Consider the following 53741-nt stretch of genomic DNA (forward strand, 5'->3'; position numbering starts at 1 on the left):
GAGCCGTGTGAAGAGAAATTTTCACGCACGGTTTTGGAGAGCGGCGGCGCTCGTGAGAGTGTCGCCGACTTTAATTTTCTTGATGGAGACTCCCTACCCAGATACGGCGAAAAACTGCCTGGGTGGAAAGCATCGGGAAAACGAATTAAACGTGGTTTGTATCGCTCTGCTGATGGAACTGTAATCAATGCAGATATAAATGGGGCTGCCAACATTCTAAGAAAAGTAGCCAGTAAGTTAGGTGTAAAACTTGACCGACTGTGTAGACGGTGTTTGACCACCGTAGCGAGAGTAAAACTTTGGGTGTTACCTAAAGCTGCTCTGTCCGCAGAATCTCAGCGGCTTCAGCCCGCTTGAGTGTCAATAAAACACAATCAAAATTTAAGATTAGCCTCGCCGACCCCGATCGAGTAAAATCACAGCACTTGCCCGCCGATGACTTAATCTGCTAAAACTAACAAAGTTTGATGATTTCTGAGAAATAACATACATGGTTGCTACATCCGTCAAGATTAAACACGAAGTCAAAGACTTGTCCCTCGCCCCCTTGGGAAAGCAACGCATCGAGTGGGCCGGCCGGGAAATGCCGGTTTTGCGGCAAATTCAAGAACGCTTCGCTAAAGAAAAGCCTTTTGCTGGCATTCGCTTGGCTGCTTGCTGCCACGTAACCACAGAAACCGCTCATTTGGCAATCGCCATCAAACTCGGCGGTGGCGACGCCGTACTGATCGCCAGCAACCCCCTGAGCACTCAAGATGACGTAGCGGCTTGCTTAGTTGAAGACTACGGCATTTCCGTCTTCGCCCTCAAAGGAGAAGACGCGGCTACCTACGAACGTCACGTCTACACAGCCCTAGACCACCGCCCCAATATTATCATCGACGACGGCAGCGACGTGGTAGCGGCACTAATCCAGCACCGCCCGAACCAAATTGCCGACTTAATCGGAACTACCGAAGAAACTACCACAGGCATCGTGCGCCTGCGGGCCATGTTGAAAGACGGCGTGCTGACTTTCCCCGCAATGAACGTCAACGACGCCGACACCAAGCACTTCTTTGACAACCGCTACGGCACCGGTCAATCTACCCTAGATGGGATTATCCGCGCTACCAATATTTTGTTAGCCGGTAAAAATATTGTGGTTGCAGGTTACGGTTGGTGCGGCAAAGGCACGGCACTGCGCGCCCGCGGCATGGGTGCTAACGTAATTGTCACAGAAATCGATCCGATTCGGGCGATCGAAGCAGTGATGGACGGTTTCCGCGTCATGCCGATGGACGAAGCAGCAACAGTCGGAGATATATTCATTACCGTTACCGGCAACAAACACGTCATTCGTGCCGAACATTTCGACACAATGAAAGACGGCGCAATTGTTTGCAATTCCGGTCACTTCGACATTGAAATTGACCTCAAATCCCTCGGCGCAAAAAGCACCGACGTGAAAACAGTCCGGTCTTTCACTCAAGAATATCACCTCAATAATGGCAAGTCGATTATTGTGTTGGGCGAAGGCCGTTTGATCAACTTGGCAGCAGCCGAAGGACACCCCAGCGCCGTGATGGATATGAGCTTTGCTAACCAAGCTTTAGCCTGCGAATATCTAGTTACGAACAAAGGCAAACTAGAGCCGGGTATTCACTCAATACCCGTAGAAGTTGACAAAGAAATTGCCCGTCTCAAATTGGAAGCAATGGGTATTCACATTGATACCTTGACTGCCGAACAAATTGAGTACACAAACTCTTGGACTTCGGGCACTTAATCATCGTTTATCGTTCCCACGCTGTGCCGGGGAATGAATACAAGGAGGCTCTGCCTCCCTCATGGGGAGTTGAGGCAGAGCCTCGCTTATATGCGTTCCCCGGCTGTGCCTGGGAACAATCAAAAACGAGCAAAATACAAAGTACCTATTACCAATATTTAAATCAAAATGGTTGAATGGATCACTAACACAATGCAGTCGATGAGCTATCTCGGGATTGGCCTGTTGATGTTTTTAGAAAATCTTTTCCCCCCCATACCCTCAGAATTGATTATGCCGCTGGCAGGATTCACGGCCTCAAAGGGTGATGATATGGAGTTAGCGCCGGCGATCGCAGCAGGAGTAATCGGTACAATTCTGGGGGCGTTTCCCTGGTACTATGCGGGTAAATTATTGAGCGAAGAACGCTTGAGGAATTTAGCCGACAAATACGGCAAGTGGATCACAGTATCGGGTGCCGATATTGACAAAGCAAATAGATGGTTTAACAGACACGGCAACAAAGCCGTGTTTTTGTGTCGCCTCGTACCGGGAGTTCGCACCCTAATTTCCCTGCCCGCTGGCATCAATAATATGCCTTTAATTCCTTTTTTACTATACTCAACCGGCGGCACTCTTTTATGGGTAAGTTTCCTGACTTTTGCCGGATATAAACTAGGGGAAAATTATACACTTGTAGAGGAATATCTGGGCCCGGTTTCCAAAATAGTTGTGGTGATTATTGTCATTTGGTGTATTTTGTGGGTAGTCAAAAAGAATATGCAGAAGGAAAAATATCGCAAATAAAGGCAAAATTTGTGAAAATAATCGGCGTTTATTTGCGTTCATCGGCGGCTACAATCACCCTTTTGACCCCACCCAAAAACGCATACAACTTTCCGACAAAAGTCGCGAGGCGTTCAAAATTTTAGACTAAGGTTCAACATCCCAGATTCATCTGGGGAGTAAATCTAAAATCTAAAATCTAAAATCTAAAATCTAAAATCCACTGACTTGTTTCCAGCATCTTCTCAACCGTAGCGCTGAAAGATAGAGAGGGAGATTTGAGAGAAACTTCTGCTATCTTTGCTACTTTTTTAAATTGAGGTTGAAATTGGCGATCGCCCAAAAGTCACAGTGACCGGCAGCCTATCGCCCAAACATTAAACTTAAATTTATACAAATATTTAGGATTGGTGGAGGTTTAGGCAGATAATCGTGGCAAAATAGGGAACATTCCTATCCGCGCTGTTAAGATATGTACGAAAAGATTGTAGCCCCGACCACAGGTTCTAAAATTACTTTCAAAGACGGTTTGCCGATCGTCCCCAATGACCCCATTATTCCCTTCATTCGCGGCGACGGTACCGGCGTTGACTTGTGGCCTGCATCCCAGAAAGTCATGGATGCTGCGGTAGAAAAGGCTTACGGTGGCGATCGAAAAATCAACTGGTTTAAAATCTATGTAGGCGACGAAGCCTGCGATGTCTACGGTACTTACCAATATCTGCCCCAGGATTCCTTAGACGCCATCAAAGAATACGGAGTCGCCATCAAAGGGCCGCTGACAACCCCAATCGGGGGCGGCATTCGATCGCTAAACGTAGCTTTGCGGCAAATCTTTGACCTTTACGCCTGCGTGCGGCCCTGCAAATATTATGCTGGAACACCATCGCTACACAAAACCCCTGAACTCCTAGATGTAATTATTTACCGGGAAAATACAGAAGATATTTACCTCGGAATTGAATGGGCAAAAGGCAGCGAAATCGGCAAAAAATTGATTGAATTCCTCAATAATGAGTTAATTCCAGCAACACCAGAACATGGCAAAAAACAAATTCGCCTCGATTCGGGAATCGGAATTAAACCCATTAGCAAAACAGGTTCTCAGCGTTTAGTACGGCGCGCCATTACCCACGCTTTACGGTTGCCAAAAGATAAGCAGCAAGTGACTTTGGTGCACAAAGGCAACATCATGAAATATACCGAAGGAGCTTTCCGAGATTGGGGTTATGAATTAGCAACCACCGAATTTCGCGAACAGTGCGTAACTGAAAGAGAGTCTTGGATTCTGGGCAACAAAGAAAAAAATCCCGACATTAGCTTAGAAGATAATGCTCGCCAAATAGACCCAGGATACGATGCTTTGACCCCAGAAAAACAAGCCAAAATTCGTCAAGAAGTAGCCGACGTTCTGTTTGCAATTTGGGACAGTCACGGCAGCGGCCAGTGGAAAGAAAAAATCATGGTCAACGACCGAATTGCTGACAGTATTTTTCAACAAATTCAAACCCGACCGGCCGAGTATTCGATTTTGGCGACAATGAATCTGAACGGGGATTATTTGTCCGATGCGGCCGCCGCCATTGTCGGTGGATTGGGCATGGGCCCCGGTGCGAATATTGGTGATGAATGTGCAGTTTTTGAGGCGACTCACGGCACTGCACCGAAACACGCTGGTTTGGATAAAGTCAATCCCGGTTCCCTGATTTTGTCCGGGGTGATGATGTTAGAATACATGGGATGGCAGGAAGCAGCAGACTTGATTAAGAAGGGTTTGGGAGCGGCAATTTCTAACGGTGAAGTTACTTATGATTTGGCGAGGTTGATGGAGCCGCCGGTGCCTGAGTTGAAGTGTTCGGAGTTTGCTGAGGCGATTATTAAGCATTTCGCCGATTGAGTTCCTCGGTGCGCCAACAATTGAGTGCTGGAAGCAGGTCAGAGAATCATTCCAATCCTGAATCACCAGTATCTTTAAAACAACACCGCGATCTTCTATGTATTGGTACACTTGCCAAGATAGGGATAGCGGTGTTATAAAGTTCTTGAGTCCCAGAGCAATTCTCACTCATGAGCGAATAATTAGTTAGGGTAGGCAAGCAAGGGGGCAAGCGCAGGGAAGTTCTCCTAAACCAATCTCGCGAATAATTATTATGACAAATTGTACAGATACTGGAGTTTTTATGAAAAACAAAGAGCAAACTGATACGATGCGGGTTTTGATTCTGGCGGATGTTTGCAATCCTGAGTGGCCTTCTTTACCGGTGGTTGGATATAAATTTGCGCGTGCAATAAGCCATTATGTTGAGGCTACGGTTGTTACTCAAATTCGGAATAAACCCAATATCGATAAAGTCGGGATGGGTAAGGCTAAAGTCGTTTATCTAGATACAGAAAATGTTGCGGTTCCCATTCAAAATCTAGCTAATTTACTAACCGGTGGCTCAGAAAAATCCTGGACTATTAGGACAGCGCTAGGTTATTTCAGCTATCTCGCCTTTGAGTGGGAAGTATGGCAGCGCTACAAGCAAGAGTTGCAAAGCGGGCATTTCGATGTCGTTCACCGGATTACCCCGATGTCGCCCACGCAGCCAAGTCCTATGGCAGCTTGGAGTCCTATTCCTTTTTTGCTTGGGCCTCTCAACGGCGGGCTGCCTTGGCCGAAAGCTTTCACAACAGAGTTGAAGCGGGAACGTGAGTGGTTGAGCTATGTGCGAAATGCTTACAGGTTAATGCCTTTTTACCGCTCTACTTATGAACGTTCAGCAGGAATTCTGGCGGCATTCGATCACACGATCGTAGATTTGCCAGCCTCAGCGAGAGCGAAGACAATTAATTATGCCGAAGTTGGCATCGATCCCGAATTGTTTAAGCTGCCCCAACGCTCTAGCAGCGAACAAGTGACGGTACTGTTTGCCGGCAGGCTAGTTCCCTATAAATTGCCAGAAGTTGTCATTCGCGCTTTCGCTAACAGTTCGATTTTGCAGCAGCATAAATTAGCGATTGTTGGCGACGGACCCGAACGTCCTAGACTAGAACAATTAATCGCAGAACACAATTTAGGCAACTGCGTTAAACTTTTAGGTCAAAAAACCCAACCTGAAGTGGGAGAATTGATGCGCCAAGCTGAGATTTTTGCTTTTCCCTCGATTCGCGAACTGGGGGCTGGCGTTGTGGTTGAGGCAATGGCCTGCGGTATGGCTTGTGTTGTAGTTGACTACGGCGGACCCGGTGCGCTGGTAGAGCCCGATCGGGGGATTAAAGTTCCTATAAGTAATTTTGACACACTGGTAAAAAATTTTACCGCAGAACTCGAACAGCTTGTCGCCGATCGCCCTCGTGTTGCACGCATGGGCATTGCAGCCCACAATTACGCCATGAATCACTATTCCTGGGATGTTAAAGCTCAGCAGATGCTGCAAGTTTATCAATGGTTAGCAAGTCATGGCAGTGTCAAACCGGATTTTGAGCTACAGTCAAATAGCTTGTGACCGCTCATCAAGTTTAATTCTCAGTTAGGACTTACGCCAACTGCCATTCCGCGCTCAACGGCGGGACGCTTCTGCAAGGTTTCTACCCAACGTTTGAGGTGCGGGTGGTTGTCGAGGGTTAATCCTTGAAATTCGTAAATAGCAACCCAGGGATAGGTAGCAATGTCGGCAATAGAATAGTCGCCGCAAATGTATTCATATTTTGCTAGTTGAGTGTCTAATACTCCGTAGAGGCGCAAGGTTTCTTTTTCGTAGCGCCCAATCGCATAGGGAATTTGTTCGGGTGCAAAGCGTTTGAAGTGGTTTAGCTGACCAAACATCGGGCCGACGCTGGCCATTTGAAACATCAGCCATTCCATAACTTGAAAGTATTTTTGTTTGTCTGTGGGCAGAAATCTGCCGCTTTTTTCGGCAAGATAGATCAGAATAGCGCCGGACTCGAAGACGGTGATGGCGTTATCTCGATCGACTATCGCCGGAATTTTGCTGTTGGGGTTGATGGCGATGAATTCTGGGCTAAATTGGTCGTTTTTTGTGATGTCGATGACGTGCACGTTGTAGGGTAAACCTATTTCTTCGAGCATGATCGAGACTTTGCGACCGTTGGGGGTAGTAAAAGTGTAGAGGTCAATCATAGTTGTGATGTTAAGTTGAAAGTTGGCAAGGTAGTAAATAACCTGATATACTATCACAATTTGGACGAAAATTGCGGATTTTAAATCTATTGTGTTAAAGTTATATTCTAATAATACAAGAATAACGATCGCTCGAAATGGATATTATTGAAATTCTCAAAGACGATTATCAAAGATTTCCCGATAATCAGACTTACAGCATCTATGCAAAAGATGTTTATTTTGAAGATCCGGTGAATCGATTTACAGGAGTCGATCGCTACCGCAAAATGATCGGGTTTATGGGGACTTTTTTTCAGGATGTAAATCTCGATTTGCACGGGATTTCGCAGTCTGGAGATACTATAGACACTCGCTGGACTCTGAGCTGGATCGCACCGCTACCTTGGAAACCGAAAATGGCGATCGCCGGTAGGAGCGAACTGAAAGTCAACAGCGACGGTTTAATTGTTTCTCACATCGATTACTGGGACTGTTCGCGGTTGGATGTACTCAAACAGCTTGTATTTCCGGTGAAAACTAATGTTTGAGAATTTGGCTTAGGTTTTTTAGCAATAAAAAATAGTTTTTCAAGAGCGAGATCCCTTTTTTAACCGCAGATGTTAGCAGATAAACACAGATGAACGCTGATGGATTTTTATTTGTTGCAATTGATATCTGAGATAAAGAATTTTAACTGATCTTGACATGGCAGCAATTTCGTGTGTCGCCGGAAATGCGAGGTGTTCAGCGGTGGGCGATCGCCAAAATTAAGCGCCCACAAAATTAATCTCTGTTACAGAACGTTACAATAAAGAAGTAAAGAATTTTCAGGCGAGCTAAACAATCAATGCGCTTAATATTAATGACCGGAAAAGGCGGCGTCGGCAAAACCTCCGTAGCCGCTGCGACTGGGCTGCGGTGTGCCGAATTGGGATACAAAACCCTAGTGCTGAGTACAGATCCCGCTCACTCCTTAGCCGACAGCTTCGACATGGAACTCGGACACGATTCGCGGCTGGTGAAACCGAATTTGTGGGGAGCCGAATTAGACGCTCTCAGGGAATTAGAAGGCAATTGGGGAGCAGTTAAGCGCTACATTACTCAAGTCTTGCGAGCGCAGGGACTCGAAGGGGTGCAAGCTGAAGAATTAGCCATCTTGCCAGGAATGGATGAAATCTTCGGTTTAGTGCGAATGAAGCGGCATTACGACGAAGGCGAATTTGATGTTTTAATTATCGATTCTGCTCCGACTGGCACAGCATTGAGACTGCTAAGTTTGCCGGAAGTGGGCGGCTGGTACATGAGAAAATTTTACAAGCCGCTGCAAGGCATATCAGCCGCCCTTAGACCTTTAGTTGAACCTATTTTTAGACCAATTGCGGGTTTTTCTTTACCAGACAAAGAGGTGATGGATGCACCTTACGAATTTTACGAACAAATTGAAGCTTTGGAAAAGGTTTTAACTGACAATACTGTCACTTCGGTAAGGTTAGTTACCAATCCAGAAAAAATGGTAATTAAAGAGTCTCTGCGCGCTCATGCCTATTTGAGTTTGTACAATGTAGCCACTGATTTAGTAGTAGCTAACCGGATTATTCCCGCAGAAGTAACTGACCCATTTTTTAAACGGTGGAAAGAAAGCCAGGAACAGTACCGTCAGGAAATTCACTCAGATTTCATGCCGCTGCCCGTTAAGGAGGTGCCACTTTATTCCGAAGAAATGTGCGGTTTGCCAGCTTTGGAACGGTTGAAAGAAACGCTTTACAAAGACGAAGATCCAAGTCAAGTTTATTACAAAGAAAATACGATTAAGATCGTGCAAGAAAACAATCAATATAGTCTTGAGCTGTATTTGCCCGGAATTGCTAAGGATCAGATCCAGTTGACCAAAACGGGAGATGAGTTGAATGTTCGGATTGGGAATCACCGCCGTAATTTGGTGTTGCCGCAAGCTTTAGCGGCACTGCAACCTTCGGGGGCGAAGATGGAGGATGATTATTTGAAGATTAAGTTTGCTTAACAGGACTTACGCACTATCAACCTAAAAAACCCGGTTTCTAGGAAAAATCGTGGATAATCCCTTGAGATATTCACGCAGAAACCGGGTTTTTGGCTCGCGTGCAGGTATTGAGCTATTCAGCAGACTTACGCCATTCTTGTCCGAGGCGAACTGCTTTGTCAAAAGTAGGATGGTTGCGTCTGCGTTTATGAGACAGTGACTTTTGTAATGGTATCAATTCCGATTGTATGGGAATGATTTAACCGCAGAGGGCGCAGAGGGCGCAGAGTCTGCAGAAGAGAGAGATGAATAATTCCGATGTCAACGGGTTGGATATGAGATGCTGCTGGCTAGACACAATTAACAGGACTCAGCACGAACGACTTCCTTTAATGCCTCATCAATCACTGCATCGCTGACACCTCGACGCTTCAAACTTGCTACTAAGGCTGTTACTGTCTCGCTCTCAAATCGTTCTAAATCAACGCGCAAACCTTGACCGATATAAGCACGAATTAATGGCTGATAACCCGAAAAACCCAACAATGGTGCAACTTTTTTTAAATCTTCCACAACATCTTCGGGCATACGAATCGTCACGCTAGTCATTGGACGGTTGCGGTTTAATCGCTGCTTTAATGCTTCAACCTTCATACTCTGCCCTCTCCTGACGAGTTGCTTTACGTGCTGAAATAAGTTGCGGCTCTTGTACCCGGTAAACAATTCCCTATTATAAGCCCCACCGATTATCTTAGAAAATCAGTAATTTTATTCCATTTCATCACTTCCGCCAAGTCAATCGCCGTCAACCCATCAGGATTCTTAATCATTTTATCAGCGCCATACTTTAATAATAATTTAACAGGAGTTAAGTTGCCAGCCAATGCCTCACATTGCAGCATAGTCCAGCCATTTTCATCAATTTGATTTACAATGGTAGGATTTTCACTTAATGCAGAATCAATTTTTGCAGCCATATTCTCACTCATTGGATGCTCGCCGATTTCATATTCATCCTTATTTCTTGATTCTTGATTTAAATAGCTATCGGGAACAATTCGGATTTCTCTCGGATCGCCGAATTCCAAACCCCAAGCATCATCATGCACACGCCTTCGATCGCTATTCATTGTAAGCCGTATTGCATTAACAGTATATGCACCATAAACCATCCCATCAATAGAATATATCCAATCATTGATATCGTTGAAGCCCATCACAATCTGGTCGCCCGATCCAATTCCATCTATCCATCTCGGATCGTTTAATAAATCTCCACTAACTTTCAGACCATCAAAATTAACATTCTCCACCCACATATGTTCAACTGATGGTGCAGAATCCGTCACCTTTCCCGTCGGAAATCCAAGTTTTACTGCACTTATATCCAGCCCAGGAATTATCCGCCGCCTTTCCCATGACAACTCACGCCAAAAATATTTAAATGATTCGCGTGCCTTCTTGCTAGCAAGATTTATATCCGGGTCATCACCCTGAAATCGATAAATATTTTGACTCATTTACCACTCCGCAGTTGATTGTTCGAGGTACTTCTAATATTAATATACATCATAAGCAGGTTAAGTATATCAAGGGAAAGGGATGAAAAGAATTCGACCTTCATATTCATCAGGCTGACTGCAACAAATAAATAGTTCTAAATCATCAATGATCTTACCAATGGGTGCTGTTGCAATAACCTCAATAACTCCCAGCATAGGTAGTCCTTGATTGACTCGCTCGTAGGCATACATCGTAATAGTGGCCACATCATGGGTAAGTAAGATGCGTCCTTCATTAGCCGCCCATTCTAAAATATCTGGATCGTCAGTGTGAATCAGCCCTACATCTTGGACACGAACAATATCTAATTCAGGCAAACGTCTCACCAGCCCACGCAATATGGCTCCATTAAAATTTTCATCAGTTAGAAGGCGCACTTGGTATCGACTCCCCTTTTGACTGATAACGAGTAAGCAAACGTTGTCTCAGATCAACTAAGTTGTGTTGTCGAGAAAGTTCTTGTCTCAGTTGCTGAGATTGTTGGCTGCGCTGTTCCAAATAACTGTCAATTTCCTGACGATGGTTTAGATAGTAAGCAATGGTACTGTATATGTCTTCTAAGCGAACAACTGAATACTGAATAGCGATTTCTTCGGGAGTGGAGCCATTGTGGTATGAAGCAAGTATGCTATCTAGGGTGACTCGACTCGAACCTATACGGATACCTCCCGCTTCATCCCAACGGAAAGGAGGAGAGGTTGCTTGGAATTTTGCTGGGGCGCTCATTAGGGACATATTCTAGCTGACTTGAACTGTATCGAAACATTGTAGCAAGAAGCCTAATTCTTTGTCGGAAGGTAATGAAAGCCAACCATAATTATAGCTGTCGCTATGCTGGCTTTGCTACGAATGCAGGATAGGTTTTGTGTGCATCTGCATAAATCCTAAGTGCTACAGACATTTGCTGGCAGTTTCTCCTTGTGCCTGAAACCAAGCAAATGTTTCAGGATCGACTTGAACTTGCATAGTAATAGCCGACTGAGGCCTTCGTAATTGCGCTCTAGTAAAGAACTCCTCCGATAGTGGTGGACTATCGGAAGTATCGATATCTTCATCGCTCATTGCGTCGATTCTAGCCCAGTCGGTTTGTGAGGTATTGTTCATAGCGTCTGCGTTCATAAGACAGTGACTTTCGCCCTGGAGATAATGCGAACTGTTTCCTCATCAAGCTCCGTGTAGACAACAACTACAATTCGTCCATCAAGTAAACCAATACCGATACTCGACTCCAACGCATTGTTAGGCTTTCTGATTGCTACGGATATGGCAATAAATTTAAGTTTTGAATGAATCGATAATCTCGTTGGTTCTTAGTGATGAAAGGGTACTCCCATACTATTGCTGTAGCTGCGATCAAGCCATCGGCAATTAGTAAGCCGTGACTTAGCCGATACAACCGTAACAAGTCAACCGCCTTATCTGAAATAGACTGGTCAATTCTAATCACGTCAAACTGCTGGAGAAATTTTTCTAGAGTCTGTAACTCTACCTTGTTAGCGCAACCAACAATTAGCTCCATTTGTGTGATTATGCTAATTGCTAATCGAGAACTTGATTTTAGTCCTTGCAAACAATTAACTGCATCAGGAATACCACGACCAACATCAATGATTATGTCGGTATCTATGATAGTTGAACTAGCCATGTGCTTTTTACCACTCGTTTTCTCGGAGATTACGTACCCAGGTAGTGCTACCTAAGTCTTGACGATCTCGCCACATTCCAATAAATGGATCGTTCATTAAATCAACATTTACTGACGAAGAGACAGGTTCATCATATATGTACTTTTGTTTTAAAAAGGCGATCAAACTTACCACTTGACTCTGTGCTTCAGCCGGCAGAGATAAAAATTCACCTAAAAACTCTTGATTTGTCATGGCTATACCTTTTAAACAGAACAAGATATCTTTGATTAAGTCTATCAATATTTTGAGATTTTGGGAACTACTCCCTTCCCGTCATGGGGTCAAAAGCAGAAATTTTCTGTGTAAAATCCAAATTTTGGGTAGTTAGGCAGAAACTTTCTCTGTTTCCATGACTATTCCTCTTCTTTCCCTTCCTCTGTGCTCTCTGTGCCCTCTGCGGTTCCTTCAATCTTTCCCGCATTAACCTCAATCTTTTGCGAGTGGCGTTCCGACGCAGCTTTTTGCAGCATTTTCAACTTTTCTGGGTCAGCATTCGATCGCCAAAACAACTTATGATCCTTAATTTTAACGCAATTTTCCTCCAAACACTTCATCCATTCCCGATGTTTCTTAACTGCGCCACGATCGAGAATACCTAACTTTTCTTCTTGGCGGGTGAGTTTCGCAAACTTGTCATAATGGGGATAACTAGCAGTAACAAAAGCTTCTTTTCTTACTAAAATTGGTGGATTATACACATCAGAATAGTCTTGATAGCTCACAGAAAGGTCGCGCAAATCTATGTGCATAGAAGTGTGAAGGGCTGGATGCGGGTTAGTGTCAAAATCGGGATAAAATAAATAGGAAATCTGAGGTCTGCGAGCGTAAAATTTGATAATTGTCGCGCCGTCAAGTCTGCCAATTGTGCGGTTGGCGCAGCCTTCGTAGAGCCTGAGCAAAGGATCTAGTTCTTCTAATGCAGAGACGTGAACAGAAAGGGAACCATGCTGTTTGTAGCCGATCGCACTATCTTCGCAGCAATCCGCAACAATATCAGCTTTGCCCAAACTGTATAGCATTAAATCTGCCAAAGTGCAAGCTTTTTGATAATTGTCAAACAAACCTTTGATGTCGTTGCGGATTTGAGCCGGGAGTCGGCGGATTGAAGGTCGTGAAGCGTAGCTATCCCGTAGGGAATCGCCCAAACCGTTGAGAGCGAGATATACCAGCAAATCTTGGCGGCGCTTGTCAGCGATTTTCTCCCAATCATCCGCATCCGTTGCTTGCAAAATCACCCTCCAAGCGCGATTAAAACTGTGAAATTCCTCCTTAATCGCCGATTCTTCCGCTAGTTCGCCTTTAACAGGAAGGCGGCCCCGATCGCTCACAAAAGCCATCAAAGGAGCCAACATTTCCGCATAATCCTCAAACCGCTTAACTTGCGATCGCACCCTGGGAGTCGATAAGCGCGATCGAAACCGAGAAGCACGAAAACTTTCACCCTCCGCCGCATCCCGAAACACAAAATAAATCCCCAAAGCAACAGGAATTGCATCCACACTCAAAACTTGGTCGATATAAACCTTCAACTCTTCTTGTTCGTAATACTTCTGAAAAGTATTCCGAGAAGTAATCACCCCATCCCCGTAAGCAATTTGACCTTGTTGGCGATCGTCAATCAAAACTTGAGCCGCTACAACTAATAAATTCTTAGTTAATTCCCAAGCATTCAGCAAAGCTTCTCGTCGTTCCGCCAAAGATTCAATTACATTAATCACATAACCAATATTCACAATATCAGCACAAATTCGCGGAGTATCCGGCTGATAGTATGGGTCCCAACCAGCAATAGAATAACCCTCTTGTGCAATATATTTAACATCCCCGCCGAAACCGCAACCGTAATCAAAAAAAGTCGCCCCGTCCCTCGCTAAATCAGCTTCTAAAACCAGACGCAGAGGTTTAGAAAGCGAATTGCGTACCATTGCAGCTTTGTGTCGCTCGATCTTAGGAATTGATAGCTCACTATTCTCCTGTTTCAAACGCTCGACAACAGTATGATCTTGGATTTCTACACCGCAATATCCCAAATATTTGAGCCAACCTTCGCGAGTGCCGATAACGCTAGTATTGTCAAGCAGCCCCCACTTTTCCTCGCAGCGAGTGAGTCGAGCAAACTTTTCGTAATTGGGATAATCCGCAGCTACAAAAGTTTCCTTACGGTGCAAAACCGGGGGGTTTTCGCTGTTGCTGTAATCGAAATATTTAACTTCCCCTGTTGCTAGATTAATTTGGATGCTGGTTTGCAAAGCAGGATGAGCATCTGTATCGAAATCAGGGTAAAAAAGATAAGATATTTTAGGTTGATGAAGCTGAAACTTAACTAAGGTTGCTTCCTCAATATTTTCTATATTTATTCTGGCACAATTTTCATAAATTATGAGGAGAGGATTGAGTGCTGGTAAGGCCGAAACGTGAACGTAAAAAGCCGTTGGCAATTTTTTCCCAACCTTGCTCTCTCGACAGCAGCGAGCCACTTTTTCTACTAGGTTGTCAACACGAAAATTATTAATTTCGTCTGGGGGGTACGGCACTGCGGCTACATAATCTTTCTCCGAAATAGCCTCGTTTTCCTGCAACACTTTCCGAGCAAAAACCATCAAAGGCGTTAGCAGTTCTCCATTATTTTCTAATGGCTCGCTCTCTAAAATAGTGTTTGTACTGGTATCGTAAGTCATAGCTAAATTAATTTATTTTTTAATTAACCGCAGAGAACGCAGAGAACACAGAGTGAAGAAAGAAAGAATTTATTTCTTAGTCCGCGTAGGCGGACTTCGTTTGTGTAGGCGCGATTTCAATCGCCGACTACGATCAACTACGATCGACTACGATCGACTGACATATTAACCAAACATTCGAGTTTCCACAAATTCTTGAACCCGGGCTAAATGACTGGACAAACTCACTAATATGTTCTCAACCCTCTCCATATTTAACAATTCCCTCTCTGGTGGTTCAGATTGAAATCCTCGCGCTTGATGCTCCAATTGTGCGGCCAAATCCGACATCAGAGCAACTCCCACATTAGCAGATGTTCCTTTGAGACGGTGGGCTTGATATTCCACAGCTTGCCAATCTTTAGCTTCTAGAGCTAGTTTGGCAGCAGCCATGTCCGCTTGGGCGTCTGCCACAAAAGCTTGCAAAAGTCGCTCTGGCAATTTAATATTAACTCGTCCGAGTTGCTCTAATCTGCTCTTGTCGAACAGCCCGTCGCAGTCTCTATGTTCCCAAGTTTGATGTGCGATCGCCCTTGGTGTCGGCAGAGCCACAACCTGCGCTTTTTCCACAAGTTCTGTATAATTTGTTGCTAATTGAGATTTATTTTCAGAGTTAATACTTTTTACTCCATACTTATTTTCACCCTGAACATTTAGGGCTTCATACTTTTTCAGAGCCGCCGCCAAAGCATCTAAATCTACAGGTTTGCTGAGATAATCGTCCATCCCCGCCGCCAGACACTTTTCTCGTTCCCCCGGCATAGCATGAGCAGTTAAAGCCATCACAAAAGTATGCCGATCGCTTCCTTCTATTTCCCTCAATTTTTGCGTCGCTTTGTAACCGTCAAGTACCGGCATTTGACAGTCCATCAGCACTAAATCATAGCTTTTTTTTGCCAGCCAATCCAGCGCTTCTTGACCGTTGACCACGCAGTCAGCCTGATAGCCTAAAACTGCCAACTGTTCGACCAGAACTTGTTGATTGATCGGGTGGTCTTCCGCCACCAAAATTCTCAGCGATGACAGCGAATTGGGAGTAACATATTGAGAATTAACTGCTGGCAATTTGCAAGTATTAGCAGCCTCCAGCCTCCCAAACTCTCCAGTTCCCTTAACCGACGCAAGCATTGCCTCAAGCAGGCGGCTTGGCCGCACGGGCTCGATCAAATATCCGTTAAAACCCTGACTGCAAAGTGATTCAGCTTTGGGCTGTTCTCGCAAAGCAGTCATGGCGATTAAGGAGCCAACTTTCGAGGTCGATCGCACTTTCCTAGCAAATTCCTCCGCATCCAACTCAGGCATTTGCAAGTCCACAAGCACCAAATCCCAGCTTTTTTCCCTCTCCCCCGAATTCTGAGAAATCGCGCCCTGGGCCTTGTTCAACCAAGTCAAAGCCTCAGTAGCAGTTTCTGCCTCATCGCAGCGGGCACCCCAACTTTGAGCGAGCGATCGCACCGCTGCCCTCCTCAAAGCGCTTTCCGATACTACTAACAGCTTCTTGCCCGCAAGTTCGGGATCGGGAGGCTCAACTGGCAACTGTTTTTCCAAAGGTACAGTAAACCAAAAAGTAGCACCGCTACCTAGCAAACTGCGAACTCCAATGTCCCCTCCCATCATCTCCACTAACTGCTTACAAATAGCCAAACCCAAACCCGTGCCGCCGTAAGGTCTAGTCGGAGAATCGTCTACCTGAGAAAAAGATTGGAACAGCTTTGTTTGCCCTTCGGCCGAAATTCCAATGCCAGTATCCCGCACGGAAAATAGCAATCTTGCTTCTTGTCTACCGTCTGCCTGTCGGTTGCCCTGTTTCACAGTTACGTGAACTAGAACTTGACCGCGATCGGTAAATTTTATGGCATTACCGGTCAAATTCAGCAAAACTTGCTTCAATCTCCCCGAGTCGCCCACCAACTTCCTCGGCACTGAGCTATCAACTAAAATATTCAATTCAATACCTTTTTCTTCTGCCAAATGCGCTATAATTTCTATCACCGACTCAACGCAACTATCCAAATCAAAATTAGACTTTTCCAGTCGCATTTCTCCCGCTTCAATCTTAGAGAAATCGAGGATATCATTAATAACAGTCAGCAAATGTTCAGCACTGCGGTAAATCGTGTGAGCACAGTCCCGCTGTTTCTGTTCCAGAGGAGCGCGCAGCAGCAATTGAGCCATTGCCAAAACCCCATTCATCGGAGTGCGAATTTCGTGACTCATGTTCGCCAAGAATTGCGACTTCACCCGGCTCGCTTCTAAGGCAGTTTCCCGCGCTTCCACCAACTCATTAATCTTGTCGGCCACCATCACAATTCCCCCGACTTTCTCGTCTGGATCGTACCAAGGGTGAGCAGCCCACCGCAGGTACAGAACAGATCCGTCGGCTCGTTCCCAGGCATCTTCGCTCACAGAAACTACCTTGCCTTTGAGCACTTCTTGGTACATTACTTTCCAGCGATTGGGGGTATCTGGAAACAATTCGTAATGGCTGAGATTATTCAGGGACGGCAACTCCAAATCAAATTGACTAACCCATTTTTTAGAATTAGCCATATAGCGCATTTGTGTATCGAACATCGCCATTGCTACAGGCACGCAATTAATAATTTGTCTCAGTTGCAGCCGTTCCCTTTCCAGAGCATCTTCCGCCTGTTTGCGCTGAGTAATGTCGCTAATCATACCGGCCATCCGCAGCGGTTTTCCTTGGGAATTCCGCTGAGCTTTTCCCTGAGAAGTGCAGTAGCGGTAAACACCGTTCGAGTGTAGCAGCCGGAATTCTACATTATAGTCTATTTCTTGTTCCAAGTGAGCGGCGATCGCCGCGACGATTCCCTCCTTGTCATCGGGGTGCAAGCGGTTGTATAGAGCTTCCATAGTCCTGCCAAATTGCTTTCGCGACAAACCGATAATTTCCAAAAGGCGATCGTTCCAATAAACCTCATTTTTACTTAAATCCCAATCCCAAATTCCGTCGTTCACTCCCTCTAAAACTAACCTGTACCGTTCCTCACTTTCCTTAAGTTTTTGACTGGCATCAAACGCCTTTGATTCGGCGCGGTAAACGCGCATGGCATTGTACACGCTGCGAGACAAACTATCGGGAGAAAGCTTATTTTTAGCAATATAATCAGAAGCTCCAGCCTTCATCAATTCCACAGCAATTTGTTCGTCGCCTTGACCTGTGAGCACAATTAAGGGAACTTTCAGCCCTGCTTCTCGTAGATTTTTTACCAAACTCAGCCCGTCTCCGTCGGGCAATCCGTAGTCGAGCAATACGCAGTCAAATTTGCACTCAAATATTTGATTTAATAGCAGCCCATTTTCTGTCTCCTCAACCTCGCTTAAAGGTTGAGATTTATTTTGTTTGGAGAGTTTCGCGGTAGCCTGAGTAGAATTTTTGCTGACCGAGAGTTGGGCCAGGGCATCCGCGCAGTCTTCTGCTTCAGTAACTTCTGCCGAAACACCAGCGGACTTGAGCGATCTTTTGATCGCCATTCGATCAACTGCATCGTCATCAACTATCAGAATTGTGAGAATTTTGTCCATAAAAACCGAATTGTGGATTACTCCGAAAAAGCTGCTGTCGAGAAAACGGAATTAAAACAACTGCATCGCTGAAAAATCACAAACCCCCCTTGAAAATTTTTTTATTAAATTTTCCCTGGTTTAGGGAATTTCGCTCAGCATCCAGTATCTGTTGAGGGTAGCCATCACTTCCACGAAGTTAGAAAAAGTCACAGGTTTAAGAATATAGCCCGCTACATTCAAATTATAAGCTTTTACTTTATCTCTATCTTCATTAGAAGTTGTGAGGACGATTACCGGAATTGACCTCAAACATTCATCCAGTCGCAATTCTTGCAAAAACTCGATCCCGCTCATTCTCGGCATATTCAAGTCCAGCAAAATCAACCGGCGCGCTTGAGGCATTGGAGGGTCTATTTTTCCTTCTCCACGTAATATTGCCAGAGCTTCTAATCCATTGGCAGCAATGTAGAGGGGGTTGACGATGTTATTTTTTTTGAAAGCTCGCCGGACGTTCATCACATCAACCTCATCATCTTCTACCAAGAGAATATGAATTTTTTTGTCTTGCATAAATCAGCCATTTTATAGATGTTTTTTAAGCGCCAGTCTCGTTGGGGAGGTTTAGCCAGCACGGATCGCGAACCCAGCAGGTTTAATCTCTATTGTCCTTTTTGACAACTCCTCGGCCTGAAGGCACGAGGATTCTTGGTTCATTGGGACTACTCATGTAGCTTCCCCTCCCCAAAATTCACGCTCGTTTTGCCCAACCGCTGTATATCCACGCTGCAACACCACTTGCGCGGCTGCAACATCTCGATTCGTTTCATAGCCACAGGTTTGACATTTATGTACCCGTTCGGATAGTTCTTTTTTGCCTGTATGGGTTTGACATCTTGGACAAGTTTGACTTGTTCCGTTCGGGTTTACAGACGCGAAGTACGCACCTCGCTTAAAGCAAACATGGCTCAAGATATTCAAGAACTGACCAAACCCTGCATCAAGCGTGTGCTTGGCACACATTCCGGCTGACATTGCTTTGAGGTTCAAATCCTCAGCAAATACTGTTTGGGCTGCGTTGCATAAATGATGTGCAGTCTTGAAATGAAAGTATGAGCGACTGTTCGAGATGTATTCGTGGTGCTTCGCTATTTGGTGATGAATTTGACGAAACTTTCTAGAGCCTTTTTTCTTGCGCGATTGTTGACGTTGCAGCAATTTCAGCTTGCGTTGTCCATCCACAAAGAATCTAGGTCTATCAATCAATTCACCATCAGAAGTTGCCAAAAAATGTTTTAACCCTAAATCAATCCCTAATCCATGTCCTGAAGGTGAGGCTTGAGGTACTTTGATATCACATTGCAAACTGAGCATGGCCGAGGAGCCAGAAGCCCTCTTAACAACGCGAATTTGCTTAACCTCAAACCCTTGAGGGATTGGACGATCCAGGTGCATTTTAACTAACCCAATCTTGGGTAGGTTGACCCAATCGGCACCATCAAACTGTTTAACGGATTCTAGATTCAATTGAGGGAACACTACGGAGCGCATCCGCTTTTTGAATCTAGGAAAACCGTGTCCTCGTTCCCACATTGCCACAAACGCTGCTTCTAGTTGGCGCAACGCCTGCTGCAAGACATGGGTGTGAGGCAATTTCAACTCAGGAATTAACTTCTTTGCTTGGGCTAATGATTTGCATTGGCCCGCAAAGGTTGGACGCGGTGCATCAGCAGGGATCATGTATTCCTGCTTCATGCTGCACGAGTTGATATCACACTTACGAGAATTAACCCAATCTTTTCGTTCTCGCAATGCAAAGTTGTAGACCTTGCGGCAAATATTGAGCCACTGGTCGAAAGTCTGGCGTTGCGTATCGGTAGGAATGAGCTTGTACTCGTAGGTTAGATTTAACATACAGCCATTGTAGAGCCGACCTGAATAAATGCAGTGCTGTTTAATGCAAAAACCTCGCTGAGAGATTCCGAGCCGAAAGTCCCCCTAGAAGGGGGAGGCTTGTATCCCATTTTTTTGGTCAAGAATCATTTATTCCGGGGCCGATGACGGTATCTACCGGCAGGTGTACTCGCCCCTCATGCTCTCAGGGGCGCAGCCGAGATCCAAAAACTCGCCAATAACGCCCGATCGAGCTACGGTAAAATCTAAAACTCATCTACCTTATTATTAATCGCCATGTCAGCCGATCGCAAACTCTACGAAGGCAAAGCCAAAATCCTCTACTCCACCGAAGACAGCGAAATTTTGCTGACCCACTTCAAAGACGACGCCACAGCCTTTAACGCCCAGAAACGGGGCAGCATCGTCGGCAAAGGCGAAATCAACTGCGCCGTATCCGCCCACCTGTTTCGGATGCTAGAAGCCAAAGGCATTCCCACCCACTTCATCGACACGCCGGCCCCCAACCAAATGCGAGTCTGTCGCGTCCAAATCTTGCCATTGGAAGTCGTAGTCAGAAACATTGCCGCCGGCAGTCTTTGCAAGCAGACCGGGCTCGCCCTCGGCACAATAGTCAATCCCCCGCTGGTGGAGTTTTATTACAAAAACGACGATTTGGGAGACCCGCTGCTGACCCGCGACCGGCTCCAGTTAATGCAGCTAGCCACCCCCGAACAAGTAGACCAACTAGAAATAGCCGCCCGCGAAATTAACGAAATACTCAAAGAATTTTTCACCGAGTGCGGCATCACCCTAGTAGACTTCAAACTAGAATTCGGTATCGACCAACATCAAAATCTGCTCCTCGCCGACGAAATCAGTCCCGACACCTGCCGCCTCTGGGACAACGCAGAAACCGACCCCGACGCCCGTGTTATGGACAAAGACCGATTCCGCCGGGACTTGGGATCGGTGGAAACCGCTTACCAGCAAGTTCTCCAACGGGTTCTAGCTCAGAAAGTCTAGAGGCTTTAACAATGCGCTACAATTGCACAGTTTGTCACCCTTGTGCCTTTGATGTCAGCTCAGCGGTCAACAGTCATCAATTAGCGGTCAGCGCGAAATTCCACCGACTTATATAACTAATGACTAATGACTAATGAATAATGACTAATGTGGTGTGTGAATTGCCCAAAAAAGTGAACAAAAATGCGTTTATCTGCTGTATTGGTGGCAGTTTTTACTGCCTCAGCAACATTCGGGTTATCAAATTCTGCAAACGGCCAAACATCCTACTCTGAATCTGCAGAGGAAGCTTTGGCTGCCGCCCGGCCCGCCCCGTCGATCGAATTACCCGATCGCCCCATTCCAGAATTAACCCAAAACCCTCCTCAAAACCGCAAAGCCGCTAAAACCGGCAAAGGGGAAGCCCTAACAATAGCTACGGCCCCTGACAGAGGACAAGGCGAGGAGCCCCCAAACCTAGTCACAGACCCGCCCTCCCCGGTTTCACCTCCGCTCCTTCAACTCCAACCCCAGCTAGCATCCAACCCCTCCCCCGCCTCTAGCAGCCAAAACGCCCTGCCAGACGCGCAACTCGGCACCCCGCTCCCCCCCAAGGAAGCGGCTGTAACGCCCGCCTGGATCGCAGCAGAGCTAGGGAAACCAGAGGAATCAGGGGCGATCGCTCAAAACGCCCAAGTTACCCCCAGACCGGCCCCGACCAGACCGGCCCCGACCAGACCGCCCACCGACACCGTTCCCCCATTGCCCCCTGGCCCAGCACCGCAGCCCAGACAAACGCCCGCACCCGCTGGGGCGGCAGAACCGCAAGTGCTAGTTGCAGAAGTTACAGTCACCGGGGCGACGGAAGACCTGGAAAGCGAAATTTACCGAGTCATCAGCACCCAACCGGGACGCACGACCAACCGCAGCCAACTGCAACAAGACATCAACGCCATTTTTGCCACGGGCTTTTTTAGAAACGTGCGGGCAGTACCGGAAGACACCCCGTTGGGCGTCCGGGTGACTTTTATTGTGCAGCCAAATCCGGTATTGCGGGGAGTGACAATCACCGGTCAGCAAGTGCTGCCCCAAAGCGTAATTGACGAAAGCTTCCGCGATCAATACGGCAAAATTCTCAACCTCCGCCGCTTTGAAGAGGGAGTGAAAAAAATTAATGCGTGGTATCAAGAGAACGGCTATGTTTTGGGGCAAATCACTGATGCCCCGCAAGTAGCAGACGACGGCACTGTCACCCTGGTAGTGGCAGAAGGCCAGATCGAATCCGTTGATGTCCGCTTCCTGAACAAGGAGGGAGAGGCAACAGATGCCACGGGTCAGCCGATCGGAGGCAACACCCGTCAGTTTGTCATCACCCGCGAAGTAGAACTCAAGCCCGGAGACATCTTTAACCGCACCAAGGCGGAAAGGGATTTGAGACGGGTGTTTGGTTTGGGAATTTTTGAAGACGTGCGACTTGCCTTGGAACCGGGAACGACTGACCCCCGCAAGGCAAGGGTAATTGTCAACGTCATTGAGAAAAATACCGGTTCTCTAGCCGCGGGTGCGGGTTTGAGTTCCGCGACGGGTTTGTTCGGTACGGTGAGTTACCAGCAGCAAAACTTCAGAGGTAGGAACCAAAAGTTGGGCGCTGAGGTGCAAATCGGGGAACGCCAAAATCTGTTTGACCTGAGTTTTACAGATCCCTGGATTGCGGGCGATCCTTACCGGACTTCTTATACGATTAATGCGTTTAGAAGACGATCGATCAGCGTGATTTTTGACGGCGGCGAACGGGAAGTCAGATTGCCCAACGAGGATCGACCCCGCATCAATCGCACCGGGGCCGGCATCAATTTCACCCGTCCCCTGTCGGCCAATCCTTTTGCCGATTCGGAGTGGACTGCTTCAGTCGGCTTGCAGTACCAGCGAGTCTCAATTACCGATCGCAAAGGCAGGCGCGAATCCGAGGACGAACTCGGCAACCAGTTGAGTTTTAGCAATTCTGGCTCAGACGACTTGACAACATTCCAAGCAGGTGCAGTGCGCGATCGGCGCAACGACCCCCTCCGCCCCACTAGCGGTTCCCTGCTCAGATTTGGGATGGAACAATCGATTCCTGTAGGTTCCGGCAGCATCCTCTTAAACCGCCTGCGGGCCAGCTACAGCTTGTACCTACCAGTCAAGTACACTAACTTTACCGCCGGCCCTCAAACCCTGGCATTCAGTTTTAGGGGCGGCACCGTATTCGGAGATTTGCCTCCATACGAAGCCTTTGCCTTGGGCGGCGCCAACTCGGTGCGCGGATACGACGAAGGCGACATGGGAGCCGGGCGCAGCTTCCTAGAAGCCAGCGTTGAGTACCGTTTCCCGATTATTTCGTTTATCGGCGGAGCACTATTCTTGGATGCTGGCACTGACTTGGGCACGGGCAAAGATGTCCCGGGGGACCCGGCCGGTATCCGCGAAAAGCCCGGTAGCGGTTACGGTTACGGGTTCGGCGTGCGGGTTCAATCTCCTTTAGGGCCGATCCGGATCGATTACGGTATCAACGACACTGGCGACAATCAAATTCACTTTGGGATTGGTGAGCGATTCTAATTAACGAAGAGTCATTAGTCAGCAGTCATTAGTCATTAGTTAGGAGTAAGAGGTAATTACTAATGGGTAATTGCTAATTGGTAATTGCTAATTGGTAATTGCTAAGCTGCGTCTGGGTCCACCCTACGAATCATATCTAAGGTGCGCGGCCCGGCGCACCCTACGGGTTAACTACTGTGACGCTGTTGCGGCTGTTACAATCGTAGAGAACCTTACCACCAGCCCAATATGACTCCATTTTTTCCGATGCTGTTATTGCAATTTACTCAAATAGCAGAAACTAGCTCTTGTCGTACTGTCGGACAGCCGGAGTTAATCGCAATTATTGCTCTAATGGGGGACTTTTAGCCTTTGCTGCTACAGCTAACTTGCCAGCTATTTCAATCGTAGCAGCAAAGGTTCTAGCAGGTCTTGCAATTGGAGCTAGCTTCGAGTCGATAATATTGCCCTTCCAGGCAATTTTAGATATCGCAGCGGTGGTGGCTGTAGTCGAGGGCATTAAGCACATCTTAGGATGTGGTTAAGGAGTTAACTACGGTTAACTTCCTTCTTCCTTTTTCCTTATTCCAAATGACTATTCACACCCTAAAATCTGAATTTGAACTGTCGGGAATCGGTTTGCACAGCGGCGAACAAACTCGCGTCCGAGTTTTGCCTGCGGAGGTTGGGAAAGGCCGCTATTTTGTCAGAGTTGACTTGCCTGGTACTCCGATAATTCCTGCAAAAATTGAGGCGGTTTGTCAGACTGCACTTTCAACGGAACTGGCAGGTATCGATGCTCAAATTCGCACTGTAGAGCATCTATTAGCGGCTTTGGCGGGGATGGGAGCGGATAATGCTCGAATAGAGGTTGAGGGGCCGGAAGTGCCGCTGCTGGACGGTTCGGCTCTGGTTTGGGTAGAGGCGATCGCCCATACCGGCTTAGTTCCTCAAGAATCGAAGCAAGCCCCCACTTCCTCCTTCGTCCTAGAACAGCCAATTTGGGTGCGCCACGGGGATGCTTTTGCAGCGGCTTTACCCTCAGCCGAAACTCGATTTAGTTACGGAATTGATTTTGAGGAACAGGCGATCGGCAATCAATGGTACAGTTGGTCGCCAGAGGCAGAAAGTTTTGCGACGGCGATCGCCCCAGCCCGCACTTTTGGACTTGCTCGCCAAGTTGACCAATTGCGACAAGCAGGTTTGATCAAAGGTGGTACCCTAGAGAACGCCCTAGTTTGCGATCGATCCGGCTGGCTCAACCCGCCCTTGAGATTTGTCAACGAACCGGTGCGCCATAAAATCTTAGACTTAGTAGGCGACCTCAGTCTGCTAGGAACTTGGCCAAAAGCTCACTACTTGGCTTACAAAGCCAGTCACAACCTGCACGTCCAACTCGCCCAAGCCCTGAAATCGGAAGCTCTAGCTACCCTAGATAAAAGTTAGGAAAAAACAGGTGATCTGTTAAGATTGCATCTTTATTCTTCCTTCTGCCTTCTGCAATACCACACTCAAAAGTCTTCAAGTAATGTCTACGCTGACTGAAGTTAACACCCTCAATACTGCTAATTCTGAATCCCTTCCCACCGAGAACGGTGATGATTCTCCAGCGGTTAAATCTACTTTTACTCTCGAAGAAATTCATAAATTATTGCCTCATCGCTATCCTTTTGCACTGGTTGACAAGATTGTTGATTACGTGCCGTCCGAGAAGGCTGTAGGAATTAAAAATGTGACTTTCAACGAACCGCATTTTCAAGGGCATTTTCCCGGACGACCAATTATGCCTGGAGTATTAATTGTCGAAGCTATGGCTCAAGTTGGCGGTATTGTTCTGGCTCAGTTGCCAGACATCAAGCAAGGATTGTGGATGTTTACCGGAATTGATGAAGTCAAGTTCCGTCGTCAGGTTGTACCGGGCGATCAGTTGCTGATGACTGTAGAATTGCTGTGGGTAAAACGCCGTCGCTTCGCAAAAATGCAGGCTCTGGCTGAAGTAGACGGACAAAAAGTTTGTGAAGGAGAATTGACGTTTTCGATGGTAGATTAAATTGAGCATTGGCCAGCGCAGGCCGATGCCCTGCTCAGGGCCGAAAAGCATTGGTAAGGACTAATCAGTAGCTAATCACAGACAACAGCTAACAGACAACAGACAACAGACAACAGCCAACTGACAACTGACAACTGAAAAATGCTTACTTTGATTCACCCAACTGCTGTGATTCATCCCGGTGCTGAACTTCACCCGACTGTAGAAGTGGGAGCTTATGCTGTAATTGGGGAAAGAGTGAAAATCGGGCCGGAGACTAAGATTGGCGCCCATGCAATTATCGACGGGCTAACAGAAATAGGTGCTCGCAATCAAATTTTCCCCGGTGCGGCGATAGGTTTGGAACCTCAAGATTTGAAATACGAGGGTTCTCCGACTAGGGTGAAAATTGGCGACAGCAATCAAATTCGGGAATATGTGACAATCAACCGCGCTACTGGAGCCGGGGAAAGCACGACTATTGGCAATCATAATCTATTGATGGCTTATGTTCATGTGGGACACAATTGCGCGATCGCCGATCGAGTAATTATCGCCAATGCTGTAGCCTTAGCCGGACACGTTAAAATCGAGTCTCAAGCCCGATTGAGCGGTGTTTTGGGCGTTCACCAGTTTGTCCACATCGGCCGCTTGTCTATGGTGGGCGGCTTGAGCAGGATCGATCGAGACGTACCTCCTTATATGCTAGTCGAGGGGAATCCTTCGAGAGTGCGAGCCATCAACAAAATAGGCCTCGATCGCGCTGGTTTTACTGCAGAAGATTTGCTAGTTTTGAAGAAAACTTTTCGTATTCTATATCATTCTGGCTACACTCTCAATCAAGCTTTGGAACAGTTGGATTTGTTGCCAGAAAACGCCCACTTGCAGCACCTGCGGAGATTTGTGCAGCAGTCTATAACCAAAGGGCGGCGCGGTTTGATTCCTGGCAAAAAGTGAATGAGGTAGAATAAACCTATGAACTAAGCGACTGTTGCCCTATGAATGTATATACTTCAGTCAAATCTACATCCCCTGAAACAGAACAAGATGGCTGCATCAGGTTCTCAGATGTTAGTTGGGAGCAATTTGAAGCGATAGAAGCAGCTTTTAAAGATGTCAGAGGTGTGAAATTTTTCTATCTCGATAAAATACTGCAAATTATGACTGTCTCGCCCGAACACGAAATAATCAAGAAAACTCTCTGTATGCTCCTAGAGGCATATATGAGAGCAAACGGGATTCGATTTTACGGCAAGGGCGGCCCGACTCTAGGTAACAGAGAATTAGGCGGTAGAAAAGAGCCGGATGATTCCTATGATATAGGAACCCAAAAAATAGTCCCAGATATTGCTATTGAAGTGGTAATTACCAGTGGCGGGATAAATACTCTAGAACTCTACAAAAGATTGGGCGTTCGGGAAGTCTGGTTTTGGGAAAATAGTCAGTTATCTCTCTATTACTTAACAGGTGAAAATTATGAGCAGATTGCCAGGAGTACATTCCTTCCCGATCTAGACTTAGAATTACTGCTACGCTGTGCTAATATGCCCGATCAATATGATGCTGTTACCGAGTTATTAGCCAACATCTCACCTGTATAAAGTCAGAATATGAAAATTTTTATCAGCACTGGTGAGGTTTCGGGCGATTTGCAAGGAGCTTTGTTAGTTGCAGCCTTAAAACGTCACGCTGTCGCGGCTGGTTTTGATCTAGAAATAACCGCATTGGGTGGCCCTCGTATGGCGGAAGCGGGTGCTACTATTTTAGGCGATACTGTGGGCATTGGTTCTATGGGCCTTATAGAATCCGTGCCGTATATTTGGCCCACGATTAAAGTTCAGCAAAAAGCTAAACAATATCTCAAAAACTTTCGCCCCGATGCTGTTGTATTGATTGATTATTTGACTCCAAATCTCGGTATTGGCAGCTACATCCGCCGCTATTTGCCTGATTTGCCGGTGGTTTGGTACATCGCACCTCAAGAATGGGTTTGGTCGATTTCTCCTCGCAATACTGAGCTGATTGTCAATATTTGCGACCAACTTTTGGCAATTTTCCCCGAAGAAGCTTGTTATTATCAAAAAAAAGGAGCCGAAGTGAGTTGGGTTGGTCATCCTTTGGTGGATAGAATGCAATCTGCGCCCAGCCGGGAAGTTGCCCGCAAAACTTTGGGAATTGGGCCGGAACAGGTGTCGATCGCCCTAATTCCCGCTTCCAGACACCAAGAACTCAAGTACCTGATGCCGGTTATATTTGAGGCAGCTCAAATTATTCAAGCTAAATTGCCGGAAGTTCATTTTTGGATTCCGCTGGCTAACAAAGCTTTTCGCAGCAAAATTGAACAGGCGATCGAGAATTACGGTTTGCGGGCTACTTTGTTAGAAAATCAAACTCTGGAAATCTTGGCTGCTGCCGATCTGGCGATCGCTAAATCTGGTACTGTTAATCTGGAGCTAGCTTTGCTCGACGTTCCGCAAGTTGTTGCCTACCGCGTCAGTCCGATTACGGCGGTTATTGCTCGCCACGTGCTGAAATTTTCGATTCCTTTTATGTCTCCGCCCAATTTGGTGCAAATGAAGCCGATCGTCCCGGAGTTGCTGCAAGACGAGGCGACTGCGGAAAATATAGTGAATCACGCACTGGAATTGCTGCAAAATGCCGATCGACGCCAGCAAACTTTGGCAGGTTATCGGGAAATGCGCGAAAGTCTCGGAGATGTGGGTGTGTGCGATCGGGCCGCTGCGGAAATAATGAAAAATGTTAAATTAAATACAGCAAATTAAAGCAACTTTGTTATTGAAATGTTATGCCAAGCAATCGGAAAAAGCGACCGATCGCTGTTGATTTATTTGCAGGCGCGGGCGGCATGACCCTGGGCTTTGAACAAGCAGGTTTTGATGTACTTGCATCAGTCGAAATTGACCCTATTCACTGCGCCACACACGAGTTTAATTTCCCGCTGTGTTCTATTCTGTGCAAAGATGTCACACAGCTTACGGGATCAGAAATTAGGAAAAAATCGGCGATCGGGCGGCGCGAAATAGACGTAGTAATCAGCGGTTCGCCCTGTCAAGGATTCTCCATGATGGGCAAGCGCGAGGTAGACGACCCGCGAAATTCTCTAATTTTTCACTTTCAGCGCTTAGTTTTGGAGCTAAAACCCAAGTTTTTTGTAATGGAAAATGTGCCGGGAATTGCATCAGGAGAACACAAAGAACTCCTGAATGTTTTAATTAGCTCTTTTCTGAAACGTGGCTATAAAGTAGAAGAAAATTATCAAGTTCTCAACGCTGTTCACTATGGAGTGCCGCAAGCTCGCAAACGATTGTTTTTGATTGGGTGCAAAGAAGGTTATGAGCTACCCAAATACCCTCAGCAAACTACTATACTGCCGAAAGTTAAAATTCCTAAACGCTATAAAAAAATTAATTTACCTGCTGTCCCGACAGTTTGGGATGCGATTGGAGATTTGCCGGATGTGGAAAAGTACAGCGATTTGCTGCACCGAGATTGGGTAATCGCGGAGTACGGAAAGAGCAGCGCTTATGCGAGTATAATGCGCGGAATCGATGGTTTGGATGATGATTATTCCTACGATCGCGAGTACGATAGACAAATCCTCTCTTCTAGTTTACGAACTAAACATTCTCAGGAATGTATAGAAAGGTTTCAGGCGGCCAAACGCGGCGAAAAAGAGCCGATCAGCCGTTTTTACAAGCTTCACCCCGACGGAGTTTGCAACACTCTCAGGGCCGGAACCGACAGGGCCAGGGGGGCTTATACTTCTCCGAGACCGATTCACCCGATCGCCCCTCGGTGCATTACAGTCAGAGAAGCTGCGCGACTGCATTCCTATCCTGACTGGTTTAGATTTCACGTCACAAAATGGCACGGTTTTCGCCAAGTCGGAAATTCTGTACCGCCACTATTGGCGAAAGCTGTCGCAGCGCAGATTATTAGCGCTTTGGGCGTGGAAGCAATTAAGCCGAGTCTCAAGCTGACATGGGGAGATGATTCGTTGCTTAAACTGAATTGGTCGGAAGCAGAACAATATTATCTAATATCAAATCCGTTAGCATCGGAATAGTCAATTCGAGTTCACTGTTGACTGTTCACTGTTGACTGTTGACTTTTCACTGTCAACCGTCAACATCATGTATGAGTGTAACCAGAAATGATATAAAAAGTTAAGAATTAGATTTACAGCGTATATGCAGGACTACCCTCAATTAAGCGCAGGGCAAAGTGCCTGTATCAGCGATCGCACTTCGATGACCAGCACAAGATGTCCTGGGTAGTTAAACAAACCGGGAATGTATTCCGGCGCGCTGTGCAGTTTGTTCAAGGTAAAAGTGGGAACTATTTCGACTACTGGCCTGCAATCCAAGGCGTAGCGATCGTCCTATACATAAAATAGCAAAATCAACATCTGCATATCATGGGAGATTTGAGATTGTGAAAGTCTACCGGAAAACATTTTGATAAATTTCGCTGAGTTTTGCAACAATTACGAGTCTTTTGGAATTCTAGAGCTATCTTGGAAAAAGTGTATTTTCAGGAGACTCAAATACTATGGGTTGGTTTAAAAGACTGTTCGGACTCGAAAAGCCTGCACCCCAGGCTGAACCGATGGCACAAGTAGTACAGCAAGCAGCACAAGCGCAATCCATCGCTCCTGCTAAAGTCGGCCCAGACGGAAATTTTGACGAAAGCGGCCTGGCGAAGCGGGTGGCTTTAGCTTTTGACAGCGATCCAGAAGTTGCTGATATCGAGACTGTTTATGTGGCTCAGCTCAGTGGCACGGTTGTTCTCAAAGGTCAAGTTCCCAGTCAGGAAATTCTCGACAAGTTGGTGGCGATCGCCTCTGCTGAAGAAGGTGCCGCAGGCGTGCAAACCGATCAGGTGACAGTTGGCTAGTTCTGCCCAAGCGAAGCAGTTTCGCTCCGGGTGCTGCTCGAATTAGTCAAAAACTCGATTAAACCCGCTGCGGCGGGTTTTTTCTTGCCGTCTCCCCCCTCCAAATATTAATTTTTGTAAACACAACCGATTCATCTCAAAAAACCGTATAATTGAATACAGAAACTAAAAAAGTTTTAGCCAAGAAAACCAACCCTGACCTGACTGCCCTTTTTATCTCCATAAATATAAGGATCAAAAAATATGAAACTCACTTATCGCGGTTCAAACTACGAGTACGACATTCCGACAGTTGATATGGTCGAAGGCGAAGTCGCGGGCAAATACCGGGGGCAAAACTGGAACTATCGGTATCCGAGACACATTCCCAACCCCAAAAAATACGGCGGCCCACACTATACCAAAAAGCGAGATGCTCAAGCTGGCGATGGGAATGTCGCAGCAGCTAACGCCCCAGGGGCGGTTAAATCTTACCCAACAGTTATGGAAGTGGCGCAAGTGCACCGGGCGAATCTTTGCAATATTCTCGATCGTAGAAAGGAAGCAGCCAAAGCCAAGGGCGATGAAACACTGCTGCGCTTGCTAGAAATTGAGTCGAGACACATGGTGTGTTAGAGAAAAAGCTTCAGAAAACAAAGCGTTTGTCAAGAGGGGGAAATCGAGTTAAGCTCAATTTCCCCCTTCTTCCTATACAGCAATTTTTAGCTAAGTGAAGTACAAATAAACTGAGATATTGCACCATTCTCAATAATCCTTTTTTGGGTGGGCTAGAAGCGCAACCCCTACTCCCCACAAGAAAATCTACTCTTTGTGGAACAGGCATCTTGCCTGTTCATAAAAGGCTAATTGAGAATGGTGCAACATATAAAAGAATAAACCAGTTTCTGTCACCCCTTGACACAAACCACCTGCTTCAAAGTCGCCACAACTTCCACCAAATCCGACTGCTGACTCATCACCTCATCAATCGGCTTATAAGCCCCCGGAATTTCATCTAAAAATTGCTCATCTTTCCGGCACTCAACCCCCTCAGTCTGCCGCACCAAATCATCGAGAGTGAATACATTCTTCGCTTGAGTGCGAGACATCAAGCGCCCCGCACCGTGACTGCAACTACAGTAACTTTCAGCATTTCCCTTCCCTTTAACAATGAAAGACTTCGCCCCCATCGAACCCGGAATAATCCCGTAATCCTCAACATCCGCGCGCACGGCACCCTTGCGAGTAACATACACATCTTCGCCAAAATGCACCTCTTTTTCCGCGTAATTGTGGTGGCAATTCACCTCTAATAACGGCTTAACAGATTTGCCACCCGCGACGTGCTTTTCCACAATTCGCTTAAACCGATTCATCATTACATCGCGATTAAAACGAGCATAATCTTGCGCCCACTGCAAATCGTGCCAGTAAGCGGCAAACTCCCGCGTACCCGCTACAAAATAAGCCAAATCTTTGTCAGCCAGATTAATTTCTGCCAGTTTAGCTAAATCTTTAGCCGTCTCTATATGCTGCTGTGCGAGCAAATTTCCAATGCCGCGAGAACCGGAATGCAGCATCAGCCAAACAAAGTTTTCAGTATCAACGCAAACCTCAATAAAATGATTACCGCCGCCGAGGGAACCCATTTGTTTTAAGGCTTTATTGTTTTGGTGCTGCACACCTTGATGAAGTTCCTTAAACTCGCCCCATCCTTGCCAGTTGGTGACAGTTGTTTCTACTTCTTTGTTTTCCGAAAATCCCACAGGGATTGCGGCTTCGATATCGAGGCGAATTTGTTTGAGTTTGCCTTCTAATTTGTGAGCTTTGAATGGCATTTTTATCGCAGACATACCGCAACCCACATCGACGCCCACAGCCGCCGGAATAATCGCTTCTTTTGTGGCAATTACTGAACCGACTAAAGCACCTTTTCCTAAATGTACGTCGGGCATTAGTGCGACGTGTTTGAATACAAAGGGCAAAGATGCTACGTTTGCGGTCATCTTGGTTTCTTTTTCGCCCAGGGCGTGATTTGCCCAAGATAATACTGGTTTTGGGGCTGATATGTCTAATTTTTCGTAGGGCATTTTTGTTTAAGTTGGTTTTGCAAGTTTGTTATGTAGTACAAGTGTAACACAAAGACTTTCGGATGTCAAACACACTAATTCTCGTAGGGTGCGTCAGTCGGGAATTTCTTTTGGGAGTCATAGAATTTTTACTGACGCACCTTACCCACTAATTATTGCCGCGTCAACTTCACATCAGATGCAGTAGCGGTATTGTTGGTAAGTCCGACATTCCGACAGGGAATGAATTCCCTGTCTCATAGCAAAAGTCCTCTCAAAGAGGACTAAAATCGATCGCACTTCCCGTCAAAATCTACAGTCGGTTTTAACCGACATCTTGCAGCAATATCAATAAGAGGATTTTTCGTGGGGTCGGGCGGGTTTATAGAACCTATTTGCAAGCTTTAAGGCTGTTGGCGAACCCGCCCCTACGTCTAATTGAGAATGGTGCAATATCTCAGTTTTAACCGACAGTCCGACAGGGAATGAATTCCCTGTCTCATAGCTAAAGTCCTCTCAAAGAGGACTAAAATCCCTCGCACTTCCCGTCAAAATCTACAGTCGGTTTTAACCGACTTTCGCTATGAGGCAGGGGTTTCAACCCCTGTCGGACTGCGGGAAAGCGAGTCAAAAGCTAACACGGCACAAAAAGCGTTTTGTATTGAAAATCCTTAAGAAATGCCTAAAGATTGAATGAATAATTGACTGTAGGGTGCGGATTGTTGTACCTCCGTCAAGGAACCAAACAGCTCTTTTCCCCCAAAGATAACTAATGTCTTCTGTGTAGAGTCAGCTTCTTGACTCGGCAGTTGTGAGTGAACGGAAAGAATACTATCTGAATCAAATCGATAAAAGCGGTCCAAGTCGCTGCAAAGTCCTTCTTCAACATCCTTGAGATTAGGATAAAGTTCTTGAGAAGGACGCGGTTCATGACCGCTTAAAATCAGTTCATCTAACATTTCCATTTTTTCAATATCGATTAGATACATTCTCCCATTACCAGTGTTAATTAGAAGGCGATCGTCTGATAGGTAGGTAGAGTAGCTAAACCTGTCATCCGAATCAGGACAAGGGCATTCGCATATTCCAAGTAGATTGCACTCAGGAAAACTGAATCTGCTGATTTGTCGATCGCAATCGTGTACAACCACAAATTCGCCACCAGCAGGATGAAATTCTGGAGGCCCTGTGTCATCGGGACATGGAACCTCCACGGCGTGAATTTCCGTACCATCGTCATAAAGCCAGTAGATTTGCTGTCCGTCCTGACCTGCGGCAGCCCAAAGAGCTAAAATTTGATTTTCGGGGTGCGGGTGAAACGAGAAGGAACTCCAGCAAAAAGGGTCTTCGAGCAAAAGTTGTCGTTGAATTTGCCACGAATTGGTATCGCGAATTTGAATCTCGACTTCCCCGCCTTCAATTAATTTCATGCACCAAAAACGCACGCCGTCTGCATCAAACCAGCAGTCCTGAAATCCATTTTTGTTATACGAAAACTTAACAGGAGGGTTAGGTAGCTGTTCTTCAAAAACTAGCTGGTTTTCTGCTGTCATAATTGCTAAATGATTGCCATTTGCCATAATTGCTGCCAGCAAATCGCCTTTGGGACTAATGGCTAAACAGCTAATTTCGTCGGGAAGCTGGTATTCGTATTTTGGCGACAAGTTGCGATCGACTAAAGTGACTTTTTTGCTATCGCAACTTGTCGCAATCGTCCACTCGGAATCAGTGCGTTGATTTATATATGAGAACGACCAGTCAATTTGTTTTTCATATTTTGGTAAAATCAGCATAAAGATATTTAAGTTTACTGCGTTGATAGACTCTATTTTAACTAAAATTTTGCACCATTTTCTATTAACCTGTAGATACTGTCTTGACCTGTCAAGGGGTAGCAAGTAAATAATTGGGGTCGAAAGGCTTTTGGGACTTTAAAATACCAAAAGCCAAATGCACCAATTTCCGCATCAAAGCACCAATCACCTGCATTTTGACCTTCCCACGACCCAATAATCGGTCACTCATAGCTTTGAGTAACGGATTGTGACGCATCGCCACTACCGCAGGCAAATACAACGCCTTTCGTAGTCGGACATTTCCGGTACAAGACAAACGAGTTTTGCCTTTAACCGAAGTCCCAGAACTCCGTTCACAGGGTGTTAAACCCGCATAAGCCGCTAATTGACGGGCATTATTGTAATCGGAAACATCACGAATTTCAGCTAACAATACGGATGCTGTCTGTTCACCAATTCCTGGAATTGAAGTCAAGAGGTCACGCTGTTGTTTTAAATGTGGGTGCTGGTCAAAATGGTCACTAATCAGTTTTTTGATTAGTTTTTGTTGTTCTTTTAGGTACTCCAAATGTGCCAGTGTAAGGTCGGCAACAGTTGGCGTAGCTGTTTCCAAACGGTTCTGCTCTTGAGTAGCCATTTCTGTGACTGATTCGAGCCGTCTCAACAGGGCTTGTAATTCTTTAACTTCCGGCGCGGTAGGTGTCCACAAAGACGGTTTCATTGCCGCACAAAAACGAGCAATGAGTGCTGCATCTACGGAGTCGGTTTTAGTTCTCAAAAGTTCGCTTTTGGCAAATCCTTTAATACGAGCTGGATTGACTATACTAACAAAAAAGCTAGCCCCATAGAGGAATTCAGCTAAGGCTTCTCCATAAATGCTAGTAGCTTCCATGCAAGCATGGAGTTCGACTACACTTTGTTGTTGAAGCCAGTTATGTAAACTCTCAAACCCTTGAATATTGTTAGTGAATTTTTTGGGTTTAGTTGCACGACCTTCTTTCAGTAATGAGACGTGAAAGTCTCTTTTACTGATGTCTATACCTAAGACTGTTGATGTCATTTTTGGCTCCAGATATACTCCAATTTATGAAAGAACCGACAGGCAATTGAATACTAACCTTGTCAATGCAGGCTTTCCCGATCATGCCGAGATCCTAAGATACTGTCCAGTTTAGTGTGCGCCTGTCATCAGTAATGGGAGCTTATCTACGCAACAGACTTGCGAAAGTCTAAGGGGCGGGCCAACTTCACCGATTTCTGATGTCCTTGAAGAACACTTTCTGCTGAAACTTGCATCTTAGTCAGAAACTTTTCTTGTTTCTTTAGATTTACCAAGAAGAAGGTACGATCGACTGATGGTCGGCTCGCTCGCCCACTTGTCGGCTCGATCGCCCATTTGTCGGTACGATCGCCTGATTATCGGTATGATCGAATCAATGACGTGGCAATCGCCTGACTCACTCTTTTAAGATACAAGGGGCGGGTTCACCAATAGCCGAGCGGGCTGCAAACAGGTTAAATAAACCCGCCCCCACCCACTCAAATCTTGCACCAATATCAATCTTCAGGAGTTTCGCGCGGGGTGGGGGCGGGTTTTTGAGTCTTTTGGTATCCTTTAAAACTCTGGGTGAACCCGCCCCTACAGTATGTGTAAGAATGGGGTTCTATGGTATTTTCTGACGCTATGTTTCACAAATTCGGAGTCTTTCTCCCCGCCTTCTGCAGGGGAATAACAACCCCGTGCGGTTTCTTATTCCCTGCAAACATCCCGAAGAAATCGTGCAGCAAAATATAGAAACAGGGAATAATAAACAGCGTCAGCAGCGTCGCCAGCGACAAACCCGAAAACACCACCACACCCAAAGGTTGCAGAAACTCCGAACCTTCTCCAATTCCCAAAGCTAGGGGAAACAAACCCAAAACTGTAGTAATAGTTGTCATCAAAATCGGCCGCAAGCGCTGAGGTGCCGCCCTGAGAATTGCTGTTGTGCGATCGACTCCTTCATCTTCCAGGATTTGGTTCGCCAACTCGATCATAATGATGCCGTTATTCACCACAATTCCCACTAGCAAAATTGCACCGATCATCACCGTCGCACCGATCGCAGTTTTGGTCACATAAAGCCCGAATACTCCCGCCGCCAACGCCAGTGGCACTGTCAGCAAAATCACCAGCGGGTCAACCAGGGAATTGTACTGCACCGCCATCGCTACAAACACTAAAAAAGTCGCCAATCCGCCCAAAAGTTTTAGAGAAGTTTGCAATTGCTGATTAGTTTCAGCAGCAGAACTCGGCACAATGCTTACTCCTCGCGGCAACTTCATTTCTGATAAAACTGCATCGACTTGCTGGACAGCATCGCCGAGACTTGCGCCCCGATTCAAGTTTCCTACAACTAAGAAAACTTGTCGCTGGTTGAGACGCTGAATTTCTCCTGGTGCTTTGCCGATCGTAATATTTGCCACATCGCTTAAACGGACGATGCTATTATTGCCGCCAGATAAGGGAATTTGTCCGAGTTGAGCAATAGATTTTACAGAAGTGCGATCGAACTGCACCCGCACATCTACCAAGCGGTTTCCCCGCTGCAATTGAGTCGGAACAGCACCTTCAATTGCTGTCTGAATGGTCTCCCCAATGTCTTGGGCCGTCAGCCCGTACACAGCGGCCTTTTCCCAGTCTGGACGAATTTGCACTTCTGACTGCGGCGCGTCTCCGTCCGGGCGAAACCGGGCTAATTTTACCTTCTCATCTAATTCTTTTAATATCTGACGACCTGCTTGCTGCAATACTTCTTCAGTTGGCCCCTGAACCACCACATCAATTTCGCCGCCCCGCACTGGGGAATTAGTTAAAACTAAACCCCTAATCGATTCTGGAACTAGCCGCAGACGAGTTCCTTTAGGAACGTCAAGTTTCTTGAATTCCTCAGTCATTCTTTCCGTAAAAGCGATGGTATTCGTACCTGGTTTTAGCGTGATTGTGCTGCTTCCCCTGAGCAAATTTTCAACTGTATTGTTGCCGAAAAGCAGCCCTCCCGCTGTCGTTAAAGTGTACGCTGTTTCTGGCTGTGCGAGCAGAAGTTTATCGGCGGCGGCAACCACTTTTTGATTTGTTTCCAAGTTAGTACCCGGAGGAAACAAAGCAAATAATCGGGCTTGACTTGTATTAACTCTCGGCAAAATTTCTTGGGGGATTTGACCTGCCATCACCCAAGTGCCGCCGCCTAAAATCACAAAAGCGAGGGCAATGATAATTAACCGCAAACCCAGCACTTTTGACAGCATTGAACCGTAGGCCCGCGTGCCGTTTTCAAAACCGCGGTTGAAATGTTTTATCGGCCCGAACTGACTGATACCGCTGGAATAAGACATTCCCATCAAGCGAGAAGTCAGCATCGGCACTACAGTTAAAGCTACTAGCAGAGACGCTGCTACTGCAAAGCTAATTGTCAAAATCAATTCGTTAAATAGCAGCGAAAAGAAGCCACCGATCAGCAGGAATGGCAGCACTGATACTAAGTTAGCGGCAGTGGAGGCAATCATTGCTGATTCTACTTCTTCACTCCGCAATACAGACTCTTCTATCGTGCGTTCTTTCCGATCTTTGATTCTGCCTTTTTTCAGATGAGGGTTGCTGTCTAGACCGACTACAATATTTTCTAAAATAACTACGCTGGTATCGATCGCCTGACCAATTCCTAACGCTAAACCCCCTAAACTAAACAAGTTCAGCGACAAGCCGAACAGCCGCATTAAAATAATGGCTGCTAGAGTACACAGGGGAATAGTCAGAGAGATAATCAGGGTTTGTCTCAGGGAACCTAAAAAGAACAAAACTGCGATCGCAGCCAGCACTGCCCCTGAAACCCCCGCATTCGCCACATCGGCTAAGGAATTGCGGATAAATCTGGATTCGTCTAAGGTAGTAACTACGGTCATGTCCGCCGAAATTAACCCGGAATCCTGCATTTCTTTGATGCGATTTTTCACTCCGTCTACAACAGTAATCGTGTTGGCGTCCGGCTGTTTCAAGATGCTAATTTTAACGGCTGGTTTTTGATTGAGAAAAACTTTGACTCGCTGTTCTTCTGTACCGTCATTGACTTGGGCAAAATCGCGCAGGTAGACTCGTTTTGGCGGGTTGGAACCGGATACTTGAAAGGAAAGATTGGCGATTTCCGAGGCTGTTTTAAAGCGACCAATTGTGCGCGTCAGCGGTTCGTTTGATTCTTGCCGCAGCCGGCCGCCGGAAGTGTCTAAATTGCGCGAACGCAAAGCATTAAAAACGTCGTTGAGATTAACTCCTAAACTTTGCAGCCGATTCAGGTCAATATTAACTTGAATTTCTTCTTGAACGCCGCCGGAAATGTCAACGGAAGCGACTCCGGGAATCACGTTTATTTCCCTGGCTAATTCTTCATCGGCAAATACCCGCAAATCTACCCCTTGGCGTGAGTCTGAAGTCAGGGCAAATTCGTAAACCGGCTGTTGAGAAGGGTCAAATTTAAATAGATTTGGCGATTCAACTGTATCAGGAAGTCGGTTGCGAATGCGGTTGACGGAGGCTGTAGCGTCGTTGAGGGCTTGGTCGATATTGCCGCCGGGTCTAAAGAATAAATCGACGCTGACTTGTCCTTCCCGCGTGCGGGAGAAAACTTGCGTGACTCCTTCTGTTGCTGAAAGTCCTTGTTCGAGGGGGCGGGTAATTTCGTCAACTGCCACTTCTGGGGAGACTCCGGGGGCGTCTAAGCGCACGCTGATGCGGGGATAGGTGATGGAGGGCAGCAAGTCAACGGGCAGTTGGGTTATGTAGAAAATGCCCACGACTATAATGGCAAGTGTCAGCATGAGGGTGCCGATGTGGCGGCGAATGGCTGTCGCGCTAATACTGAATCCGGTTTTGTCGGGAGTCATTCGATTTTAGATTTTAGATTTTAGATTAAAGAATTGAAAAGTTTACCCCGTCAGTCAGCCTGCAAAGGAATGAATCGCGGGGCTGGCGACTAAATTGTTTTCGGTCAGGCTTTATTGTGTATCGGGAGTGAGAGAATATTTACGCTCCGCACCTGACAAGTAGTATAATAAATTTTAATAAATTGTCAAAAATGTTTTTTTGAATATTCCTTTAGAGGTAGTCGATCGCCCAAAACGCAGATTGGCAGAAATTGCCAGGGGCTTTTGAATCTCTCTAAGTTATCGCCATCAGGAACAGGCAAGATGCCTGTTCCACAACAAATAAACTTTCTTGTGGAACAGGCATCTTGCCTGTTCCTAAAGTCTTCTTCCCTTTTCCCTCTTCTTTATTCCTTCTTCCCTCTTCCTGACATCCGTTACATCCGTTACAGAATCCGTTGCCGAACTTCCTTCATTTACTGTACTTGAGATCCGTGGGCACGGGGGTCGGAGCTACTTGTTTTCACAGGCCCTGTGGGTGGAGTAAAATTAGAAACTTGACCTGCCGCTTGGACGTGTGGCAGAGGTTTTCCTGCAATTAAAGCATCTAAGTTAGCTTCCATAATAGTGCGTGGCATTTCGCCCATTGTTTCAGCAACGGCGCTGCCTTTATCGTTCAAATAGACAAAGTGCGGAATGCCATCTACTCGATATTTTGTGATTTCTGGCAGCCATTTGTCATTGTCTACATTCAGCATCACAAAATTCATCGGTTCGGCGTATTTCTGTTTGATTTCGCTCAGATCTTTAGCCATTGCCTGACAGCTACCGCACCAATTAGCATAAAATTCCATGAGTGTCGGTTTGCCATTTACCAAAGCTGTTTCTAATGGCGTTGAAGCTTTTGCCATGTCGGTGAGACTGCTTGACGGCGTTTGGGTTTGCAGCCCGAAGAAGATGGATATTGAAAGGACGATCGCTGCTAACACGATCAATAAGTTTCTGAGGCGCGTGGCGACTTTTGTTTCGGGATTTTTGGCGGCGGGGGCGACAGTTGAGTTGGGCGAATTCTGGGTCATAAAATAAATTGCGCTTGGATTTCTATGTTTTTATTTTAAATAATAGATTCAGATTATAGCACATTTTGAGATAATCAGACCAATCTCATAAAAATTTTTGAAGAGGCCAGAATTAGGCCAAGTGCGCTAAAACAGAAGATAACAAAGATTGTTTGTAAATTACCGAGGACTTGCAGGGTGAAAAAACGGGTAACACTGACGTTTCCCCAACGATCGATCCAAATGCCTGTCACCTATCGACTGGCAAAGGATTTTAATGTTGCAGCCAACATTATCCGCGCTCAGGTGGCTCCGAACCAAGTGGGCAAACTGGTGCTAGAGTTATCAGGGGACATCGACCAGCTAGAAGCGGCGATCGACTGGATGCGATCGCAAAATATCGGCGTTTCCCTAGCCAGTCGGGAAATACTCATAGACGAAGATATCTGCGTTGATTGCGGTTTGTGTACGGGGGTTTGTCCGACAGAAGCCTTGACCCTTGACCCAGAAAGCTTTAAACTTAGTTTTGCTCGATCGCGGTGTATCGTTTGCGAGCAGTGCATCCCTACCTGTCCGGTGCAAGCTATTTCTACTAACCTATAGGCCCTGTAAACACTCCTGGGGCTCATCATCTTTTTTTTGCCTGGTTCTCCTAATTGTGCCATTGGATGAAAAAAAACTCTTGGGTTTCCCTAACTCTACTTTTTGTTACTTATTTCACTTTTGGCTGGAAATTATCTGAGTTTGATGTTCCACCGCACCTGACTTGGTTTCTAGCCATAGCTTCAATTTTAGTGTTTGCGGTCGCATTGTCGTTCCCACTGAGAGACATAAAAGCCTTAATTTTGCGGTGGTTTTCGAGTGATATCGGTGCTTTTCTTTCTATTATTGTAGGAGCTTTTGTGGCAGTGGTAGTTTTTGCTTGGCTGCACCTTTTTGCTACTTGTTTACTCTTGATTTCAGCCGGAGCTTTGGCAAGACTCGATATTCAAATGTCTGGTTGGAAGAATTGGCGGGCTTTTGCGGTATTAGCTACCATTTCTTTAACAGGTGTGGGGTTGGGCGGAGCGATCGAGTTTTGGTCAAGGACAGGCAAGCTCGTATTCTCTTAATGAGGAACGGGAAATTCATCCAACCAAATTCTATAACTCGCAACGGATATGTAGCCCAAAACTATCAGCTCGCCCATCAATAAATACAGCTTATTTTTTTTCAATCCCCCACCCCCGGATTAATTCCCCGTTCCGCGCCGTAATCATAGCAGTTTTCAAGCCTCGTGAGGTAAAGCTTCTCAATTTCCGATTCCCCGTTGCGCGTTACTAATTCCCAATTACTAATTACCGACACACCGGGAGTGGAACTGAAAACCCCTAGGGCAGTATTGAACTGTAGCGACTGTTGCTCAAAATGTTATTGCCCAAATCCCGCAAGTCCCGCAGCCAAAAACTCATCCCAATAAAAAAGCAGCTTTAGGGAGCTGCTAGTCAGAATGCATGAGGTATTTTTTTTAGAATAGGACAGATTAAATTCGATCGGTGCTGGGTTACATTTTTTGATACGAGAGAGTTGATGAGGGAATGGACGATCGTAAAATCGTCACATAGGAGGATAGCATTGATGCTAAATTTCCCGACAATCAAGTTAGCGTTTAACTGTCCTTGCGCCCTACAGCCCTTCAGCGGTGGGGCCATTTTATTTTTAGGGAGAACTCAATAGCCGGCTTTAACGCATCAGATGAGTCTGCCATTAGTTCTTGTATAAAATCTCCGCATCACCACATCCTCATACTTATAAAAGTTACGCATCGCATCCAGTCAAACCCGGTGGATTGCAAAATATTGGGTGGTTAAACGGAGACACTCAGACAAAAACCAGTATTTTCACCGAAGTCCTACGATTTGAGATTTGAGATTTGAGATTTGAGATTTTGGGAATGACTGATAAATGTGGTGGTTTGGAGCTTGCGTATAGTTGCATTATTTTTTTGAACTGGTATCAAAAGTCCCCACAAACCTGTTATTTTCTTAGAAAATCGCTTTCTGAATGTATCAATTGAGCTCAGGCCCGGTTTCTGGTTTGATAACTTTTTGGATTTCCTCGATCGCCCTAGTCGCCACTGCTTCAGGCCTTTCGCCCACACCAGCATAGACTCGGACATCTGCTTGAGTGTAGAAACGCTCTCGCTCTTTCAAAAGGCTTTGCAGCTTAGATTTGATCTCGCCCTCCTGCAGTAGGGGTCGAGCGGTGTCCGAACGCAGTCGATCGTACAATTGATCTACAGGCACATCCAACCAAACCACTACACCGTAGTGCAAGTAACCCCAATTCATCGATCGCGTCACAATGCCGCCGCCCGTAGCCACGACCGAATTTTGATACGCAGACAACTCACCGAGCACTTTAGTTTCTAGTTCCCGAAAAGCCTCTTCCCCTTCTCGCTCAAAAATCTCAGCAATTGACTGATTAGCAACTCGAACAATTAGTTCATCAGTATCAAAAAAACGGTATTTTAATTTTTTTGCCAAAATCCGCCCCACCGTTGTTTTCCCCGCACCCATCATCCCGACAAGATAGATATTTACTCCCCTCAACCCATCCACTGCCAAATCCTCCGATATTTTTCTATTTTTTCAGGTTAATCGATCCGCCACTGAGGCCATCATCGTCATCAAACTCATCACCCTCATCCAATCCCCAATCATCCTCTGCTTCTGCCATAGGATTTATTGGTGTTTCATCAGCGGGTTTAGGTATCGCCTCTTGGGGGGGAACGATCACCCGATACTCTGCATCGTATACAGACTCTGTTTGTCCCACCCCAGACTGGTTTGGATCTCGATAGCCGTAAGAGTATACTGAGCCAGCCCAAGACTTGCTTTTCGGTTCCTGCTGAGCTTCGTAAGCCCGTGGATTTGCCGCTGGAACATCATTTACCTGCGGTTGATCGGGAAAATCGCGATCGTCCCCCCAATCGTCATCACCCCCTTGAGAGCCGGATTTTGAGCCATCTGAGACCCAATCATCCTCATCGTCTGCCGCTGCATAAGTCCCCGGTTGAGCGTAATTCTTCGCCCCATCCGGGTTCGGAGTTTCTTGCAGGAAAGTCCCGGCTCTGTAACCCGCCGATGTGCCGTACTCAGTTCGGTAGGAACCAGGAGCTTGAGTTTGGCTATTTTCCCTATTCAGATCCGGGTCAATTCCCTGTTTTCTAGGAGGGGGAGGTGGCGTGTAAGGTGTTCTCCTGTCCTCTGGGAAAGTATCGGGACCGCTGCGACTGGATCGGCCGCTGCGGTCTCCCGTTGGAGATAGGTAATTTGAAAAAGCGAGCAAACCAGAAATCAATAAAGACGTGATAGCTCCCACCACGATGCTCAGCAAAATCCAGATAGATAAAGGCAAAGCAGGCGATCGAACTCCCAAAAACACCAGCGATAATGCCGGCTCCACATTTTGCAGGGCAAAAATAGTTAGCCCTACCACAATTACTAGCAAAAATACAGGTCGCATATTAAAAATATTGGTAATTGGTAATAGGTAATTGCTAATTGCTAATTAAAAGTGACATACTCCTACATTAAGCTGAGTACAGCTATAATGTAGGCTTCTCAGCGACTCCAGCTATTGCTTCGGACATTAACTGAGCTTTAAAGACGGGATGACCCACCGCCCTATTTTTGATTACGATAGCTGCATTGTGATCGCGGTCAAGACTACATCCACAATTTGGGCAGTCGTGCCATCTTTCATGCAACTTTTTAGGTACTTTTTCACCGCAATTAGAGCAATCTTGTGAAGAGTTATAAGCACATACGGTCATCACCAACAAACCAGCATTTACAGCTTTGTTTATTAGAATCGACAGAAAGCTTGACCACCCAGCATCCAACACAGATTTAGCCAATCTTGTACGAGCAAGTCCCTTGACATTCAAGTCTTCAACTGCAACAACCTCATATTTTTTCAAGAGATTGTTAGCAGTTTTGAAATGAAAGTCTTTACGTTTGTCGGCTACTTTCTTGTGACACTTCCCCAGTTGCTTAACTGCTTTGTGTCTCCGGCTGCTACCTTTTTTACGGCGCGAGACTCGCTTCTGAATAGTCCGCAGGCGTTTTTGAGCTTTGCGGTAATGCTGAGGAATCGCCACCGTCTCCCCTTCTGATGTTGTCAAAAAATCCTTCAACCCCATATCAATGCCAGCAATTTTTTGAGGATTAAAATCTGGTTTAATTTCCGGGACTGTCGAGTCTTCCAAGCTGAGAGTTGCATAGTAACCATCAGCTTTTTTGGTGACAGAGACGGTTTTGATTTTAAATCCATCAGGTATTGAACGGTGCAAAATAACTTTGACTTTTCCGAACATCGGCAAGTTAATTAAGTTATTTTGCAAGCAGCCGTCTTTAACTTGAGGGTAAGTGAACGTGCGGTAACGACTACGCGGCTTGAATCTAGGTCTACCGCTGCGTTTCCCGTTGCTATCACCTTTCAGGAAACGATCAAAAGTTACCTTAACTCGCTTAACTACATCTTGAAGAACTTGAGAGTAAACTCCGGCATACCAAGGATGAGTTTTCTTGAGTTGAGGTAACGTCTTTTTCTGGCTGTAATAGTCGGGATTTTCCCGCAGTTCGGGTAAGTGGCAAACTAGCGGACACGCATTGATGGGAGAACGATTTTGTTCGTACCAATTAAATCGATCTGCCAACAAATAGTTGTACTGAGCGCACAGCAGAGACAGCCATCTGTCAATCTCAGTGGCTTGCAACTTTGTTGGACGTAATCGATACTGGTAAGAAGTTCTCATTGAGTAGTAAATGTTTGATTGCAGTCGCTACGCATCAATTAGTGTTAATGTACCCGAATACGTTACTTGATGTCAAGTGCATGAGTGAATGTTTTATCCATAAAATAAGAGAGGTTTCTAGCCTTAATTGCTAGTATTTACCACCAAGTATTGACACGTCGAAGAATTTGTTTGTCTCGTCATCCACCCGCTCACTTCTCAATGCTTGCGCCTGTGAGATTGCTTAGCGGGTCGAATCCTCACCTCACCGCGTCTTTCATCCCACACTAACCGAAGCGGTATAGTGTGGGGATTCCCGTCTGTTTAGCTAACAAATCATCAATAACAAATAACAAACTGTCAACTGTCAACTGTCAACTGCCAACTGTCAACTGTCAACTGTCAACTGTCAACTGTCAACTGTCAACTAACTCCCTTCTTCTTCCTTCCAGCGTTTGAGAGGAACGCAATCAATCCCCAACTGGTCTAAAGCGCGAGCCACCACAAAGTCTACCAAATCTTCAATAGTTTGCGGATTGTGATACCAAGCAGGAATCGCTGGTACAATTCTAGCTCCAGCTTCCGCCAAGGTAGTCAAATTCCGCAGGTGAATCAAGCTAAAAGGCGTTTCGCGAGGCACGAGTACCAATTTTCGCCCTTCCTTGAGCTGAACGTCGGCCGCTCTTTCGAGCAAATCCGAGCTCAAGCCAGCCGCCAACTTGCCTAGTGTACTCATGCTACAGGGAATAATCATCATCCCTTGGGTGCGAAAGGAGCCACTAGCAATATTAGCACCGACATCTTGCCAGGGATGACACCGAAGTTTACCCATTGTGGCGACTCCTGCTTGTTCCCGCCAGAATTCCTCTTGTAGCGTCGGTTCTGCGGGCATTCGAGTGTTCTGTTCGCTTTGCCAAACCATGTAAGTAGATTTCGATGCTACCAGTTCGATCGCGCGATCGGCTTCCAACAAATATTTCAATGTTCGCACCGCATAAATCAGTCCCGATGCACCGGTAACTCCTACAATTAGAGGTTGGGCGGGGACTGAAACAGAATTAGTCATGGGCAATTATCCAGCAATAAGCTCACTAATTATAATAGCGCGATAGGTGCTAATAACAGCCACAACACTCATCAATCAATTCAATGATTGCGTGGCGATCGCTCTTAATAACAATAAAAGGCGAAACCTATAGCCACCTGCAACACCCCCGGATACTACAAGAAAGTATGCGACTGTGATCGCCAGGATTATCATTACCCTATTCTTCGTTAACAAAAACAAAGGCTAACTGCGATCGCCAGAGTTCCAGATCCCAGCTCCATCTTACATCCTGATAGCCACGACCAACTCTGTGTCACAATAGAACTATAGCAATCCTAAATCATTCTCATAATTATTGTAGGGGCAATCCGACCCCTACTCCCCGTGGTTGCCCGATAGATAGGGGGTAGGCACGGGGAGTAGGGGTAGCACTACCCCTACAAATTTATCTGAATCATTTAGGATTGCTATACTAACTTTACTTTATTAACATCAGGGGAGGCAGACAATGTTCTTAAGATACGAAGATATCGAAATAGTGCAATTAGACATTACCTCCCGATGTAATGCCGGTTGTCCTCAGTGTCCGCGCACGGGGAACCCTATTTTGCCAATGACAGAATTGACAATAGCAGATATTAAGAGAATCTTCCCTAAAGAATTCTGCTCTCAGTTGTCTTGGATTTACCTGTGCGGCAACTTTGGGGATGCGATGGTGAGTAATACCACTCTCCCGGCGCTAAAGTATTTTCACAAAATGGGAGTCAATTACCTTTGGATGTACACCAATGGTAGCGGACGCAGCCCTGATTGGTGGCGACAACTGGCCAAAATTTTGAATCAACCAGACGATCGCGTTATTTTTGCCATCGATGGATTAGCGGATACCAACCACCTCTACCGTCGCAATACAAACTGGAACCGGATTATGGAATCCGTCGAGGCCTTTATTGGCGCCGGTGGCCAAGCAGAGTGGCAATATTTAGTCTTTGAACACAATCAACACCAAGTCGAAGAAGCTCGCGCTTTGGCCCGTAGACTGGGGTTTATTAAATTTCAAGCTAAAGCAACGTCTCGCTTTGCGCTGTCAGAGGTTGATGAAGTCGGAGAAAAGGAGGAGGCGATCGCAGAGGTGGACTCCCAGACGCAGGAAAAGCGCGATCGTTCTACCCCCATCACCCTAGAAAAAGCAGCTCTCAATTTTCACCGACAAGCTGAAGATTATTTAGCGGAAAAAAATTTAGAACAAGCATTTTTAGCTTGTCAAAAAGCACTTGAGATTCAGTCAAACTTTGCCGTCGCTCACAAAACATTAGGCAATCTGCTACAGCTCACAGACTGTCTGGAGGAAGCGATGAACTCCTATAAAACTGCCCTAGAAATTCAGCCAGAATTTGCCGAAGTTTATGCAAATATGGGCAGCGTTTATGCTTCTCAAAAACAATGGGAACCCGCAATTTATCACTATCAAAAAGCGCTGGAAATTCGACCAAATTTTTCAGGAGTGTATCGAAATTTAGCCAAAATTTGGACACAATTAGGTAAAATAGAAGAAGCAAATGAAGCTTTTCAGCAAGCCGTTAAACTCCAAATCGCTCAAGAAATTGCTCCGGCTAAAGCTGCTAAAGCGAACAAAGAAAGCTCCGTAGAACTCAAGCCGGCTTCCTTACCCCAGTATCAAAATCCAGAAATCCCCAACTTTCGCAAAGCCGTCCAAGAATATGGAGGATTAGAAAATTATTTTCAGGGCATTGAAATTAACTGCCAGTCGCAAAAGAAAGCTGAAATTTACGTTAGTTTTGACGCTGAACTGTGGCCCTGCTGCTATACAGCTCAGACCAAATACGCTCATTACAGCGACACTTATATGACCCAGGCGATCGCTCTGTTTGAAAAATATGGGCAAGGATTTAACAACCTCCGCAGCAAATCTATCAAAGAAGTGCTAGAAAATGTTTGGTATCAAAAAGACTTAGCCAAAAGCTGGTCTTGTTCGGAGAGACTAGAAATATGCGCCTTGGTGTGCGGGAAAGCCTTCCACCCCACCTCCTCACAGATGCTCTAGATCCTTCACTGACTCGAGTCCAGAAACCTGATTTTTTTGGAAAGTATCGAATTTTAGCACCGCAATATTTGCAAAAAAGCCTGATTTTTCTTGAAGCGGACTTCAGAAACCGGGTTTCTTGATGAAACCCGGTTTCTGAACAGCAGACGTTTGTTAGAAACAGGCGAGAGTTGGAAACTGGCGACGCACCCTACCTTTACTGTTAGCTATCAACTATAGCAATCCTAAATGATTCGTGTAATTCTTGTAGGGGCAAAACCCACGCCCGGTTGCCCCGCCTTGACTGGGGTAGGCACGGGGAGTAGGGGTAGCACTACCCCTACATATTTTTACAAATGATTCAGGATTGCTATATCAACTATCAACTATCAACTAACTACTCATCATCATCAAAAGCTTGACTGCCGCCGCCAACTGCAACTAAATCAATTTGCTGGCGGTAGTAGTCAACACTCTTGACTTGAACTTCTACCCGATCGCCCAAACGGTACTGATTGCGGTTTTTGCGACCCACCAGAGTTTGCTGGCGCGATCGATATTCGTACCAGTCATCCTTCAGCGAAGAAACGTGCACCAATCCCTCAACTCGCAGAATATCGCTCTCCGGCGGCCGCACCTCAATTTCCACAAAGAAACCGTAAGACTGCACGCCTGTAATCAAACCCTGGAAAGTTTGGCCGGTGCGTTCTTTCATCAATCCAGTTTTCTTCAATCCCTGCAAATCGCTTTCAGCGTCTTCAGCAACTCTTTCGCGTTCGGTTAGGTGTACTACTACCGATGCGAACTCGGTCTCAAATTCGTGGTGCAAATCTGGCGGGAGAACATTCCAAGTAATTTGACCGTGACAGGAGGAATGATGCAAGTCAACTTTTTCCTTCGCCCGTGTTGTGCGGCTGCTGCGGCCTTGCTCGAACACCGCTTGCAACACCCGCAGCACCAGCAAATCGGCGTAGCGGGAAAGCGGCGAAGTGCAGCGCGTGTAACCCTCTGACAGCCCCAAACCGAAGTGTGGCTTGGGAGTTGTGCTGTAAACAGCGGGCTTCATGGTGTCTTCTAGCAGGTAGGTGAGAACTCTTTCGGACTTAAGGCCGGCAAACTGCTGGGTAAATCGCTGAAAGTCCAAGGGCAAAACTTCTTCTTCGGTTTCGAGATACAGTTCGCCTCCGAGGTTGTTGGAGAGTTTGATGAACTCTTGAATGTCTGCCGGGTCTGGCATCGGCTGGACGCGGTAAATTGCTGGGACTCCCAAGGCTTGCAGGTGAGTGGCGACGGCTTGGTTGGCAAGTACCATCAACTCGGAGACAGCCGACTGGGCGGGGGGAGCCGTTGCAAAAGCTCCTAATTCGCCTTCGTCGTCGAAGTGAGAGTTAGCGTCGGGCAAATTTAGTTCAAAAGCTCCTCGCTTGAGCCTTGTCTGTCTGGCAGCCTGTGAGGCGGCACCGAGTTGATCTAGGAAAGGACGGAGGGCGGAGGATAAAGGGTGCTCTTCGGCATCGCCTGGTTCGAGAATTGCTTGAGCTTGCTCGTAGGTGAGGTGGTAGTCAATTTGAATGACGCTGGTTTGAATCTCGTATTCTAGGAGTTCTCCTGATTGGTCGAGGGTGAGCAGTATGCTGAAGGCCAGCCGTTCGCTGTCTGGCAGGAGGGAGCAGCGCTCGTTGAGGGTTTCTGGCAGTACGGCGATGATTTTTTCTCCCAGATGGGCGGCGGTGCCTCGCTTGCGGGCTTCGCGGTCGATCGGGGTTTCTGGCTGCACGTACTCGGCGGCATCGCTGATGTGGATTCCTATTTGCCAGCGGCCGGGCTTCAGGGTTTCGATCGACAAAGCGCGTTCTACTGGCGGATCGGAGAGGAATGATGTTGGGTCAAACTCGTTTTCGCCTCCTCCTTCGGACAGATTTTCCTCCGGCGCTTGAGGGGCATCGTTTTCGCTGTTGGTTGTTCCCGGTTCGTTTTTGCTGAAGCTAACAGTCAGAATGTTACGCAAATCAAGGCGTTTTTTGATGTCGGTTTTTTTGACTTTGCTGGGCAAATTTTCGGCTGCTTTGATGACGGCGGCGGGGAACGATCGCGGCAAGTCGTGTTTGCAGCATACGATGTCGAGGTCGTCAGCGGCTTCGGCGTCGGAACCGAGTACCTGTACTACTTTGCCGACTGGCCGATGGGTGCCGAGGGGGTAGCGTTTGACTTCGACGTGTACTAGGTGGTCGATCGCCTCTTGGAGATTTGTGCCATTTGCGAGCAAGTCTAGTTCAAACAACAGGCGATCGTCCAGGGGGATTGCTCTGTAGCTGACGCGGCCGGTGGGGGTGGCGGTTTGCTTGACTCGCGCGAGTACCGAGGGGTTGGCGCGTTCGAGGATGAGCATGACTTCGCCTTCGGGCGATCGGCGGCGGCTACCTTCTTTGATAATTTTGACTAAGACTCGATCGCCATTCCAAGCTGTCGAGAGGTGACTTTCCCGCACATAAACGTCTTCTGAGCCTTCGGCGTCTTGAATTGCAAAGCAAAATCCTTTGCTCGAACAGCGCAGTTTTGCTTCTACTACGTCGTCTTCAGCTACTCGGCGATAGCGGCCTTTGTCTTTGACTAATATGCCAATTTTCTCTAGAGCTTCTAATGCGATTTGAAGTTTGAGTTGACTGGTGGCGTCGTTGCAGTCGAGTTTTTTCTCCAATGCTTTAGGAGCCACTAATTTGTCTTCTGTAAAATTTGCCAGCAGTGCAGCGATAGAAAATTCCATGTAGCGATCGATCCTCTTGTTTCCAGCAATTAGTCTAATTTTGGCGAAATCAGCCGCACCCCCTCGGGCCCAGGGCTGTTTCATTCTCAGAAAAACCAGGGTTTTGTAGGGGCGGTGCGACCCCTACTCCCCGTGCCCGCCCAGCCCATAGACGAGCGGGTCGGGGTTTCAGATATGGGGGCAACCACGGGGGGATTGCCCCTACAAGAGAATGAATCAGCCGCACCCCCTCGGGCCCTCGCAGTGCCTGCTTCCCAACAAATGCGCGGGTTAATAGGTGGAGACGCGAGCACAGCCACCTTGTTTGATCGCGAGGTTTTTTTGAGATTCTCTCCCGACACCGGCTTCGTGCGAATTGTCTGCTGTCTGTCTTGAACTGACTGCTGACGGTGCAGACAACTGTCCCGCACGCTATTCCCCAATACAATTTTTTAGCGTTGGTTTGTTTGCTTTTAGGTCAGCAGCGCCGAGCACTTCGCAAATTAGAAAGCCCCTGTCGGTTCTTAAAAGATGGCTCGATACTGAAAGCGACGGCTTGAGTCGAGGATGAGCCGATGGAGGCATGGAGAGGGATAAAATTTGCATTTCTTCCTTCTACCTTGTTCCTTCTGCCTTGTTCCTTCTTCCTTTTGAAGTGCCTCTTGCTTCTTGCTTTAGCAAAGAATTTACCGGATCTTTAAGGCAAAATTGCTAGTAGCTCGCTGCTGCGATGCCCCTGTTTTTTTGCACGCGATCAGTCCTTGCGGACGGAGGTGCAACGAGCGGGTCGGGAGCAATCTGTGCTGTAGAAAGTGCAGGTACACAAAACCGGAGACTTTTACTACTTTTGCTTAGTTGCTGTGTCATCTCCTATAGGTAGAAATGACGCCCGGTGCTTGTTAGCTTAAACTGCCGGATGTGGGATGGGGTTTAGTGGCGTGTAAGGTTGCGCGGATGATTCACCTTTAATTTATTGTATGTTGAATAGGTGCTTTCAGAAAATTGTTTTCTCTGAGCTGTTGTTGAGCCAAGCGTGACCTGGGGTAATTTTAAAAATTTTCGCGATCTCTGGGACGATCGAGCTTGCGGAGTCGCTTTCTGTTAAGCTGTTGGGCATTTCAATTGTCTTTTTGGGCGGGTGTGACCGAAAGCATCCAGGATACAAGCCCCCGGATTGATCCGTCCAGAAATAAAAAACCTGTATCCGATAAAGGAGCCCCCGAATTTATCCGTGGGGTCAATGCTTAAATCTAAAATCTAAAATCTAAAATCTAAAATCGATTGACGCCCAACCCCTACTCCCCGCAAGAATTTCATCAAACTTGTCTGTAAGAATGAGAAGCACCTGGGCTTACACGATCGCCCTCACGTTTTCAACAAATGTTGAAGAATCAAGCAACTAATGCGTGGTTGTGTACTAAACTTAACTACCAGCCGGGAAGTCCCTCGGTATATTTAGAGGGGATTAATCTGAGCGCTGGGCCCCGTACCCCGTTGGGAATTACGCCCGCGTGATCAAAGGCTCGTCGGGTGTAGGTACCCAAAGCGACAATTATTCTTTTATAGCCCAAGATGATCTGGAAATACTCTGATACTATATTAGCAAGTGGGGGTGGAACTACCTCACTATAAAAAGCCTTTGAAAAAAAGGAAAAAGAAGCCTGCGGTCTAACTGTACTCAGTTGACCGTCAGGTTTGTTCACGTCATAAGCCCCTTCTGGTTTCGGGGTCAAAAAACTATGTTTGCTGAATTTCGCGCCCTTTATCCCGCTGGACAGTTAATTTGTGAGTTGCTGACTGTTCATCACGGTAAGTTTGTTGTTCGCTGTATGGTTCAGGTTGACGGCAAAACTCTGGCTACGGCTATGTCGGCTGCTGAGTCTGTTGAGGATGCTGAAGACCGTGCCCGGTTGCGAGCGATCGCTGTTCTTGGATCTGCTGCGCCCGATCGTGCGATCGTGAGTGTTGATCCGGCTCCGGTTGCTCCGGTTGCTCCGGTTGCTTCGGTTGCTGCTGTTCCCCCTCCTCCTGCCGTTTCCCCGGTTGCTGCTGTTGCCCCTCCCCCTCCTCCTGCTGTTCCGGTTCCTGTTGGGCCGACAAGTGTACCTCTTCCGGTTCTAGAAATGCCTGTTGCTGACAAATTGCCTGAATCACATCAAAGCAATTTTGTCAAGACTGAAGCGAAATTAAATGAAGAGCCGATCGCACCTGTACCTGCACCGCTGCCGCCAACGGTCGATCGCGTCGAGGCTACTGGGTTTGTACCAAAGCAGTTAGACTCAGACGCTTGGCTTTCTTCTAGCTACGGCGAACCACTTCAGGAACTGGAGGTGCCGACTTCTAGCCAAAGTGAACTGCTACAGGGTGCGGCCGAAGTCAGGGAATTGCAACCGATCGCAGTGGGAATCCCCAGCGATGCGATCGAGGATAATTCTGATACGATCGCCCAAATAGACGCCATCCTCAAACGCCTGCAATGGAAGAAAAAACAGGAAAGCGACTGTCTCGAACACAATTACGGCAAGTCGTCGCAGAGAGAGCTTTCTAGCGAACAGTTGGTAGATTTCCTAGAATATCTGGAAATCTACAGCAGAACTACTGAGGAAATCAAGCGGTTGGGCTGGACTCCCAACCAAGGAAAAGATTATCTCAAACAAGGTTATGGCAAAGAAGCGCGGCACTTCTTAAATCGAGAAGAATTGTTCGACTTCCTGCAATATCTCGAATCTTTGCCCTAGTAATTCGGCAACAAAACAAGGCGCTGGAGGCTATTAGATTAA

Annotated in this window: 44 protein-coding genes and 1 pseudogene; 21 read left to right on the top strand and 24 right to left on the bottom strand. The window is 46.6% G+C overall.

From position 1 onward, the window contains the following. From QT990_RS16740 to QT990_RS16760, 5 genes and pseudogenes are all read left to right on the top strand, one after another. Positions 1-357 (top strand): annotated as a pseudogene (locus tag QT990_RS16740) (hypothetical protein); the annotation flags it as partial. 133 nt (positions 358-490) lie between these two features. After that, positions 491-1768: an adenosylhomocysteinase gene (gene ahcY, locus QT990_RS16745; RefSeq protein WP_333142032.1), complete on the top strand. Its 1278-nt coding sequence runs from the start codon at positions 491-493 to the stop codon at positions 1766-1768. A gap of 168 nt (positions 1769-1936) precedes the next feature. Next, complete coding sequence (locus QT990_RS16750; RefSeq protein ID WP_333142033.1) at positions 1937-2554, top strand: DedA family protein; 618 nt, start codon at positions 1937-1939, stop codon at positions 2552-2554. 451 nt (positions 2555-3005) lie between these two features. Next, positions 3006-4430, top strand: a complete 1425-nt coding sequence (locus tag QT990_RS16755; RefSeq protein WP_333410975.1) for an NADP-dependent isocitrate dehydrogenase — start codon at positions 3006-3008, stop codon at positions 4428-4430. Between the two features lie 253 nt (positions 4431-4683). Continuing rightward, the gene (locus QT990_RS16760) at positions 4684-6021 is read left to right on the top strand and encodes a glycosyltransferase family 4 protein (RefSeq protein WP_333142035.1); all 1338 of its coding nucleotides are present in this window, start codon (positions 4684-4686) and stop codon (positions 6019-6021) included. 20 nt (positions 6022-6041) lie between these two features. Here QT990_RS16760 and QT990_RS16765 read toward each other — a convergent pair whose 3' ends face one another. Further along, positions 6042-6713, bottom strand: coding sequence for a glutathione S-transferase N-terminal domain-containing protein (locus tag QT990_RS16765; RefSeq protein ID WP_333465528.1), 672 nt, complete (start codon positions 6711-6713; stop codon positions 6042-6044). 80 nt (positions 6714-6793) lie between these two features. Here QT990_RS16765 and QT990_RS16770 point away from each other — a divergent pair, with 80 nt between their 5' ends. After that, positions 6794-7186 (top strand): DUF2358 domain-containing protein, encoded by a 393-nt coding sequence (locus QT990_RS16770; protein ID WP_333465529.1) that lies wholly within the window; start codon positions 6794-6796, stop codon positions 7184-7186. 299 nt (positions 7187-7485) lie between these two features. Next, positions 7486-8658, top strand: coding sequence for a TRC40/GET3/ArsA family transport-energizing ATPase (locus QT990_RS16775; protein WP_333053180.1), 1173 nt, complete (start codon positions 7486-7488; stop codon positions 8656-8658). Positions 8659-8997: 339 nt separating this feature from the next. Here the strand turns inward: QT990_RS16775 and QT990_RS16780 are convergent, their stop codons facing one another. The 11 genes from QT990_RS16780 to QT990_RS16830 form a co-directional block, all read right to left on the bottom strand. Further along, positions 8998-9291, bottom strand: coding sequence for a hypothetical protein (locus tag QT990_RS16780; RefSeq protein WP_333142046.1), 294 nt, complete (start codon positions 9289-9291; stop codon positions 8998-9000). Positions 9292-9383: 92 nt separating this feature from the next. Continuing rightward, the gene (locus tag QT990_RS16785; protein WP_190741039.1) at positions 9384-10157 is read right to left on the bottom strand and encodes a DUF2314 domain-containing protein; all 774 of its coding nucleotides are present in this window, start codon (positions 10155-10157) and stop codon (positions 9384-9386) included. A 69-nt stretch (positions 10158-10226) separates the two neighbouring features. Then, a complete protein-coding gene (locus QT990_RS16790) occupies positions 10227-10577 on the bottom strand; it encodes a DUF5615 family PIN-like protein (protein ID WP_015177944.1) in 351 nt (116 codons plus the stop codon). Then, entirely contained in the window at positions 10561-10926 is a 366-nt protein-coding gene (locus QT990_RS16795) for a DUF433 domain-containing protein (RefSeq protein ID WP_333053176.1), read from the bottom strand. The genes QT990_RS16790 and QT990_RS16795 overlap by 17 nt, the downstream gene beginning before the upstream one ends. A gap of 165 nt (positions 10927-11091) precedes the next feature. After that, a complete protein-coding gene (locus tag QT990_RS16800; protein WP_333465530.1) occupies positions 11092-11319 on the bottom strand; it encodes a hypothetical protein in 228 nt (75 codons plus the stop codon). Positions 11320-11455: 136 nt separating this feature from the next. Further along, positions 11456-11845, bottom strand: a complete 390-nt coding sequence (locus tag QT990_RS16805; RefSeq protein ID WP_333053173.1) for a type II toxin-antitoxin system VapC family toxin — start codon at positions 11843-11845, stop codon at positions 11456-11458. Positions 11846-11852: 7 nt separating this feature from the next. Beyond that, the gene (locus tag QT990_RS16810) at positions 11853-12080 is read right to left on the bottom strand and encodes a hypothetical protein (RefSeq protein WP_333142049.1); all 228 of its coding nucleotides are present in this window, start codon (positions 12078-12080) and stop codon (positions 11853-11855) included. 161 nt (positions 12081-12241) lie between these two features. Further along, the gene (locus QT990_RS16815) at positions 12242-14566 is read right to left on the bottom strand and encodes a DNA phosphorothioation-associated putative methyltransferase (RefSeq protein ID WP_333465531.1); all 2325 of its coding nucleotides are present in this window, start codon (positions 14564-14566) and stop codon (positions 12242-12244) included. A gap of 165 nt (positions 14567-14731) precedes the next feature. Beyond that, positions 14732-18148 carry a response regulator gene (locus tag QT990_RS16820; RefSeq protein WP_333465532.1) on the bottom strand — a complete coding sequence of 1139 codons (3417 nt, stop codon included), beginning with the start codon at positions 18146-18148 and terminating at the stop codon, positions 14732-14734. 120 nt (positions 18149-18268) lie between these two features. After that, positions 18269-18700: a response regulator gene (locus QT990_RS16825; RefSeq protein ID WP_333076249.1), complete on the bottom strand. Its 432-nt coding sequence runs from the start codon at positions 18698-18700 to the stop codon at positions 18269-18271. A gap of 153 nt (positions 18701-18853) precedes the next feature. Continuing rightward, the gene (locus QT990_RS16830) at positions 18854-20041 is read right to left on the bottom strand and encodes a transposase (protein ID WP_333142052.1); all 1188 of its coding nucleotides are present in this window, start codon (positions 20039-20041) and stop codon (positions 18854-18856) included. A 276-nt stretch (positions 20042-20317) separates the two neighbouring features. Here QT990_RS16830 and purC point away from each other — a divergent pair, with 276 nt between their 5' ends. Next, on the top strand, positions 20318-21046 hold the full coding sequence (gene purC, locus QT990_RS16835) for a phosphoribosylaminoimidazolesuccinocarboxamide synthase (RefSeq protein ID WP_333142053.1): 729 nt from the start codon (positions 20318-20320) through the stop codon (positions 21044-21046). A gap of 183 nt (positions 21047-21229) precedes the next feature. Further along, entirely contained in the window at positions 21230-23623 is a 2394-nt protein-coding gene (locus tag QT990_RS16840; RefSeq protein WP_333142054.1) for a BamA/TamA family outer membrane protein, read from the top strand. Between the two features lie 322 nt (positions 23624-23945). Here QT990_RS16840 and QT990_RS16845 read toward each other — a convergent pair whose 3' ends face one another. Further along, complete coding sequence (locus QT990_RS16845) at positions 23946-24122, bottom strand: hypothetical protein (protein WP_333142055.1); 177 nt, start codon at positions 24120-24122, stop codon at positions 23946-23948. Positions 24123-24193: 71 nt separating this feature from the next. On the opposite strand from QT990_RS16845, the gene lpxC reads away from it, so the two are divergent. The 6 genes from lpxC to QT990_RS16875 all read left to right on the top strand — a co-directional run bounded on the left by lpxC (position 24194) and on the right by QT990_RS16875 (position 29718). Continuing rightward, on the top strand, positions 24194-25048 hold the full coding sequence (gene lpxC / locus QT990_RS16850) for a UDP-3-O-acyl-N-acetylglucosamine deacetylase (RefSeq protein ID WP_333142056.1): 855 nt from the start codon (positions 24194-24196) through the stop codon (positions 25046-25048). An 82-nt stretch (positions 25049-25130) separates the two neighbouring features. Next, the gene (fabZ, locus tag QT990_RS16855) at positions 25131-25652 is read left to right on the top strand and encodes a 3-hydroxyacyl-ACP dehydratase FabZ (RefSeq protein ID WP_333142057.1); all 522 of its coding nucleotides are present in this window, start codon (positions 25131-25133) and stop codon (positions 25650-25652) included. Positions 25653-25793: 141 nt separating this feature from the next. Next, positions 25794-26588 (top strand): acyl-ACP--UDP-N-acetylglucosamine O-acyltransferase, encoded by a 795-nt coding sequence (gene lpxA, locus QT990_RS16860; RefSeq protein ID WP_333142058.1) that lies wholly within the window; start codon positions 25794-25796, stop codon positions 26586-26588. A 41-nt stretch (positions 26589-26629) separates the two neighbouring features. Next, positions 26630-27232, top strand: coding sequence for a Uma2 family endonuclease (locus QT990_RS16865; protein WP_333142059.1), 603 nt, complete (start codon positions 26630-26632; stop codon positions 27230-27232). A gap of 9 nt (positions 27233-27241) precedes the next feature. Next, positions 27242-28414 (top strand): lipid-A-disaccharide synthase, encoded by a 1173-nt coding sequence (gene lpxB / locus QT990_RS16870; protein WP_333142060.1) that lies wholly within the window; start codon positions 27242-27244, stop codon positions 28412-28414. A gap of 23 nt (positions 28415-28437) precedes the next feature. Beyond that, positions 28438-29718, top strand: coding sequence for a DNA cytosine methyltransferase (locus tag QT990_RS16875; RefSeq protein ID WP_333142061.1), 1281 nt, complete (start codon positions 28438-28440; stop codon positions 29716-29718). 138 nt (positions 29719-29856) lie between these two features. Here QT990_RS16875 and QT990_RS35825 read toward each other — a convergent pair whose 3' ends face one another. Then, positions 29857-30018, bottom strand: a complete 162-nt coding sequence (locus tag QT990_RS35825) for a hypothetical protein (protein ID WP_445252025.1) — start codon at positions 30016-30018, stop codon at positions 29857-29859. A 185-nt stretch (positions 30019-30203) separates the two neighbouring features. Between QT990_RS35825 and QT990_RS16880 the strand changes: the two genes are divergently transcribed. Next, entirely contained in the window at positions 30204-30548 is a 345-nt protein-coding gene (locus tag QT990_RS16880) for a BON domain-containing protein (RefSeq protein ID WP_333142062.1), read from the top strand. A 243-nt stretch (positions 30549-30791) separates the two neighbouring features. Further along, a complete protein-coding gene (locus QT990_RS16885) occupies positions 30792-31163 on the top strand; it encodes a DUF4278 domain-containing protein (protein ID WP_333142063.1) in 372 nt (123 codons plus the stop codon). 272 nt (positions 31164-31435) lie between these two features. Here the strand turns inward: QT990_RS16885 and QT990_RS16890 are convergent, their stop codons facing one another. The 5 genes from QT990_RS16890 to QT990_RS16910 all read right to left on the bottom strand — a co-directional run bounded on the left by QT990_RS16890 (position 31436) and on the right by QT990_RS16910 (position 40367). After that, positions 31436-32617, bottom strand: a complete 1182-nt coding sequence (locus QT990_RS16890) for an RtcB family protein (protein WP_333142064.1) — start codon at positions 32615-32617, stop codon at positions 31436-31438. A 650-nt stretch (positions 32618-33267) separates the two neighbouring features. Continuing rightward, positions 33268-34389, bottom strand: a complete 1122-nt coding sequence (locus QT990_RS16895) for a hypothetical protein (RefSeq protein ID WP_333142065.1) — start codon at positions 34387-34389, stop codon at positions 33268-33270. Between the two features lie 91 nt (positions 34390-34480). Then, entirely contained in the window at positions 34481-35452 is a 972-nt protein-coding gene (locus tag QT990_RS16900) for a transposase (protein WP_333142066.1), read from the bottom strand. A gap of 629 nt (positions 35453-36081) precedes the next feature. Then, a complete protein-coding gene (locus QT990_RS16905; protein ID WP_333142067.1) occupies positions 36082-39309 on the bottom strand; it encodes an efflux RND transporter permease subunit in 3228 nt (1075 codons plus the stop codon). A gap of 455 nt (positions 39310-39764) precedes the next feature. Beyond that, the gene (locus QT990_RS16910) at positions 39765-40367 is read right to left on the bottom strand and encodes a thioredoxin family protein (RefSeq protein WP_333142068.1); all 603 of its coding nucleotides are present in this window, start codon (positions 40365-40367) and stop codon (positions 39765-39767) included. A 177-nt stretch (positions 40368-40544) separates the two neighbouring features. Here QT990_RS16910 and QT990_RS16915 point away from each other — a divergent pair, with 177 nt between their 5' ends. Together QT990_RS16915 and QT990_RS16920 are read left to right on the top strand one after the other, a co-directional pair. Beyond that, positions 40545-40949: an NIL domain-containing protein gene (locus QT990_RS16915; protein ID WP_190741019.1), complete on the top strand. Its 405-nt coding sequence runs from the start codon at positions 40545-40547 to the stop codon at positions 40947-40949. A gap of 65 nt (positions 40950-41014) precedes the next feature. Beyond that, positions 41015-41458, top strand: a complete 444-nt coding sequence (locus QT990_RS16920; protein ID WP_333142069.1) for a hypothetical protein — start codon at positions 41015-41017, stop codon at positions 41456-41458. Between the two features lie 936 nt (positions 41459-42394). Here QT990_RS16920 and QT990_RS16925 read toward each other — a convergent pair. The 4 genes from QT990_RS16925 to QT990_RS16940 form a co-directional block, all read right to left on the bottom strand. Beyond that, positions 42395-42946, bottom strand: a complete 552-nt coding sequence (locus QT990_RS16925) for a shikimate kinase (protein ID WP_333142070.1) — start codon at positions 42944-42946, stop codon at positions 42395-42397. A 22-nt stretch (positions 42947-42968) separates the two neighbouring features. Further along, complete coding sequence (locus tag QT990_RS16930) at positions 42969-43853, bottom strand: LapA family protein (protein ID WP_333142071.1); 885 nt, start codon at positions 43851-43853, stop codon at positions 42969-42971. Positions 43854-43935: 82 nt separating this feature from the next. Next, complete coding sequence (locus QT990_RS16935) at positions 43936-45147, bottom strand: transposase (protein WP_333142072.1); 1212 nt, start codon at positions 45145-45147, stop codon at positions 43936-43938. Positions 45148-45553: 406 nt separating this feature from the next. Further along, positions 45554-46192 (bottom strand): flavin prenyltransferase UbiX, encoded by a 639-nt coding sequence (locus QT990_RS16940; protein ID WP_333142073.1) that lies wholly within the window; start codon positions 46190-46192, stop codon positions 45554-45556. Between the two features lie 490 nt (positions 46193-46682). On the opposite strand from QT990_RS16940, the gene QT990_RS16945 reads away from it, so the two are divergent. Further along, on the top strand, positions 46683-48239 hold the full coding sequence (locus QT990_RS16945; protein ID WP_333142074.1) for a tetratricopeptide repeat protein: 1557 nt from the start codon (positions 46683-46685) through the stop codon (positions 48237-48239). Between the two features lie 376 nt (positions 48240-48615). On the opposite strand, the gene QT990_RS16950 is transcribed toward QT990_RS16945, so the two are convergent. Further along, positions 48616-50982: a ribonuclease R family protein gene (locus QT990_RS16950; protein WP_333142096.1), complete on the bottom strand. Its 2367-nt coding sequence runs from the start codon at positions 50980-50982 to the stop codon at positions 48616-48618. Between the two features lie 1718 nt (positions 50983-52700). Here QT990_RS16950 and QT990_RS16955 point away from each other — a divergent pair. Next, positions 52701-53699, top strand: a complete 999-nt coding sequence (locus QT990_RS16955; RefSeq protein WP_333413176.1) for a hypothetical protein — start codon at positions 52701-52703, stop codon at positions 53697-53699. Positions 53700-53741: the final 42 nt, after the last annotated feature.

This window comes from Microcoleus sp. T3_B1, from assembly GCF_036700445.1.
Classification (GTDB): domain Bacteria; phylum Cyanobacteriota; class Cyanobacteriia; order Cyanobacteriales; family Microcoleaceae; genus Microcoleus.

Excerpts from the sequence above, each read along its gene's own strand:
- fabZ (WP_333142057.1), top strand. The coding sequence starts at position 25,131 with ATGTCTACGCTGACTGAAGTTAACACCCTCAATACTGCTAATTCTGAA.
- QT990_RS16785 (WP_190741039.1), bottom strand. The coding sequence starts at position 10,157 with ATGAGTCAAAATATTTATCGATTTCAGGGTGATGACCCGGATATAAAT.
- QT990_RS16750 (WP_333142033.1), top strand. The coding sequence starts at position 1,937 with ATGGTTGAATGGATCACTAACACAATGCAGTCGATGAGCTATCTCGGG.
- QT990_RS16760 (WP_333142035.1), top strand. The coding sequence starts at position 4,684 with ATGACAAATTGTACAGATACTGGAGTTTTTATGAAAAACAAAGAGCAA.
- QT990_RS16810 (WP_333142049.1), bottom strand. The coding sequence starts at position 12,080 with ATGACAAATCAAGAGTTTTTAGGTGAATTTTTATCTCTGCCGGCTGAA.
- ahcY (WP_333142032.1), top strand. The coding sequence starts at position 491 with ATGGTTGCTACATCCGTCAAGATTAAACACGAAGTCAAAGACTTGTCC.
- QT990_RS16840 (WP_333142054.1), top strand. The coding sequence starts at position 21,230 with ATGCGTTTATCTGCTGTATTGGTGGCAGTTTTTACTGCCTCAGCAACA.
- QT990_RS16905 (WP_333142067.1), bottom strand. The coding sequence starts at position 39,309 with ATGACTCCCGACAAAACCGGATTCAGTATTAGCGCGACAGCCATTCGC.
- QT990_RS16900 (WP_333142066.1), bottom strand. The coding sequence starts at position 35,452 with ATGACATCAACAGTCTTAGGTATAGACATCAGTAAAAGAGACTTTCAC.
- QT990_RS16780 (WP_333142046.1), bottom strand. The coding sequence starts at position 9,291 with ATGAAGGTTGAAGCATTAAAGCAGCGATTAAACCGCAACCGTCCAATG.
- QT990_RS16885 (WP_333142063.1), top strand. The coding sequence starts at position 30,792 with ATGAAACTCACTTATCGCGGTTCAAACTACGAGTACGACATTCCGACA.
- lpxC (WP_333142056.1), top strand. The coding sequence starts at position 24,194 with ATGACTATTCACACCCTAAAATCTGAATTTGAACTGTCGGGAATCGGT.
- QT990_RS16825 (WP_333076249.1), bottom strand. The coding sequence starts at position 18,700 with ATGCAAGACAAAAAAATTCATATTCTCTTGGTAGAAGATGATGAGGTT.
- QT990_RS16820 (WP_333465532.1), bottom strand. The coding sequence starts at position 18,148 with ATGGACAAAATTCTCACAATTCTGATAGTTGATGACGATGCAGTTGAT.
- QT990_RS16800 (WP_333465530.1), bottom strand. The coding sequence starts at position 11,319 with ATGAACGCAGACGCTATGAACAATACCTCACAAACCGACTGGGCTAGA.
- QT990_RS16890 (WP_333142064.1), bottom strand. The coding sequence starts at position 32,617 with ATGCCCTACGAAAAATTAGACATATCAGCCCCAAAACCAGTATTATCT.
- QT990_RS16865 (WP_333142059.1), top strand. The coding sequence starts at position 26,630 with ATGAATGTATATACTTCAGTCAAATCTACATCCCCTGAAACAGAACAA.
- QT990_RS16945 (WP_333142074.1), top strand. The coding sequence starts at position 46,683 with ATGTTCTTAAGATACGAAGATATCGAAATAGTGCAATTAGACATTACC.
- QT990_RS16895 (WP_333142065.1), bottom strand. The coding sequence starts at position 34,389 with ATGCTGATTTTACCAAAATATGAAAAACAAATTGACTGGTCGTTCTCA.
- QT990_RS16845 (WP_333142055.1), bottom strand. The coding sequence starts at position 24,122 with ATGCCCTCGACTACAGCCACCACCGCTGCGATATCTAAAATTGCCTGG.
- QT990_RS16880 (WP_333142062.1), top strand. The coding sequence starts at position 30,204 with ATGGGTTGGTTTAAAAGACTGTTCGGACTCGAAAAGCCTGCACCCCAG.
- QT990_RS16935 (WP_333142072.1), bottom strand. The coding sequence starts at position 45,147 with ATGAGAACTTCTTACCAGTATCGATTACGTCCAACAAAGTTGCAAGCC.
- QT990_RS16805 (WP_333053173.1), bottom strand. The coding sequence starts at position 11,845 with ATGGCTAGTTCAACTATCATAGATACCGACATAATCATTGATGTTGGT.
- QT990_RS16955 (WP_333413176.1), top strand. The coding sequence starts at position 52,701 with ATGTTTGCTGAATTTCGCGCCCTTTATCCCGCTGGACAGTTAATTTGT.
- lpxB (WP_333142060.1), top strand. The coding sequence starts at position 27,242 with ATGAAAATTTTTATCAGCACTGGTGAGGTTTCGGGCGATTTGCAAGGA.
- lpxA (WP_333142058.1), top strand. The coding sequence starts at position 25,794 with ATGCTTACTTTGATTCACCCAACTGCTGTGATTCATCCCGGTGCTGAA.
- QT990_RS16775 (WP_333053180.1), top strand. The coding sequence starts at position 7,486 with ATGCGCTTAATATTAATGACCGGAAAAGGCGGCGTCGGCAAAACCTCC.
- QT990_RS16930 (WP_333142071.1), bottom strand. The coding sequence starts at position 43,853 with ATGCGACCTGTATTTTTGCTAGTAATTGTGGTAGGGCTAACTATTTTT.
- QT990_RS16950 (WP_333142096.1), bottom strand. The coding sequence starts at position 50,982 with ATGGAATTTTCTATCGCTGCACTGCTGGCAAATTTTACAGAAGACAAA.
- QT990_RS16815 (WP_333465531.1), bottom strand. The coding sequence starts at position 14,566 with ATGACTTACGATACCAGTACAAACACTATTTTAGAGAGCGAGCCATTA.
- QT990_RS16830 (WP_333142052.1), bottom strand. The coding sequence starts at position 20,041 with ATGTTAAATCTAACCTACGAGTACAAGCTCATTCCTACCGATACGCAA.
- QT990_RS16770 (WP_333465529.1), top strand. The coding sequence starts at position 6,794 with ATGGATATTATTGAAATTCTCAAAGACGATTATCAAAGATTTCCCGAT.
- QT990_RS16875 (WP_333142061.1), top strand. The coding sequence starts at position 28,438 with ATGCCAAGCAATCGGAAAAAGCGACCGATCGCTGTTGATTTATTTGCA.
- QT990_RS16755 (WP_333410975.1), top strand. The coding sequence starts at position 3,006 with ATGTACGAAAAGATTGTAGCCCCGACCACAGGTTCTAAAATTACTTTC.
- QT990_RS16940 (WP_333142073.1), bottom strand. The coding sequence starts at position 46,192 with ATGACTAATTCTGTTTCAGTCCCCGCCCAACCTCTAATTGTAGGAGTT.
- purC (WP_333142053.1), top strand. The coding sequence starts at position 20,318 with ATGTCAGCCGATCGCAAACTCTACGAAGGCAAAGCCAAAATCCTCTAC.
- QT990_RS16795 (WP_333053176.1), bottom strand. The coding sequence starts at position 10,926 with ATGAGCGCCCCAGCAAAATTCCAAGCAACCTCTCCTCCTTTCCGTTGG.
- QT990_RS16920 (WP_333142069.1), top strand. The coding sequence starts at position 41,015 with ATGAAAAAAAACTCTTGGGTTTCCCTAACTCTACTTTTTGTTACTTAT.
- QT990_RS16910 (WP_333142068.1), bottom strand. The coding sequence starts at position 40,367 with ATGACCCAGAATTCGCCCAACTCAACTGTCGCCCCCGCCGCCAAAAAT.